Annotated in this window: 61 protein-coding genes and 1 riboswitch (2 of these 62 cut by a window edge); of the genes, 29 read left to right on the top strand and 32 right to left on the bottom strand. The window is 54.5% G+C overall.

From position 1 onward, the window contains the following. The 3 genes in view from ACT3XD_RS03120 to ACT3XD_RS03110 are tightly spaced (at most 37 nt apart) and all read right to left on the bottom strand, a layout consistent with a single transcriptional unit that may run on beyond the window. Positions 1-646 carry the start of a sensor domain-containing phosphodiesterase gene (locus ACT3XD_RS03120; RefSeq protein WP_192536538.1) on the bottom strand. The gene continues 3326 nt to the left of window position 1, outside the view, so the window shows 646 of its 3972 coding nt (coding positions 1-646); it begins with the start codon at positions 644-646; its stop codon lies off the left edge, out of view. Between the two features lie 37 nt (positions 647-683). Then, positions 684-1673: a Bug family tripartite tricarboxylate transporter substrate binding protein gene (locus tag ACT3XD_RS03115; RefSeq protein WP_192536537.1), complete on the bottom strand. Its 990-nt coding sequence runs from the start codon at positions 1671-1673 to the stop codon at positions 684-686. A 37-nt stretch (positions 1674-1710) separates the two neighbouring features. After that, complete coding sequence (locus tag ACT3XD_RS03110) at positions 1711-2190, bottom strand: YchJ family protein (protein WP_192536536.1); 480 nt, start codon at positions 2188-2190, stop codon at positions 1711-1713. A gap of 186 nt (positions 2191-2376) precedes the next feature. Here ACT3XD_RS03110 and ACT3XD_RS03105 point away from each other — a divergent pair, with 186 nt between their 5' ends. Next, positions 2377-2688: a hypothetical protein gene (locus ACT3XD_RS03105; protein ID WP_192536535.1), complete on the top strand. Its 312-nt coding sequence runs from the start codon at positions 2377-2379 to the stop codon at positions 2686-2688. A 234-nt stretch (positions 2689-2922) separates the two neighbouring features. Here ACT3XD_RS03105 and argE read toward each other — a convergent pair whose 3' ends face one another. After that, complete coding sequence (gene argE, locus ACT3XD_RS03100) at positions 2923-4092, bottom strand: acetylornithine deacetylase (protein ID WP_192536534.1); 1170 nt, start codon at positions 4090-4092, stop codon at positions 2923-2925. A gap of 201 nt (positions 4093-4293) precedes the next feature. Between argE and ugpB the strand changes: the two genes are divergently transcribed. Beyond that, on the top strand, positions 4294-5622 hold the full coding sequence (gene ugpB / locus ACT3XD_RS03095; RefSeq protein WP_192536533.1) for a sn-glycerol-3-phosphate ABC transporter substrate-binding protein UgpB: 1329 nt from the start codon (positions 4294-4296) through the stop codon (positions 5620-5622). A 34-nt stretch (positions 5623-5656) separates the two neighbouring features. On the opposite strand, the gene ACT3XD_RS03090 is transcribed toward ugpB, so the two are convergent. Beyond that, entirely contained in the window at positions 5657-5785 is a 129-nt protein-coding gene (locus ACT3XD_RS03090; RefSeq protein ID WP_263974079.1) for a hypothetical protein, read from the bottom strand. Here ACT3XD_RS03090 and ugpA point away from each other — a divergent pair. The 4 genes from ugpA (at position 5784) to ACT3XD_RS03070 (ending at position 9469) form a co-directional block, all read left to right on the top strand. Next, complete coding sequence (ugpA, locus tag ACT3XD_RS03085; protein WP_192536532.1) at positions 5784-6668, top strand: sn-glycerol-3-phosphate ABC transporter permease UgpA; 885 nt, start codon at positions 5784-5786, stop codon at positions 6666-6668. The genes ACT3XD_RS03090 and ugpA overlap by 2 nt on opposite strands. Positions 6669-6686: 18 nt before the next feature. After that, positions 6687-7535 carry a sn-glycerol-3-phosphate ABC transporter permease UgpE gene (gene ugpE, locus ACT3XD_RS03080; RefSeq protein WP_192536531.1) on the top strand — a complete coding sequence of 283 codons (849 nt, stop codon included), beginning with the start codon at positions 6687-6689 and terminating at the stop codon, positions 7533-7535. Between the two features lies 1 nt (position 7536). After that, positions 7537-8592: a sn-glycerol-3-phosphate import ATP-binding protein UgpC gene (locus ACT3XD_RS03075; protein WP_192536530.1), complete on the top strand. Its 1056-nt coding sequence runs from the start codon at positions 7537-7539 to the stop codon at positions 8590-8592. Positions 8593-8665: 73 nt separating this feature from the next. Continuing rightward, complete coding sequence (locus ACT3XD_RS03070; protein ID WP_192536529.1) at positions 8666-9469, top strand: inositol monophosphatase family protein; 804 nt, start codon at positions 8666-8668, stop codon at positions 9467-9469. Between the two features lie 96 nt (positions 9470-9565). Here the strand turns inward: ACT3XD_RS03070 and ACT3XD_RS03065 are convergent, their stop codons facing one another. Together ACT3XD_RS03065 and ACT3XD_RS03060 are read right to left on the bottom strand one after the other, a co-directional pair. Beyond that, complete coding sequence (locus ACT3XD_RS03065) at positions 9566-11212, bottom strand: bifunctional metallophosphatase/5'-nucleotidase (protein ID WP_192536528.1); 1647 nt, start codon at positions 11210-11212, stop codon at positions 9566-9568. A gap of 173 nt (positions 11213-11385) precedes the next feature. Continuing rightward, entirely contained in the window at positions 11386-12066 is a 681-nt protein-coding gene (locus ACT3XD_RS03060) for an SDR family oxidoreductase (RefSeq protein WP_192536527.1), read from the bottom strand. A gap of 257 nt (positions 12067-12323) precedes the next feature. Between ACT3XD_RS03060 and fdhF the strand changes: the two genes are divergently transcribed. From fdhF to ACT3XD_RS03045, 3 genes are all read left to right on the top strand, one after another. After that, positions 12324-15290 carry a formate dehydrogenase subunit alpha gene (fdhF, locus tag ACT3XD_RS03055; RefSeq protein ID WP_192536526.1) on the top strand — a complete coding sequence of 989 codons (2967 nt, stop codon included), beginning with the start codon at positions 12324-12326 and terminating at the stop codon, positions 15288-15290. Further along, on the top strand, positions 15290-15823 hold the full coding sequence (locus tag ACT3XD_RS03050) for a DUF1641 domain-containing protein (RefSeq protein WP_192536525.1): 534 nt from the start codon (positions 15290-15292) through the stop codon (positions 15821-15823). The genes fdhF and ACT3XD_RS03050 overlap by 1 nt, the downstream gene beginning before the upstream one ends. 93 nt (positions 15824-15916) lie before the next feature. Continuing rightward, a complete protein-coding gene (locus tag ACT3XD_RS03045) occupies positions 15917-16996 on the top strand; it encodes an aldo/keto reductase (protein ID WP_192536524.1) in 1080 nt (359 codons plus the stop codon). Between the two features lie 138 nt (positions 16997-17134). Here the strand turns inward: ACT3XD_RS03045 and ACT3XD_RS03040 are convergent, their stop codons facing one another. Further along, positions 17135-18136: a porin gene (locus ACT3XD_RS03040; RefSeq protein WP_192536523.1), complete on the bottom strand. Its 1002-nt coding sequence runs from the start codon at positions 18134-18136 to the stop codon at positions 17135-17137. Between the two features lie 324 nt (positions 18137-18460). Between ACT3XD_RS03040 and ACT3XD_RS03035 the strand changes: the two genes are divergently transcribed. From ACT3XD_RS03035 to ACT3XD_RS03025, 3 genes are all read left to right on the top strand, one after another. Further along, positions 18461-19624: a glycosyltransferase family 4 protein gene (locus ACT3XD_RS03035; protein ID WP_192536522.1), complete on the top strand. Its 1164-nt coding sequence runs from the start codon at positions 18461-18463 to the stop codon at positions 19622-19624. Then, a complete protein-coding gene (locus ACT3XD_RS03030; protein ID WP_192536521.1) occupies positions 19587-20126 on the top strand; it encodes a phosphatase PAP2 family protein in 540 nt (179 codons plus the stop codon). Before ACT3XD_RS03035 ends, ACT3XD_RS03030 begins: the two co-directional genes overlap by 38 nt. Positions 20127-20236: 110 nt before the next feature. Next, positions 20237-21682 (top strand): sodium/glutamate symporter, encoded by a 1446-nt coding sequence (locus tag ACT3XD_RS03025; RefSeq protein WP_192536520.1) that lies wholly within the window; start codon positions 20237-20239, stop codon positions 21680-21682. A 142-nt stretch (positions 21683-21824) separates the two neighbouring features. Here ACT3XD_RS03025 and ACT3XD_RS03020 read toward each other — a convergent pair whose 3' ends face one another. Then, a complete protein-coding gene (locus tag ACT3XD_RS03020) occupies positions 21825-21956 on the bottom strand; it encodes a hypothetical protein (RefSeq protein ID WP_018917685.1) in 132 nt (43 codons plus the stop codon). Positions 21957-22584: 628 nt separating this feature from the next. On the opposite strand from ACT3XD_RS03020, the gene ACT3XD_RS03015 reads away from it, so the two are divergent. After that, the gene (locus ACT3XD_RS03015) at positions 22585-22719 is read left to right on the top strand and encodes an entericidin A/B family lipoprotein (protein ID WP_018917687.1); all 135 of its coding nucleotides are present in this window, start codon (positions 22585-22587) and stop codon (positions 22717-22719) included. 5 nt (positions 22720-22724) lie between these two features. After that, a complete protein-coding gene (locus ACT3XD_RS03010; RefSeq protein WP_018917688.1) occupies positions 22725-23270 on the top strand; it encodes a YqiA/YcfP family alpha/beta fold hydrolase in 546 nt (181 codons plus the stop codon). A gap of 31 nt (positions 23271-23301) precedes the next feature. Here the strand turns inward: ACT3XD_RS03010 and ntrC are convergent, their stop codons facing one another. The 4 genes from ntrC to ACT3XD_RS02990 all read right to left on the bottom strand — a co-directional run bounded on the left by ntrC (position 23302) and on the right by ACT3XD_RS02990 (position 28938). After that, positions 23302-24729: a nitrogen regulation protein NR(I) gene (gene ntrC, locus ACT3XD_RS03005; RefSeq protein ID WP_018917689.1), complete on the bottom strand. Its 1428-nt coding sequence runs from the start codon at positions 24727-24729 to the stop codon at positions 23302-23304. Further along, positions 24726-25784 (bottom strand): nitrogen regulation protein NR(II), encoded by a 1059-nt coding sequence (gene glnL / locus ACT3XD_RS03000; RefSeq protein ID WP_192536519.1) that lies wholly within the window; start codon positions 25782-25784, stop codon positions 24726-24728. Before glnL ends, ntrC begins: the two co-directional genes overlap by 4 nt. Before the next feature lie 273 nt (positions 25785-26057). Further along, positions 26058-27464, bottom strand: coding sequence for a glutamate--ammonia ligase (gene glnA, locus ACT3XD_RS02995; RefSeq protein WP_018917691.1), 1407 nt, complete (start codon positions 27462-27464; stop codon positions 26058-26060). A gap of 445 nt (positions 27465-27909) precedes the next feature. Next, positions 27910-28938, bottom strand: coding sequence for an acyltransferase family protein (locus ACT3XD_RS02990; RefSeq protein WP_192536518.1), 1029 nt, complete (start codon positions 28936-28938; stop codon positions 27910-27912). Positions 28939-29058: 120 nt separating this feature from the next. Between ACT3XD_RS02990 and ACT3XD_RS02985 the strand changes: the two genes are divergently transcribed. Next, complete coding sequence (locus ACT3XD_RS02985) at positions 29059-29979, top strand: alpha/beta hydrolase (protein ID WP_192536558.1); 921 nt, start codon at positions 29059-29061, stop codon at positions 29977-29979. Between the two features lie 63 nt (positions 29980-30042). Further along, the gene (locus ACT3XD_RS02980) at positions 30043-30348 is read left to right on the top strand and encodes a hypothetical protein (RefSeq protein ID WP_018917694.1); all 306 of its coding nucleotides are present in this window, start codon (positions 30043-30045) and stop codon (positions 30346-30348) included. 210 nt (positions 30349-30558) lie between these two features. On the opposite strand, the gene ACT3XD_RS02975 is transcribed toward ACT3XD_RS02980, so the two are convergent. From ACT3XD_RS02975 to ACT3XD_RS02955, 5 genes are read right to left on the bottom strand one after another with little or no spacing between them, the layout of a single operon-like run. Next, on the bottom strand, positions 30559-31506 hold the full coding sequence (locus ACT3XD_RS02975) for a 2-hydroxyacid dehydrogenase (RefSeq protein WP_192536517.1): 948 nt from the start codon (positions 31504-31506) through the stop codon (positions 30559-30561). A 46-nt stretch (positions 31507-31552) separates the two neighbouring features. Then, the gene (locus tag ACT3XD_RS02970) at positions 31553-32236 is read right to left on the bottom strand and encodes a GntR family transcriptional regulator (protein ID WP_192536516.1); all 684 of its coding nucleotides are present in this window, start codon (positions 32234-32236) and stop codon (positions 31553-31555) included. Continuing rightward, positions 32233-33726, bottom strand: coding sequence for a tripartite tricarboxylate transporter permease (locus tag ACT3XD_RS02965; protein WP_192536515.1), 1494 nt, complete (start codon positions 33724-33726; stop codon positions 32233-32235). Before ACT3XD_RS02965 ends, ACT3XD_RS02970 begins: the two co-directional genes overlap by 4 nt. Next, positions 33720-34208, bottom strand: a complete 489-nt coding sequence (locus ACT3XD_RS02960) for a tripartite tricarboxylate transporter TctB family protein (RefSeq protein WP_192536514.1) — start codon at positions 34206-34208, stop codon at positions 33720-33722. The genes ACT3XD_RS02965 and ACT3XD_RS02960 overlap by 7 nt, the downstream gene beginning before the upstream one ends. Positions 34209-34265: 57 nt before the next feature. Then, positions 34266-35243, bottom strand: a complete 978-nt coding sequence (locus tag ACT3XD_RS02955) for a Bug family tripartite tricarboxylate transporter substrate binding protein (RefSeq protein WP_192536513.1) — start codon at positions 35241-35243, stop codon at positions 34266-34268. A gap of 369 nt (positions 35244-35612) precedes the next feature. Between ACT3XD_RS02955 and ACT3XD_RS02950 the strand changes: the two genes are divergently transcribed. From ACT3XD_RS02950 to ACT3XD_RS02930, 5 genes are all read left to right on the top strand, one after another. Continuing rightward, entirely contained in the window at positions 35613-36266 is a 654-nt protein-coding gene (locus ACT3XD_RS02950; RefSeq protein WP_192536512.1) for a hypothetical protein, read from the top strand. A 142-nt stretch (positions 36267-36408) separates the two neighbouring features. After that, a complete protein-coding gene (locus ACT3XD_RS02945; protein WP_192536511.1) occupies positions 36409-36558 on the top strand; it encodes a hypothetical protein in 150 nt (49 codons plus the stop codon). Further along, a complete protein-coding gene (locus tag ACT3XD_RS02940; RefSeq protein WP_192536510.1) occupies positions 36555-37289 on the top strand; it encodes a metal ABC transporter ATP-binding protein in 735 nt (244 codons plus the stop codon). The genes ACT3XD_RS02945 and ACT3XD_RS02940 overlap by 4 nt, the downstream gene beginning before the upstream one ends. After that, entirely contained in the window at positions 37273-38163 is an 891-nt protein-coding gene (locus tag ACT3XD_RS02935) for a metal ABC transporter permease (protein WP_192536509.1), read from the top strand. Before ACT3XD_RS02940 ends, ACT3XD_RS02935 begins: the two co-directional genes overlap by 17 nt. Positions 38164-38183: 20 nt before the next feature. Further along, the gene (locus ACT3XD_RS02930; protein ID WP_192536508.1) at positions 38184-39308 is read left to right on the top strand and encodes a metal ABC transporter solute-binding protein, Zn/Mn family; all 1125 of its coding nucleotides are present in this window, start codon (positions 38184-38186) and stop codon (positions 39306-39308) included. Positions 39309-39392: 84 nt separating this feature from the next. Here ACT3XD_RS02930 and ACT3XD_RS02925 read toward each other — a convergent pair whose 3' ends face one another. Next, entirely contained in the window at positions 39393-40259 is an 867-nt protein-coding gene (locus tag ACT3XD_RS02925) for a LysR family transcriptional regulator (RefSeq protein WP_192536507.1), read from the bottom strand. 138 nt (positions 40260-40397) lie between these two features. On the opposite strand from ACT3XD_RS02925, the gene ampC reads away from it, so the two are divergent. Together ampC and ACT3XD_RS02915 are read left to right on the top strand one after the other, a co-directional pair. Continuing rightward, positions 40398-41570: a class C beta-lactamase gene (gene ampC, locus ACT3XD_RS02920; RefSeq protein ID WP_192536506.1), complete on the top strand. Its 1173-nt coding sequence runs from the start codon at positions 40398-40400 to the stop codon at positions 41568-41570. Positions 41571-41685: 115 nt separating this feature from the next. Then, positions 41686-42351 (top strand): cupin domain-containing protein, encoded by a 666-nt coding sequence (locus ACT3XD_RS02915; RefSeq protein WP_192536505.1) that lies wholly within the window; start codon positions 41686-41688, stop codon positions 42349-42351. An 11-nt stretch (positions 42352-42362) separates the two neighbouring features. Here the strand turns inward: ACT3XD_RS02915 and ACT3XD_RS02910 are convergent, their stop codons facing one another. Next, complete coding sequence (locus tag ACT3XD_RS02910; protein WP_192536504.1) at positions 42363-42731, bottom strand: DUF6164 family protein; 369 nt, start codon at positions 42729-42731, stop codon at positions 42363-42365. 1 nt (position 42732) lies between these two features. Then, a complete protein-coding gene (gloA, locus tag ACT3XD_RS02905; RefSeq protein ID WP_192536503.1) occupies positions 42733-43266 on the bottom strand; it encodes a lactoylglutathione lyase in 534 nt (177 codons plus the stop codon). Positions 43267-43440: 174 nt separating this feature from the next. Between gloA and ACT3XD_RS02900 the strand changes: the two genes are divergently transcribed. From ACT3XD_RS02900 to ACT3XD_RS02875, 6 genes are all read left to right on the top strand, one after another. Then, the gene (locus ACT3XD_RS02900) at positions 43441-43815 is read left to right on the top strand and encodes a DUF2237 family protein (protein ID WP_018917709.1); all 375 of its coding nucleotides are present in this window, start codon (positions 43441-43443) and stop codon (positions 43813-43815) included. A gap of 147 nt (positions 43816-43962) precedes the next feature. Then, positions 43963-44058, top strand: a riboswitch (TPP riboswitch). A gap of 26 nt (positions 44059-44084) precedes the next feature. Then, complete coding sequence (thiM, locus tag ACT3XD_RS02895) at positions 44085-44885, top strand: hydroxyethylthiazole kinase (RefSeq protein ID WP_192536502.1); 801 nt, start codon at positions 44085-44087, stop codon at positions 44883-44885. Continuing rightward, positions 44886-45506: a thiamine phosphate synthase gene (gene thiE, locus ACT3XD_RS02890; protein WP_192536501.1), complete on the top strand. Its 621-nt coding sequence runs from the start codon at positions 44886-44888 to the stop codon at positions 45504-45506. Positions 45507-45519: 13 nt separating this feature from the next. Next, positions 45520-46440 carry a LysR family transcriptional regulator gene (locus ACT3XD_RS02885; RefSeq protein WP_192536500.1) on the top strand — a complete coding sequence of 307 codons (921 nt, stop codon included), beginning with the start codon at positions 45520-45522 and terminating at the stop codon, positions 46438-46440. A gap of 84 nt (positions 46441-46524) precedes the next feature. Continuing rightward, positions 46525-46947 (top strand): DoxX family protein, encoded by a 423-nt coding sequence (locus ACT3XD_RS02880; protein ID WP_192536499.1) that lies wholly within the window; start codon positions 46525-46527, stop codon positions 46945-46947. 84 nt (positions 46948-47031) lie between these two features. After that, complete coding sequence (locus ACT3XD_RS02875) at positions 47032-47769, top strand: dioxygenase family protein (protein WP_192536498.1); 738 nt, start codon at positions 47032-47034, stop codon at positions 47767-47769. 20 nt (positions 47770-47789) lie between these two features. Here the strand turns inward: ACT3XD_RS02875 and ACT3XD_RS02870 are convergent, their stop codons facing one another. From ACT3XD_RS02870 to rpmD, 11 genes are all read right to left on the bottom strand, one after another. Further along, the gene (locus ACT3XD_RS02870; protein ID WP_318782725.1) at positions 47790-48665 is read right to left on the bottom strand and encodes a DMT family transporter; all 876 of its coding nucleotides are present in this window, start codon (positions 48663-48665) and stop codon (positions 47790-47792) included. 115 nt (positions 48666-48780) lie between these two features. Next, positions 48781-50106 (bottom strand): D-alanyl-D-alanine carboxypeptidase family protein, encoded by a 1326-nt coding sequence (locus tag ACT3XD_RS02865; protein WP_192536497.1) that lies wholly within the window; start codon positions 50104-50106, stop codon positions 48781-48783. Between the two features lie 353 nt (positions 50107-50459). Continuing rightward, entirely contained in the window at positions 50460-50846 is a 387-nt protein-coding gene (rplQ, locus tag ACT3XD_RS02860) for a 50S ribosomal protein L17 (RefSeq protein ID WP_018917717.1), read from the bottom strand. Between the two features lie 39 nt (positions 50847-50885). Continuing rightward, on the bottom strand, positions 50886-51881 hold the full coding sequence (locus ACT3XD_RS02855) for a DNA-directed RNA polymerase subunit alpha (protein WP_016915790.1): 996 nt from the start codon (positions 51879-51881) through the stop codon (positions 50886-50888). Positions 51882-52004: 123 nt separating this feature from the next. Continuing rightward, positions 52005-52625, bottom strand: coding sequence for a 30S ribosomal protein S4 (gene rpsD, locus ACT3XD_RS02850; RefSeq protein ID WP_018917718.1), 621 nt, complete (start codon positions 52623-52625; stop codon positions 52005-52007). A 12-nt stretch (positions 52626-52637) separates the two neighbouring features. Further along, entirely contained in the window at positions 52638-53024 is a 387-nt protein-coding gene (rpsK, locus tag ACT3XD_RS02845; protein WP_009099028.1) for a 30S ribosomal protein S11, read from the bottom strand. Positions 53025-53076: 52 nt separating this feature from the next. Next, positions 53077-53433: a 30S ribosomal protein S13 gene (gene rpsM / locus ACT3XD_RS02840; protein ID WP_192536496.1), complete on the bottom strand. Its 357-nt coding sequence runs from the start codon at positions 53431-53433 to the stop codon at positions 53077-53079. 123 nt (positions 53434-53556) lie between these two features. After that, a complete protein-coding gene (gene rpmJ, locus ACT3XD_RS02835) occupies positions 53557-53670 on the bottom strand; it encodes a 50S ribosomal protein L36 (RefSeq protein WP_009099023.1) in 114 nt (37 codons plus the stop codon). A 50-nt stretch (positions 53671-53720) separates the two neighbouring features. Further along, on the bottom strand, positions 53721-55052 hold the full coding sequence (secY, locus tag ACT3XD_RS02830; protein ID WP_018917720.1) for a preprotein translocase subunit SecY: 1332 nt from the start codon (positions 55050-55052) through the stop codon (positions 53721-53723). Next, a complete protein-coding gene (gene rplO / locus ACT3XD_RS02825; RefSeq protein ID WP_192536495.1) occupies positions 55053-55487 on the bottom strand; it encodes a 50S ribosomal protein L15 in 435 nt (144 codons plus the stop codon). Positions 55488-55490: 3 nt separating this feature from the next. Next, positions 55491-55596 carry the 3' portion of a 50S ribosomal protein L30 gene (gene rpmD / locus ACT3XD_RS02820; protein ID WP_018917722.1) on the bottom strand. The gene runs 77 nt beyond the window's last position, so 106 of the gene's 183 nt are visible here — the last part of the coding sequence; the start codon falls outside the window, past its right edge; it ends in the stop codon at positions 55491-55493.

The raw sequence follows: 55596 nt of genomic DNA, 5'->3' as shown, positions 1-55596 counted from the left end.
TCAACAGCCAAATAAAACAGCTTATTGTAACGCCCCAGAGCGAAGCCGCGACGGTCACCCGCCCCGGGTTTAAACGTTGCGCCTTGCCGCGCAAACCGGCGGCCAGCATGGCGGTACCTAAAAAGCAGGTAAACACGAGCGCTGTCATGGGTGAAGATGCAAACAGCGGAGAAGCATCGTTTAGCCCAAGCCATAATTTTCCCACCACAAACAGGCCAAGCCCCCATAGGCTCAGCCCACCGGCCACCCATAACCAGCGCCGCCAGGAGGTGGCAAGTCCCAACACAAAGCACACCCCGACCAATAAAAGAAAAACCGCTGACAGGCTGGTAATACGCGGCCCATTGCTTAGCCATGAGTCGCCTCTGCCGCCTTCCAACGTATTATGCACCAAGGTGTAAATGATGATTAATAACAGCGCGAAAGCGCTGACAATCCGGTTTTTTGTCCAGCCTTGAAGCGACGCCAGTAGCGCAATGCCGACCAGAAGAGTGATCAATGCCCCATCGGGCACTAGCGTGGCAAAAAATGGCCGTGTAGGTACGCTGATGCCCACCACTACCCCTACCGTCCCCATGCAAATCAAGGTTGCCGATATCATCAGCAGCAGGGTTTCCAGCGCTAAATGGCGCGTATTAATCGGCATGTCTCTGCGCCTCTTCAGGCATTAATGTTTACAGTGCTTACTGCTCGAAGTGTACTCGCTCTGTTAGCGGTACCAGCTTATGAAATTGCTCATTTAAATACCCGCCATAAGTATCAGGCGCCCGGTAATCAATTAATGAGCCATACTCATGCGTAATTCGGTAGCGCAATGGCACGCTGGCGAGTGCATGCGCTAACGCATCTGCCAAAATGGCAAGGGTTTGAGGCGGCGTGCCTGCCGGTGCAAAAATGCCTCGATCAGTGGTGTGAACCAGATCAATACCCTGCTCACGAAGCGTTGAAACGTCAGGTAGCCCAGGCAGCCGTTCACTCCCTGCCACCGCCAGAGGAACCAAGATACCCGAGGCAAAAAGAAAGCCCGCCGCGGGTAGATTAAGCATGGCAAAATCAATTTCCTGAGCTAGTAAGGCTTCCACCTGAGACGCCGTATCAGGAAAACGAACCAGCTGTACGTCTGAAAGCGAGATACCGCTTTGTTCAAAAAACTGCAGCCAGAATAGATGGTCAGTGGAGTTAGAAATTACTCCAAACATGAGAGGTTTTGACGACGCATCAATTAACGCTTCAATATCGCTGGCCTGTTGGGCCGCATGCCCTGCATACGTAGCCGGAATATTGACCGTGCGCACAAGCAGTGACACGGGCGCAAAATCAGCATGGGAAAATGAGGCTAGCCCCGCCAGGTAAGCAAGGTCGATTGTTTGATGACTGCCGAGCAGGGTATAACCATCGGGCGCAGCATTTCTAACATACTGCGAGCCCCGCATAGCGCCCCGGCCAGGCATATTAACCACAAGAACAGGCTGGCCTAGATAGGTCTGTGCCGTTTCAAAAACATCTCGAAACAGCACATCGGTTGCCCCGCCCAATCCAAAGGGAATGACTACCGTAATTTCGCGTTGCGGGAAGTGATCGTCGGCAACAGCCAACGCCATCGTCAGTAGAAAACTGCTTAAAACGCCTATTTTAAAGCAATAACGCACACCTACCCTACAACTATACGCCATGCTCCCATCCCCTTATTTTTTTTTAGTTAACGCATAGCTACTCTTTGCAACATAGCTTTAATTTCCGACCGCTACCACAAAAGCAGGAATCATTACGGCGCGGCTTGAGCCGCATCACTTTCGGAGTACCATCCATGTACCACCAGCGGCTCTGCTCAAACACAAAGCGAGAGTTCTCCTCCAGCCTATGCCAGCGGGCGCGCTCTTTGAAATAAGCGAAAAATTGAATATAGCCAACATCGGCCTGAGAAGGACCCTCTTTAAAATCAGGTACTTTTTTAATAATTGATAAACCTTTCCACTGCGTGTAGGGGTCAGGCGAAAGATCAACGGGTCGTGTACTCACATGCCAAGTCGCTAGCAGGTAATCACACAAATTGAGCGCAAAGGCGCTATAGCGCGAGCGCATTAGTGCTTCCGGGGTAGGGGCAAGCTCGCCATTGTGGTAACGGGCACAGCATAAGTCAGTCGACAATCCTGTACCGCAGGGGCAACTTTTTTCAGTTAGAGAAATCATAGAAAGGCTCATATATCACGGTCACTTAAGCCTAACCGATAATTCTTAAAACCGTCCTACACATAGTCTATGTTTTAGTTCGATTTTGGCCCCATGTTAAGCGTATAGTGGCTGAGCAAGATTTTTTTGACTTACGGAGTACGAAACACGACCCCAATAATCTTTCCAAATGCAGCGGAGGTTCTCATGAAGGTTTATAAACCGGAATGGCAGTGCACGTTTAGCGTAAACGAAAGCGCAGAAGAATCAGCTAACTGGAAAGAGCGAGTCGCCTGGCGGCTTCGTGCAATGGCCGACCGTTTAGACGGTGTCGGCCGTACGTTTAAGGTTAATTGCAATGTGACCCCTCAGGTAAGCCGTGAGGAGGTAGATACCTGCCTTGGTAAAGGGTTTGAAGTCACCCAGCAGCTCTTGACTCAATTGGCGCACCAGCAGGCCTGCGAAGACGTCATGCGCGATGCTAAAGCCGACCTGTTTGAAGAGCACTCCTCGCGCTAGCTCCTTGCATATATACAGAAGATTTAAAAACACTCGCCCAGGCGAGTGTTTTTGTGACGGCACTCAACTCAATCCCCCTTCCTGGCAGTAGTGCCGAGCAGCCCTACGCGAGGGCGCTGTGAATACATCCCTGTACGCTACTTTCGCCATCCTTGGCGAAAGACCCTCGCTACGGGCTACCCGACACCGCATCGTCTTATCTACCCCCACTCTTTACTCCTCACTCCTAACTCTTCACTCCTCGAACGGCACTTCCAGGGCACGCCCCATCCGGCTCATAAAGTCCGTGCACGCCTCAAGCTCGCTTTTTTCGATGTACTCATCAGGCTGATGCGCCTGGGCGATGCTGCCCGGTCCCAGAATAATGGTTTGTAATCCCTGGCCTTGAAACTGCCCCGCTTCGGTGGCGTAGGCTACTGCGTGGTTGCAGCAGGCATCGGGCAGGTGGTCTTTGGCCAAGCGCAACACTGCGTGATTATCTCGGTCGGCCAGCCCCGGCACTGTCACATTCAGTGGTTCGGTCACAATTTCCACTTGCTTGCCACGTGCCTTTAGCTCGGCACTTAACGTGTCGGCATACGTCTCAAAACGAGCGAACACCTCTTCGAACGTCTCGGTGGGTAGATGACGAATCTCCCACTCAAACTGACACTCCCGCGCCATAATGTTGATCGCGGTGCCGCCCTTGATCCTGCCAACGTGCAAACTGGTGTGGGGTACGTTGAACGCTTCATCGACACACCCTTCATCCACCAGGACTGTCATGGTGTCTTCAATAAAGGTGACCAGGCGTGCCGCCACATGAATCGCCGATGTGCCCTGATTGACCTGACTACTATGCGCCTCGCGCCCGATGACCGTCGTGCGCAGGTTAGTTGCCCCTTTTTGGGCGACCACCGGCTGCATGCTGGTCGGCTCACCGACAATCACATGCGCCGTGGTGGAGTAGCGCTCATAGAAGCGCTTGATCAACGCAGGCGCCCCCACACAGCCAATCTCCTCGTCGTAGGAAAAGCCAAAATAGATAGGCTGCTGCAAAGGCGCTTTCACCCACGTGGGCACCATGGCGAGTGCACAGGCAATAAATCCCTTCATATCGCAGGTGCCACGCCCGTAAAGCTTACCGTCCTGGCCGTCATGCAAGCCAAAAGGATCGGTCGACCAGGGCTGGCCTTCCACCGGCACCACGTCGGTATGGCCGGAAAGCATCACCCCACCTGGCGCGTCGGGGCCTACGCGGGCGATCAGGTTCGCCTTGGTACCGCAGGGGCTCATTACCCGCTCAGAGGCGATGCCATACTCTTCAAGATAGCCTTCGACAAACTCGATCAGCGCCAGGTTGGAGCCCCGGGAGGTGGTATCGAAGGAGACCAGTTTGGTCAATAGCGCTATTGCGTCACTCATATGATTCTCGCTGGTTATACACTTCGTCTAACCCTATCACCGGCTTCCTCGTGCGCCTACTGCCAAAGTTGAACGTGGTCATACCCAGTTAACTTAGCAGTCATCAAAATGTCATCTACACTGACTACTGTTCAGTGCATCCAAAAACCTTAACAAACGCACTGTGCCACCTGGCTTATGTCAGGCTCAAAAGGAGCTCTTATGTCTCGTTTTATGTTACGCGCGTTATCTGCCGGTATCGCCGCGGCTACTCTGAGTGTTTCTGCCCACGCCGCTACCGAGATCACCTGGTGGCACTCCATGGGCGGCGAGCTGGGCGAGCGCTTGAGCGTGCTTGCTGAAGACTTCAATGCCACCCAGGATGAGTATCGTGTCACGCCTTCCTACCGGGGCGAGTACGAACAAACCATGGTTAACACCATTGCCGCCTTCCGCGCAGGCGAGCAGCCTCACATCGTACAAATTTACGAAGTAGGCACCGGCACCATGATGGCCGCCCAAGGCGCCATCTATCCCGTTTATGAGCTGATGGAAGAGCACGGCAACACCTTTGACCCGAACGACTACCTGCCCGTGGTGACCGGTTACTACACCGATACCAACGGCAACATGCTCTCCATGCCGTTCAACTCGTCCACGCCGATTCTTTACTACAACAAAGCCATTTTTGAAGCGGCTGGCCTAGACCCTGAGTCACCGCCTACTACGTGGGCCGAGATGGGCGAGATGGGCCAACAGATTGTCGATGAAGGCGCGGCCTCCTGCGGCTTCACCATGGCCTACGCGGCCAACTGGGTGGGCCTCGAGAACTTCTCAGCACTGCACAATCAGTCCATCGGCACCCAGGAAAACGGCTTCGGTGGTCTGGATACCGAGTTTGCCTTTAACGGCGACGTACAGGCACGCTTCTGGGATCAGTTGAAAGAGTGGTCTGATAGCGGCGTCTACAGCTACGCAGGCCCAGCCAACGGCCCGGATGCGGCACCTTCGTTCTATGCAAGCGACTGCGCGATGTATATGAACTCGTCGGCGTCACGCGCCGACGTGCTGGCTAACTCCGACTTCGACGTAGGCTTTGGCATGCTGCCCTACTACGACGACGTAGACGGCGCACCGCAAAACTCGATCATCGGCGGCGCGACTCTGTGGGTGCTTTCAGGCCACGAAGACGACGAGTACACCGGCGTTGCCGAGTTCCTCGAGTACCTGTCGCTTCCCGAAGTGCAGGCCGAGTGGCACCAAGGCACCGGCTACCTGCCGATTACCACCGCCGCTTATGAGCTGAGCCAGGAGCAGGGTTACTACGATGAGAACCCAGGCGCGGATATCGCCATCGAGCAGATCAACTTAAACGAGCCGACGGAAAATTCCAAAGGCCTGCGTTTTGGCAACTATCCGCAAGTGCGCATGGTTCTGGATGAAGAGTTCCAGGCCGTACTGGCTGGCGATAAGAGCGGCCAGCAAGCCTTGGATGACGCGGTAAGCCGCGGCAACCAAATCCTGCGCGACTTTGAAGCTGCCAATAACTAAGCCCTTCTCGTGACTTGTAAAAAAACCCCGGCTTTTATAGCCGGGGTTTGTTATAGGAGCCATCCCATACGCCCAACTCACCGGGGCCTATGGGATGGCTTACTTCCTGGCAGCCGACCACTGCGGCCAGCCGCACCAACGCCCGTACGACAGGATGTGCCATGCAGACCAAACGTTCCACCTATCAAAATCGGTGGCTCCCTTTCTTACTGTTAGCACCACAGCTGGCGATTACGCTGGTGTTTTTTATCTGGCCGGCAAGCCAGGCGGTTAAATCCAGCTTCGAGCGTACGGATGCGTTCGGCTTTAAAACAACGTTTGTCGGCATGGAGAACTATGCACGCATTCTGGCCGACCCCAGCTACCTGAATGCGCTGGGGCGCACCGCGATTTTTTCCATCTCGGTAACCGTGCTTTCCATGAGCCTTGCGCTTTTACTCGCCGTTTGCGTTAACCGTGTGCTGCGTAGCGCCAAGTTCTACACCACGCTTTTGGTATGGCCCTACGCGGTTGCTCCAGTGGTAGCGGGCGTGCTGTGGTGGTTTTTGTTCAACCCCACCATCGGCCTTCTGCCGCATCTGCTCGACTGGTTCGGTATCAACTGGAATCACCGCGTTTCGGGCACCCAGGCAATGATTTTGATCACCATTGCCGCCGCCTGGAAGCAGATATCCTATAACTTCCTGTTTTTCCTGGCAGGGCTGCAATCTGTGCCGCAGTCGCTCATGGAGGCAGCGGCTATTGATGGCGCGGGCCCCTTCAAGCGCTTCTGGACCATCGTGCTCCCGCTGCTATCGCCCACCACCTTCTTTTTGCTGATCATCAACATCAACTACGTGATGTTCGATACCTTCGGGGTGATTGATGCCACCACCGCAGGCGGGCCAGGCCAAGCCACCATGACGCTGGTCTACAAGGTCTACACCGACGGTGTCGCGGGGCTGAATATTGGCTCCTCATCCGCCCAGTCAGTCATGCTGATGGGCATCGTGATTATCCTGACGTTTATCCAGTTCCGGTACGTGGAACGCCGGGTCAACTACTAGTGCGTTAAGGAAATAAACATGGTTGAAAGAAGACCTTTTCTTAATATTCTCACCCATCTGGTGCTGATTGCCGGCGTCTTGGTCGTGGCATTTCCGGTATACGTGGCCTTTATCGCCTCGACCCACGAATCCAGCGCCTTCGTGCGCGGCGTGCTGCCGCTGCTTCCCGGCGATAACATGTTTGCATCCTACCGGCAGATGCTCAGCTCCGGCTGGCAGGTGGGCGGCACGCCGCCGGTCTGGCTGATGCTGGGTAATTCGCTGATCATGGCGCTGACGATTGCGATCGGCAAGATCGCCATTTCGATTATCTCCGCCTTTGCGATTGTCTATTTCCGCTTCCCGTTTCGCATGCTGGCGTTCTGGATCATCTTCATCACCCTGATGCTGCCGGTCGAAGTTCGTATCATCCCCACCTACGCGGTCGTTGCCAACCTGGGCATGCTGAACTCCTATGCGGGCTTAACGCTTCCACTGATTGCCTCCGCCACCGCGACCTTCCTGTTCCGCCAATTCTTCATGACCGTGCCGGAAGAGTTGATGGAAGCCAGCCGGGTGGATGGCGCCGGGCCGATGAAGTTCTTCAAGGACATATTGCTGCCGATATCGATCACTAATATCGCCGCGCTGTTCGTGATCATGTTTATTTACGGCTGGGTGCAATACCTGTGGCCACTGCTGGTCACCACCGACGAAGACTTCTACACCATCGTGCTGGGTATCAAGCGCCTGATGGCCTCGTCTGACCGAGTTCCCGCCTGGAATCTCATCATGGCGACCGTCACGCTTGCCATGCTGCCGCCGGTATTAGTAGTGCTGTTTATGCAAAAACTGTTCGTGAAAGGCCTGACCGAGACGGAGAAATAAGATGGCTAGCATTACCTTGGAAGGGCTTAGAAAAACCTACTCAGGCGACGTCCATGCCGTTAAAGGCATCGACCTTGCGATTGAAGACGGCGAGTTCGTGGTGCTTGTAGGCCCTTCGGGCTGCGGTAAATCCACGCTGTTACGCATGGTGGCCGGGCTTGAAACGATTACCGACGGTACGCTCAAGATTGGCGATCGCGTGGTCAACAATCTTGAACCCGCCGAGCGCGATATCGCCATGGTGTTTCAGAACTACGCGCTCTACCCGCACATGACGGTGTACAACAACCTCGCGTATGGGCTGAAAAACCGCGGCTTTAAAAAACCCGAGATCGAAGAGCGGGTGCGTAAAGCGGCCAAGATGCTCGAAATCGAAGAATATCTGGAGCGCAAGCCACGCAAGCTCTCCGGCGGCCAGCGCCAGCGCGTCGCCATGGGTCGGGCGTTGGTACGTGAGCCTGCGGCCTTTTTGTTCGACGAACCGCTCTCCAACCTGGATGCTAAACTGCGCGTGCAAATGCGCGTGGAGATAAAACAGCTTCAGCGGCGCTTGAAGACCACCAGCCTCTACGTAACCCACGACCAGTTAGAAGCGATGACGCTGGGTGACCGCTTGGTAGTGCTTAGCGCTGGCAAAATCGAGCAGGTCGGCACGCCCATGGAAATCTATGCGCACCCTGCGTCAATGTTCGTGGCAGGCTTTATCGGTTCGCCTGCAATGAACATGGTGCCGCTTGAATACCTGCAAACGCGCGGCACCAATGACCTGTTAAACGATCTTCCCGCTGAGACCGACACGGTCGGCATTCGCCCGGACGATATGCGCCTTTCGCCACCCGATACACCGCACCTGGTGGTCGACTCCACGCTTGAACTGTTTGAAGCCGCCGGCGCCGAAAGCCATCTTTACGTGCGGCTCGCCGACAGCGACCAGCCCACCGTGATTCGGGTAAGCGGCCAGCCCCCGGTCAAGGAGGGCGAAACGCTACGCTTCTATGTCACCCGCGAAGCGCTTCACCCGTTTAACAGCGCAACCGGCCTGCGCACGGGGGATTAGATGGCGACTATCAGGGCGGCTTGTTAAGCAATTACGACCGGGGTTGTTAACTTATCTCTAAAAGGCTATCTGTATGCATGAGGACACACACTTATTAGCGGATACCGTTAAGAAAGCTGCCAGGGAAGCTGGCGCGCTGCTGGCCAAAGGCTACTCAGGGATTGATCGAGTTACTTTCGAGCGTAAAGGCGCCTCGGATTTTGTAACTCACTATGATCAGTCAGCGGAGCGGTTAATTATTGACTACATACGCCAGCATTTCCCTGCGGTTGGCTTTTTGGGGGAAGAGAGTGGCGCCTCACCCGCTCACAATAGCAATGTGACCGTCATTATTGATCCGCTGGATGGCACCAACAATTTTCTCCATGGCGTGCCGTTTTTCTCCGTCTCTATTGCGGTAGAGCAAAACAACGAACTGATCATGGGGGCGGTTTACCACCCGTTGCTGGATGAACTTATCTGGGCTGAAAAAGGCCAAGGCGCCTATTTAAATGACTACCGTTTAATATGCCCAAGCGCCTGTCCACTGACAGAAATGCTGGTGGCAACCTGCCTACCCTATCATGGGAAAGGCGATTGCGACCTCAGCATACGCCAGCAGGCTGCCATCATGCCGCACGTATCGGGCATCCGAAGTCCGGGCTCTGCCGCTTTGGAAATTGCTTACGTCGCGTTAGGCCGCTTTGATGCCTTCTGGTCGCAAGGCGCTAAACTTGAATGGTGGGATGTGGCCGCTGGCATTCTGATAGCACAGGAAGTTGGCTTGATGGTGACCGACATACAGGGTCAGGCTGCGCCGTCCTGTTTAGAAAATAGCCTGCTAATTGCACCGTCCCAAAGCCACCAACAGCTTCATTCCCTGCTCGACAAAGCGTAAGCCTTTCCGCTCTTTTCTGGCCAGGTTTCTGTCATAAGTAAAAGGGCCGCCAATATCTGATGTTTGACGGCTCCTTTTCATCCCTACCTTTTACTTTTAATGATGAAGCGACCGGTCAACAATCCTGCCTTCAACCTGATAATCCACGTCACCTAACGAAACCATATGGTCACGTAGCATTTCCCAATCGGTATTACCGACGATGGTGCTGCGCCCATTTTCATAGGCGGCCTCTAGTGCCGTATGGCTGTCGCCACCGGCTGCAGTAAAGTGATTGGTGGCAATGGTGTAGGTACTTTCAGGGTCTACCGACTGCAAGGTGCCGTTCTGCGTCACCTTCAGGCTCACAACGCGCTCACCGACGGGCTGGCGGCTGTCATATACCAGCTCGGTACCTTCGGACACTTGCAGAAAACCGCCGCTTTCATCAGGGGTGTTTGCCAGCCCGATCTCGAACGTTTCCAGAAGCTCCGCGCCCGTCACGCTCACCAGCGCCAAGCGATTGCCAAACGGCTGCACGGCAACCAGCTCACCCACACTCACATCACCCTGGGCGATGGGCTCACGAATACCGCCACTATTTTGAATGGCCAGCACGGTCTCCGGGTTCACTCGGCGGGCGGCAGCAAGCTGACCATCGGCGATCAGATTGCCAAGCGCCGTTTCATTGGCGCGCACGCTTTGTTCATCGCCATTGCCGTGGCGCGGGTTGGGAAGCTGCGTATTCAGGTGGGCGCCCACTTGGGTATCGCGCACTGCTTCAATTCGTGCGGTGTAAGGCTCAAGCATCTCAAGCGCTTGGGCATCGGGCTCGAAATCATCGGTGGTCAGCAGTTCGCCACTAGCATCCTGCACCACGCCTTCGCCATCAAAGGTGACCTGCATGACACCCAGGTACTTGCCGTACTCGTTCGCCTGGCCAATAACGGTGGGCGCTTTAGGCTCGCCCAAATCGTTTTCATCCACCGTAATGGGCGACTCCAAGCGCGTATGGCTGTGCCCACCGATGATCACGTCCACCCCTTCCACATGCTGGGCAAGCAACAGGTCGTTGCCCAGGCTCGGGTCGCTGTCAAAGCCCAGATGAGTAAGCGCGACGATCTTGTTAACGCCTTGGGCTTCAAACGCTTCCACCATCGCCTCGGCCGCCGCTCGGTAATCGCCAAGGGTGACGTTACCGGGGCTGGAGACGGTCTCGCTGCCTTGCGTGCTTAGTCCGAAAATACCGATTCGCTCGCCACCTTGCTCTACCACAATGCCGTCGTATAGGTGGCCAGGCTTAAGCTTATGTTCGGGCTCGGCGCTGATCGAATCACCGAGTAGATCGGCAAACTCGGGTGAGGTAGAGAAGTCGAGGTTCGCGCCTAGAATGGGGAAATCAGCGGCGGTGAATAAAGCCGCCAATGCTTGATGGCCCTCTTCCGGGTCGCCCAGGTCGAACTCATGGTTACCCGGCACGAATGCGTCATAGCCCATCAGGTTCATGAACTCGACGGCGTCCTGACCTTGGTATTCGGTGAAATAGAGCGTACCCGAAAAGATATCTCCCGCGTCCAGCAACAGGCCGTCACCGAAGCGCTCACGAGCTTCAGCCAGGGCGGTGATCAGTTGAGGGTAGCTGTCGGTACGCCCGTGCAGGTCGTTGGTGTGAAAAATGGTCAGCGTATAGGGCGCGGCATACGCCGTGGCGCTAAACAGCCCAGTCGCTATCCCTAGCGCAATACCGTGAGAAATAAAACGCATCAGCATGGTTCCTTTTATAAAGTGTTGTAGCAGAACGATAGCGTGCCCTAGACGCCTGACAAATGGATGACGGCGTTATCGCACACCACTGTAGCGCACTCATCTTACTTAGCGGTATGCGATGGCAAAATAGCCTACTTCCGCCTGTTGATAGAAAAACGTCTTACTCAACACTACCACGGCAGTAATTCCCCATTGCGGTGCCAAAAGCTGCCGCTATTTTCCTGCGTCAGCGTTTTGATACAGGCAGCAATGCCTGTGGCGGCTTCCTGAGGGCTGATCATCCCGCCGAAGTTAACCATGCGTGTTTTTACATAGCCTGGGTGTATTTGCGCCACGGCAATACCGCGTGGCTTAAGGTCCATAGCCAGGGATTTTCCAAACGCGTTTAGCGCCGCCTTGGATGCGCGGTAACCGTAGCGCCCACCGGAGTCGTTATCGGCAATCGATCCCATACGGCTGGTGATGTTGGCAATCTTACTGCCGTCCTGCATCAACGGTAGCAACGCTTCACATACCCGTAGGGGCGCATAGGCATTGATTTCCATCTGCTCACGGATGCTGTCGAAATCCAGCTGGTCTAACGATTCATCGCGCAAGAGGCCGGCGTTGTTGATCAATAAATCCAACCGTTGGCCATCAAGCGCCCGTGCCAAACGCTCAACATCCTCTGGCTTGGTGACATCGATGCCTTCAATAACGCGGTCAGCCACGCGCTCAAGCTCGTCTGATGATTGGCGGCAAACGCCGATCACCTGCCAATCTTCATCTCTGTAGTGGGCTGCCAGTGCCAGCCCGACGCCTCGGTTGGCGCCGGTAATCAGTACGGTGGGTGGTTGCAGTGTGTCTTCCACGTTGTGTTCTCCAAGCGCTGTTGGGGTAAATGCTGTTGGGATAAATGCTGTAGAGAAAAATAAAAGCCGCTGTCTATAAACGTAGCGTGCTGGCTTTGAAAGAGAAGCGCAAAACCCGTGCTTAACTTAGGTTTAAAACCAGAAACTGAGCTTGTACAAGCTCAAGGCGCTTAACTACCTTTGAAGCAAGACGTTAAAACCCGCGAAGAGGAGGCAGCGTCAGGATAAAAACAAGGGGCCCATGGAGGAGTACCCACATGAACCGACCGTGCACGATTACGTTTGATGATAAAAAATTAACCGGCAACGCCGATGAGCCACTGATCGATTTTCTTGAAAACCATGGCATCTCCTTGCCCAATGTTTGCTACCACCCTTCTCTAGGCGCTATTGAAACGTGCGATACCTGCTGGGTCGAGGTTAACGGTGAAATGCAACGTGGCTGCGCGCTGCGTACCGAAGAAGGCCTTAATATTTCAAGCCGCAGCGCCCAAGCCACGGCCGCCCGTCATGAAGGCATGGACCGCCTGCTGGCCAAACATGAGCTTTACTGTACCGTGTGCGAAAATAACAATGGCGACTGCCGGGTGCATAACGCCTTGGTCGAGATGGATATTCCCATCCAGCGCTATGAATTCCAGCCCAAGCCCTATCCAAAAGATACCTCCAGCCCGTTTTATACCTACGACCCGGACCAGTGCATTCTGTGTGGCCAGTGTGTCGAGGCGTGCCAGAACGTCGAGGTCAACGAAACACTAAGCATTGATTACGCTAGTGAAAATCCGCGCGTACTGTGGGATGGCGGTAAAGAGATCAACGACTCAAGCTGCGTTCACTGTGGCCACTGCGTCACGGTCTGCCCGTGTAATGCGCTGCAGGAAAACACCATGTATGGGCAGACAGGCCCGCTTACCGCCCTGCCCTGGTCGCTTAAGCGACCGATGATCGACGTCGTCAAAGAGGTCGAAAATACCACCAGCGCCAAACCCATCACCGGTATTTCAGAGCTTGACGCCACTTGGCGCCAGCCGGGCATCAAACGCACTAAAACGGTATGCACCTACTGCGGTGTTGGCTGCTCATTTGAGATGTGGACCCGTGATCGCAAGATTCTCAAGGTTCAGCCCACCCCAGACGCCCCGGCTAACGGTATTTCCACCTGCATCAAGGGCAAATTTGCCTGGGACTTCGTTAACAGTGAAAAACGCCTCACGACGCCGCTGATTCGGGAAAACGGTCAGTTTCGTGAAGCCAGCTGGGACGAAGCGCTGGACCTGGTGGCGCGCCGGTTGTTAAACGTGCGCGATATCCACGGCCCACAGAGCGTTGGCTTTATCGGTTCCAGTAAAGCCAGTAACGAAGAGGCTTACCTGACGCAGAAGATTGCCCGGCCGATCATTGGCACCAATAGCGTGGATAACTCATCGCGCTACTGCCAGAACCCGGCCACCAAAGGGCTTTTCCGCACCGTGGGCTATAGTGGCGATGCCGGCACCATCAAGGATATCGAACAGGCGGAAGTGGTCGTGCTGGTAGGCAGCAACACTGCCGAAAACCATCCGGTGATTGCCTCGCGCATCAAGTCTTCGCAGAAGCTGCACGGCCAAAAGCTGGTAGTGTTCGACCCACGCAAACACGAAATGGCCGAGCGGGCGAATCTGTTTATGCGCCCCAATGCCAGTACCGATTTAATCTGGGCCTCGGCACTGTCGCGCTATATGTTCGATAACGACTTGGCCGACCATGAATTTCTTGAGCGCTGGGTCAATAACGTCGATGAATACCGTGAATCGCTGGCGCCGTTTACGCTTGATTTCGCCGAGCAGAAAACCGGCATTCCCAAGCAGCAGCTGATTGAGGCCGCGGAATTAATCGGCAGGGCAAAAAGTGTCTGCTTGCTATGGGCGATGGGTATCACTCAGCATAGCCACGGCTCGGATACCAGCACCGCGCTTTCCAACCTGCTGCTGGTCACGGGTAACTACGGCAAACCAGGTACCGGTGGCTACCCCATGCGCGGTCATAACAACGTGCAGGGGGCTAGCGACTTTGGCTGCCTGCGCAATATGTACCCAGGCTATGAAAAGGTTACCGACGAAGACGTGCGCAAGCGCTGGGCCAAAGGCTGGGGCGTCAAGCCTGAGCAGCTCTCGCTGGAAGAGGGCTGGGGCAACTTCCTGATGGTTCAAGCCGCAGCTGACGACAAGCTCAAGGCCATGTATATCATTGGCGAGGAAACGGCCTTCTCCGATTCCAATACGCATAACGTCCACTCCGCGTTTGAAAGCCTCGACTTTATGGTGGTGCAGGATATGTTCTTGAGCCGTACCGCCGAGTTTGCTGACGTGGTGCTGCCCGCCTGCCCCAGCGTCGAGAAAGAGGGCACGTTTGTGAATACCGAGCGACGCATTCAGCGCTTTTATCAGGTGCTCGAACCGCTGGGCGACAGCCTCCCCGACTGGCGTATCTTGACAGACCTTGCCGCGCGCATGGGTCACGACTGGGGCTATAACCACCCCTCCGAGATCATGGCAGAGTGCGCGTCGATATCACCGCTGTTCGCCGGGGTCAGCTACGAGCGCCTGGAAGGCTGGAAGTCGTTGCTCTGGCCGGTTGCCGAAGACGGCACCGACACGCCGCTGCTGTATACCGATGGTTTTCCCACCGAGGATGGCAAGGCCAGTCTGTTTGTTCTTGAGTGGCAAGAGCCGCTTGAGGCCGCCGATGAAGAATATGATCTCATGCTGGATAACGGCCGCTTGCTGGAGCACTTCCAAGGCTCTAACCAGACCGGGCGCTCACAGGGCATCTGGGATCAGGTACCGCGTAGTTTTGTCGAGGTTAGCCCTGAGCTCGCGGCCGAGCGCAATATTCAAGACGGTACTTGGGTGCGTCTCACCTCACGGCGGGATAGCCGTGAATTTCCTGCCTTGGTTACCGACCGCGTCGCGGGTAAAACGCTCTATCTGCCGATTCACTTTGGCAAACCTGGGGTTAACGCATTAACCGGCGAGCACACCGACCCGATTGTCCACACACCCGCCTACAAGGAAACGGCCGTCAAGCTTGAGGTGCTGGATAAACGCACCGAGCCGCCGCTGCCCAGCACCAACTACCGCTTTGGAAAGCGCACTCCCAACGAAGGCGTTGCCGTCGAGGTGAAATGGGCCAACGAGGACTATACGTTGCCACCTGCCCAGCAAACCAATCCGAGGAAAATGTAATGGCCGAACGAATTTCCTACGACGTACCTCCACCTAAAATCGGCCCCGATGCCCAGGAAGAGCTCGACAGGCTTGTGCAAACGCTGCATGAACATGGTCTGCTCCGGTTTGCCAATGATGTGGTTGCTTCCAATCATGAGCTGATGCGTATTGTGGTAGACGGCTTAAATAAACCAGGCTCGCTTAATGCCATTCAAAATCTTTCCGTCATCGCCATGACGCTTTCGGCGCTTCCACCGGAGCGTTTTTATCAGGTAATGTTTGCGCTCAAAGAGGGAGTTGAACAGGTTGGCAACCACCGCCATGATAAAGCAGAGCGCGATTCCCAGCAGGATAAGAGCAAACACACGCGTCAGGACAAAGAGGACAGCGCTCCCGGCATGACCGGCCTTTATCGCATGCTTAACGATGACGAGCTGTGGTATGCCATCAAACCGATTCTGGCGGGGCTGCGGGCTTTTTCCGAGCGGCTCGACCGGCCCGTAGACAAACCGGTAACGGATTTCACCGGCAAGCCTACCGAAGGGCCTTAAACACATTTTGACATAAGCGAATGAGTTTCTAGGCTTACAGAGGCATGTAGCGAACGTCGCTCTACTCTTTCGATGAACAAGGAAGCTATCGAGATGAAATATCGCCCGCTAGGCAATTCAGGCTTATTGGTATCCGAAATCGTGTTGGGAACCGTCCCCTTTGGCGGTAGCGGAGGCTTTGAAAAAGCGGCAAGCGTCGATGTCAAAGGTGCCCAGCGCCAGGTTGATCTTGCCTACGACGCTGGGGTCAACTTAATCGATACTGCTGACCTTTACTCAATGGGAGAAGCGGAGGAGATCGTAGGTAAAGCGCTGGGCGACAAGCGCGATGAGATAATCCTGGCCTCTAAAGCGCGCAGCCCAATGGGCGACAACCCCAACCACAGCGGCTTCTCTCGATATCATTTGATTCGCGCCTGCGAGGCCAGTTTAAAGCGTCTGAACACGGATCATATCGACCTTTACCAGATCCATAACTGGGATGGCGTTACTCCCGTTGAAGAGATGCTGTACGCGCTGGATCACTTGGTGCAAAGCGGCAAAATCCGCTACTACGGCACCTCCAACTTTACCGGCTGGCAGATGATGAAGACCATCGGCAAGGCCGAACTGCATAATTTGGTCAAACCCATTAGCCAGCAGATTTACTACACGCCGGAATCTCGCGAGGCCGAGTATGAGCTGATGCCGCTGGCCATCGATCAAAATATTGGCACGCTGGTATGGGCGCCGCTGGGAGAAGGCCTGTTCAATGGCAAGGTGCGCCGTGGTCAGAAAGCGCCTGAAGGCACTCGCCAAGGCAACGGTTGGCCCGAGCCCTATGTGCATAACATGGAACGCGCCTACGATATTATCGAGCTGCTGGCGGAGATTGGTGACACGCATAATGCCTCTATTCCGCGCACTTGCCTTGCCTGGCTGAAAGACCGCCCCGGCGTGACCTCGCTGATTGTCGGCGCGCGTAACGAAGACCATCTGAAGGATGATCTGGCCGCCGCCGAGCTAACCCTAAGCCAGGAAGAGATTGATCGCCTAGAAGCCGCTACACGCCCGGCCCCGCTTTATCCTTACTGGCACCGTGTTGTGGCTGGCATGGACCGCATCGACAAGGCCGAACAGCCGTTTATCGATAATTACCGCAAAACCATCGATAAACGGGACGACGAGCGCTAAACGCAAACTACCGACGGAGATGCTCCGCCGGTAGTGGTTCGTTACTACGTTAAAAACATGCTAAAAAGTCGGTATGGAATTACCCATACCGACTAAAGATCGAAGTAAACATAAACCGCTAAAGAACCGCTGCGCTACTTAGAAGTGATAGCGGGCTCCCAATGCGTAATACAGGTCATCTTCGTAGTTGTTAACGGCATCTAGATTCGCGTCGTTAAGCTCAAGGAACATATCGAAATTTTTGCTCAGATTATACATAGAGCCTAGCGCCCAGGCATTACGGTCGCTGCTGGCACCGTCGACTTCGATGTTGTAGTAATCGGCAAAGAATTTCCACGAATCAATGATAGCCGTGGCACCTACGCCAATTTTATCAAAACCGCCGCCGTAAACATCGTTATCATCACGCGTTTCATAGCCGACACGCGCAGAGAGTGAATCATTAATAACGAAAGCTGCTGTCGCACCGAAACGCGTTTCACCGTTACCACCGCCACGAACGGTATCTTCAACATAACCTAACGCTAAACGAGCCGGGCCGGTTTCATAAACCACGCCACCCTGTGTCGCAATAACACTACCTTCACTACTTTGCTCAGCGTCTGTTAAGCCACGCTCAGAGAAGTGTTTAGCAGAAATAACGGCTTGGAAACCATTCATCTTGGGCGTTTTATAGCCGACTGAATCGCCACGCGCTTGTACACCACCACCCGCGAACTCATAGCCGCGCTCAACATAAACGTCGAAGGGAGTCATGACGTAGTTGTCGTAGAAACTGTTGTAGTTACCCGCCATAAAGGTACCGAACTGCTGGCTTTCTAACCCCAGGTAGCTATTACGCACCTCATCAAAGCCAGGACGGCTGCGCTCATCACTAGTAAAACGCCACTCTACGCGAGCAAACGCGCGCAGATCAGTCGTGATCTGATGGCCAGCGGTAATACGCAGGCGTGAACCAAAGTTGCGGAATTCTTCGCCGTTATCTACACCGTTTTTAGCACCACCTCCCTCAAAACCCATTGAGATACGGCCATAGATATCAAGCGAAGTGCCGTCTTGGTCATACACCATAGCGGCTTGTGCTGCTGAGGCGCCTAATAAACCGCAAACCGCTAACGCCAGTGTCGTTTTCTTAAACATGTTCGATCCCGTTGAAGTAGTCGTATATTTTTTTAATAAAATGGCTTTAAAAAAGTGGAGGTCGTTTAACGCCTCAACGCAGCAGATAGTAGAGGTCGTATATTTCATTTATTTTAAAGTTTTAATATTTTCTAGTAACTTATGATTGAAATTTAATATTTAACAAAAGCAACTTCAAAGAGTAACAATCGCGTGTTAAGCCGATATATTAAAAATTATTAACGATAATCTCCCAAAGTGTCATCGCTTAGTCACTACCTTGACTTGGCAGTGTCACTGTCCCCGACCACACTAAGTTAAAATGTGATTAAGGGATGATCGCTTATGCGGCTTTGTATCGTTAGCGAAACATGGTCACCGGAAATTAACGGTGTTGCGCATACCTTGAGCCGCTTGCATCAAGAGCTCAGCAGACAAGGAGTTTGCGTTGATGTCATTCGCCCAAAACCGCGCGTCGAGGGAAAGGCGCCAGACGTGCAGCATGAACTCCAGGTTAACCGCTTGGCCGTACCGGGTTACACAGAGGTACAAGTCGGCTTAACGCGGCCTTCCACGCTGAGCCGCTTTTGGCGCCAACACCGTCCTGACGTTATTTATCTGGCGACCCAAGGCCCGCTAGGCTGGGCTGCACGCCATGCTGCACTCCAATTAAACATTCCGCTGGTGGCAGGCTGGCACACCAATTTTGATCACTACTGCCATGATTATGGCGTGCCCTGGCTAGCATCAGCGACGCGTCGCTATCTGCGTTATTTTCACAATGGCTGCGAACTCACCCTGGTACCCACTCAGCTACAGGCCGAAACCTTAAGCCAACAGGGCATTCGCAACGTTCACGTGATGTCACGAGGGATTGAAGGGGAGCGTTTCTCGCCGACGTATCGCGATACTGGCCTGCGCCAACAGTGGGGAGTGAGCGCTCACCAACCTGTTGCGCTCTACGTGGGCCGCCTGGCCTTAGAAAAAAATCTCACGCTGCTTCAAGAAACCTTGCAAGCAATGCGCGAGGTGCGCCCCGATATGGCCCAGGTAATTGTGGGCGATGGGCCGGCGCGCGCCCAACTTGAAAAAGCCCTTCCTGAGGCACATTTCACCGGGTTTGTGGAAAAACATGAGCTGGCTCGCCATTACGCCAGCGCTGATCTGTTTGTCTTTCCTTCACTGTCAGAGACCTGGGGCAATGTGGTCGCCGAGGCCATGGCCAGTGGCCTTGCCGTGGTGGCTTACCGGCACGCGGCAAGCGCTGAACTGATTCAAAACGGCCACAACGGTATTACCGTCACGCCAGACGACAGTGAGGCGTTCCGGCAAGCGGCAGTCGAACTTTGCCAACATCCCGCCGATTACGCGCGCATAGGCCGTGTCGCGCGTCTTCGCGCACTTGAGCAAAGCTGGTCGGGCATCGCGGATCAGTTTATGCAGTATCTCAACCAAGCCCAAGAGGCCCATCATGCGTCCACGCCCGCTTGTCGAATTCGCTCGTCTTGACCTGATTGAATGGCAACTTTGCCAGCGCATTACACGACTCAATTTGTTTCGTCCCTGGCGCATAGCTTTACAGGCAGCAAGCCGCTTGGGCGACTGGCCGATATGGGTACTGCTAATCGCCGCGCAGCCATGGCTGCAGCCTAATGGCACCTGGCGGATAATGCAGTACACCAGCATCGCACTGGCGGCGATGCTGGTGTATCGGCTGATTAAAACACGCCTATGCCGCGAGCGGCCCTTTATTACCTATCTGGGCGGCGTGCATTGCGGCGAACCGGCACGCGACCGTTACAGCTTCCCCAGTGGCCATACTATGCATGCCGTCTTGTTCTGTGTACTGGTCGCTGCCCATACGCCCTGGCTTTTACCTCTGGTGCTACCGCTGGCCTTGTTAATTGCGATATCACGCGTCGGGCTTGGGCTGCATTACATCAGCGATGTAATCGCTGGCGGCGCCATTGGCTATGGTTTTGCTTTTCTGAGCCTTTATTGGATGGGCTAAAGTAAACTTTTCGCCATTTTGACGGTTAGACACTAAATTAATACCAACTCTGTCATTTAAAGCGGTCTTGCGAAGGCTTTGGCCTTACGCATTCATTAGGGAGTGATGTAATGACCATGACGGTTGGTGAGCTTTTTGTAGCGCTGGTTATCATTACGCTAGCGCTAATAGCAAGTAAAGCGCTTCGACTTAAGCTAGCGTGGCTACGTAAACTGTTTCTACCCAGCTCGGTGATTGCTGGGCTGATACTTCTATTGATGGGGCCTGATGTAATCGGCCGCCTTATGCCTACCTTCTTTGAAGAGAGCCCTGGCCTGTTTCCCGCCTATGTGCAAGAGAGCTGGGCGGCCTTGCCGGGTCTGTTGATTAACGTGGTGTTTGCCGCTCTATTTATCGGTAAGGCTATTCCTGGCCTGCGCACTATTTGGCTGCGTGCCGGGCCTCAGGTCGTGGTAGGCCAAACCATGGCCTGGGGGCAATATGTAGTGGGCCTTACTCTGGCGCTTTTGGTACTCACACCGCTATTTAACATGAACCCAATGGTTGGGGCGCTCATTGAGATTGGCTTTGAAGGCGGCCATGGTACGGCAGCCGGCATGGCGGATACGTTCGCCGACCTGGGCTTTGAAGAAGGTGCGGACCTGGCACTGGGGCTCGCGACCGTCGGGATCGTTGCCGGTGTGCTTATCGGCACCCTGATGATCAATATCGCCGCACGCCGGGGCCTTATCACCCCAAGCAAAGAAAATGATGAGCCTGATGATTTGATTCGTGAAGACGAACGTCCTTCGGCACAAGAGTTTAGCGAGTTTAAAAAAGACCTTACCCTTGAAGCAGGCACCACCGACCCGCTTAGCCTGCATATCGGCTTAGTGGGCATCGCTATTTTAATTGGCTGGCTGCTGCTGTCGGGCCTGCAGTGGATCGAGCAGGTTACCTGGGCACGTAATGATGGCCTTGAGATATTAGCCCACGTGCCGCTGTTTCCGATTGCGATGATCGGCGGGGTAATCGTTCAATTAGTGGTCACGCGCTTTGGTCTGGAGCATCACGTCTCCACCCGTACGATGGCACGCATCGCGGGTACGGCGCTCGACTTCACCATCGTGGCGGCACTGGCCACGCTGTCACTTACCACCCTGGGTGAATACTTTCTGCCGTTTTTGCTGCTGTCGGTGGCAGGTATCGCCTGGGGATTATTCGTGCTGATTGTGATTGTCCCCCGCGTTATTCCCGAAAACTGGTTTGAGCGGGGCGTGGGCGATTTTGGCCAATCCATGGGGGTAACGGTAACCGGCTTACTACTTATGAGAATGGCCGACCCCAGCAACAAATCCGGTGCGCTTGAAAGCTTTGGCTACAAGCAGCTTATGTTTGAGCCAATTGTAGGGGGCGGGTTATTTACCGCAGCAGCCCTGCCCTTGATTGCTGAGTTTGGTCCGCTGGCCATACTGATATTTACCGCCATATTAACCATTGGCTGGCTGCTGTTCGGACTGCTGTATTTTGGCCGCATGGTGCCTGAAAGAGGTCGTGGGCGCTGGCAGAAAAAGTAGTGGCTATCAGCTTCCAGCCCCTACCTTGGTCACTCTCCAACGCTTTATAGAGCGCGATAAAAAAACCATGCCCGCTTTCGCGAGCATGGTTTTTGGTTAGATCTACTCTTAGCGCGGTAGCACGATTAATCGATCATTCCGCTCAGATATCGGGGGGCATATCTTCGCGGTCTTCCGTTACCACCATAAATGAGGTTTTAAACATCATGTACAAGCCGATAGCCGAAAACCCCAAGAACAGCACGAACATGCATAACATCAGTACCATCGCCATAACGCTTGTCCCTGAAAATACGCGGCTGTTGCGTTTTCTAACCGCTTAGATTTAGTATGACGAAAGGATAGACTAAATCGGTGTATTCATCTGTACAGAGACTATGCAAATTATAATTAACAATCAATAATGTTATAAGAATCAGCAAGTTGCAAAAAGTACCCAACGCAAAAAAACCACCTCGCTTACGCGAAATGGTCATTTTGCATCTCCACCGTCCTTGGCTTCGACGATTAACGTATCCGTACGTTAATACAATTGAGCGGAATGAGCGTCCTTTTAACTCCCATGTTCTTCTACTTGGCTCCTGCCTTCCCTAATTTCCTATCATCCCGCTCACACTGTTACTACTTAGGTATTGCAGGTAGCGGGCCAACATGCCGCATAAAATAAAAATCAATTAATAAACAACACTTTAATATAAAAAACATCAATGCCTGGAGGAGCCTTAAAATGTTTTTAACATGTATAAAAAAGACACATGAGACATATGCACACGTACCATTCTCGCCATAGTGGTTAAATCAGTGGCACGACGAACAAACACGGCTTATTTTACGTATTGTTGTAATGAACTGCTTCTGCCCGGCCGCTTTGCCGGGCTTGCCTACCTGAAGGGAACGACACTATGAAACGCATCATGGCGATTGGTCTTCTAATGACCACCCTGGTTCTGATTATTAGCGGTTGTAATACGATTCGTGGCGCCGGTGAAGACATTGAGCAGGGCGGCCAAGCCATTCAAAGTTCAGCGAGCAGCTAATCATTATGATGACCGTCTACCTTTCTCATGGCTTGGAAAGCGGGCCCGGCGCCTTAAAGATCCAGGCGTTAAAAGGCATTGCTGAAAAGTTCGATGACTGTGAGCCGGTCGTCATGGATTACCGCGGAATGGCAGAACCGCCCCAGCGTTTAAATCACTTGCTGGCCACAATGGCAAAACGCAACGCCACACCCGGCAGCTGCGTGCTAGCAGGCTCAAGCTTAGGGGGCTGGCTAAGCGCCGCGGTTAGCGCCCAGCAGCCTTTGCTGGGCTGCTTTTTACTCGCCCCCGCACTGGGCTTGCCAGACTACCCTGAAACCTCACCGACCATTCAGGCCCGCCTTACGCATATCATCCATGGCTGGCAGGATGACGTAGTGCTGCCAGGCCCCGTGATTGAGCGCGCCCGGTTGCAGCGCCTTTCACTGCGCATGGTCGATGATGATCATCGCCTGCATGCAAGCCTGGATACCATCTTAAGTGATTTCGAACGCTTCCTGGCTGACTGCCAAGCGCTTGACCAGCAGGCCATTCAAGCGAGCGTGTCTTAAGCAAGCATCTCTTACGCGAGCAAGCGCTTATTTATTCGTCCGCAAGCGCGGGCAGCAGCGTTTTTAATTTGCGCGTTAACGTATTACGTCCCCAGCCCAGCAGCTCGGCGGCCTCGCCTTTGCGCCCGCCGGTATGCTTTAACGCGGTTTCAATTAAAATGCGCTCGAAGTCAGGTACCGCTTCTTCCAGTAGATGCGTATGCCCTTCAGCCAGCGCGTGGTCGGCCCACTCCCGAAATGCCGAGCGCCAGTCGCCATGCACACTGCTTTCCATGGAATTAGTCGTGCGCAGCTCGGGCGGCAAATCCTCCACTAAAATTTCACGTCCTGAGGCCATCACCGTTAGCCAGCGGCAAATATTTTCCAACTGGCGCACGTTACCCGGCCATGACAGACGCGTTAAGTGCGCCTCGGCGTCAGCCGTCAGCACTTTGATATCGGTGGCGAGCTCTTTGGCGGCTTCGGCCAGAAAGTGGCGCGTTAGCCTGGGAATATCTTCACGGCGTTCGGCCAAGCGTGGCAGATGAATACGAATCACGTTTAAGCGGTGAAAAAGATCCTCACGAAAGCGCCCGTCATCCACCAGCGACTCAAGGTTTTGGTGCGTGGCCGCGATAATACGCACATCAACCCTAACCGGCGTATGGCCGCCCACCCGGTAAAATTCCCCGTCAGCCAGCACACGCAGCAAACGGGTCTGGGTTTCCGCGGGCATATCACCGATTTCATCCAGAAACAGCGTGCCGCCATTCGCTTGCTCAAACCGACCCTGGCGCTGCGCCGCCGCCCCGGTAAAAGCGCCCTTCTCATGACCAAACAGTTCGGACTCGATAAGATCCCGAGGAATCGCCGCCATGTTCAGCGCAATAAACGGCTTGCCAGCCCGGGGGCTATGCTGGTGAAGCGCCTGAGCAACACGCTCTTTACCCGTGCCCGACTCGCCATTGATCAGTACCGTAATATGCGAATGCGAGAGCCGTCCGATGGCGCGAAACACCTCCTGCATGGCAGGCGCCTCGCCGATAATTTCTGCATTCAGGCCTTCAGGCACGCTAATCGGGCGCTGCCGTTCGCGGGCATGGGCTACCGCCCGGCGCACCAGCGCCAGCGCCTCGTCGACATCAAACGGCTTGGGCAAGTATTCAAAGGCGCCGCCCTGGTAGGAAGCCACGGCGCTATCCAGATCCGAGTGGGCCGTCATCACAATCACGGGCAGGTCCGGATGCGCTTCGCGAATTCGGGCCATTAAATCCAACCCATCAATGCCCGGCATACGAATATCGGTTACCAGTACATCCGGCGGGTCTTCCAGCAGCCTGGCAAGCGCCGTGTCGGCCCGCTCGATGCATTCCACGTCAAGGTCTGGCTGCGCCAACGCGCGCTCAAGCACCCAGCGGATAGCGCGGTCATCATCCACAACGACCACCCGTGCAACATCGTTACGTGTCGCCTCAGTCATGACGCTTCTCCGGTGCAGTTAATAACCATTGGAATCAGTAAACGAAATTCAGTGTGACCGGGTCGTGAGTCGCACTCGATCAGTCCTTGATGCTGGTGCAAGATCGACTGGGCAATGGAAAGCCCCAGCCCGCTGCCTTCGGCGCGCCCTGAAACCATGGGATAGAAAAGCGTTTCTTTAAGCTCTTCGGGAATGCCGGGGCCGTTATCAATCACACCGACTTCGCTTACCAGGCGGTGGCGTTCGGCACCCAGGGTAAACTGGCGCCGGGCACGGGTGCGCAGCATCAATTCCGGCATCGGGGTTTGTGCATCGCTCATTGCCTGAACGGCGTTGCGGGCCACATTAAGTACGGCTTGAATCATTTGTGATTCATCGCCGGAAAGATCCGGCAGGCTGGGGTCGTAATCGCGGCTGATAGTGACATCAGGGTGTTCGGCAATCAGCAGCGAGCGCACCCGTTCCAGCACTTTATGAATATTCACCGGCTTATGTTTAACGATGCGGTTAGGGCCGAGCATTGAATCCACCAGATCGCGCAGGCGGTCGACCTCTTCGACAATGATATGGGTAAATTCCCGCAGTGCCGGTTCGGCTAAATCACGCTCTAACAGCTGGGCGGCACCGCGAATTCCGCCCAATGGATTTTTAACCTCATGAGCCAAGCCGCGGGCCAGCACTTTGATAGTCTCCTGACGCGTGGTTAGGGCTTCCTCGCGGGAAATCTGCATCAGCCGGTCGCGGGGCTCTATTTCTAATAGCAGCTCATCATCCGATAAAGGCGTAACGGTATAGTCCACCGTTAACGACTCGCCGTTGAGCGGGGTAATACGCGCCTCGCGCTGGGTGTAGGGGTGAAAGGCATCCCGCGCTTTGGCCAACACCTGATCGATACTTTCATCGCCGCCGAGCAGGGTACCCAAACTAACTCCCTGTACTCGACTAAAACTTACCGCCAGCAAAGCCTCGGCGGCCGGGTTCATCCAGCGTACGTGGAGCTCACCATCCAGCAGTAGCACCGCCATGGAGAGATGTTCTAGTAAACGCTGATACATGGAGTTTCCTGAGGCATCGCGGTTGAAATCGTTCATATTGAAGAGAAACTGCAAAAAGCGCGCCAAGTTGTTCCACTAGCGACACAATGCACGGCTTGTGGGCGTTACACACCGCTGAGGCGAGCGTTTATAGCGCAGCTGGCCGCTCACCACGGATGCTTAATGCACTATTTTAGTGCATTAAGCACAATTAGAAAGCATGCCAATCACCGGATCAGTGCAATAAAAAACCCCGCCGAGGCGGGGTTTTAGGGCTAACACGTTAAAACGCCATTAGCAGCTGTAGTACATATCAAACTCAATGGGGTGCGTCGCCATGCGGATACGCTCCACTTCTTCCATCTTGAGTTCGATGTAAGCATCGATCATATCGTCGGTGAACACGCCACCTTCGGTCAGGAACGCACGGTCAGCGTCGAGTGCTTCCAGCGCCTGATCCAGGCTGTTAGCAACGGTCGGTACTAACTTGCCTTCTTCCGGCGGTAAGTCGTACAAGTTCTTGTCCATGGCATCGCCAGGATGGATCTTGTTCTTGATACCGTCGATACCGGCCATCAGCAAGGCTGCGAACGACAGGTAAGGGTTGGCAGTCGGGTCAGGGAAGCGGGTCTCGACACGCTTGCCTTTCGGGCTTGCCGTGTAAGGAATACGGATAGACGCACTGCGGTTACGAGCGCTGTAGGCCAGCATTACCGGCGCTTCGAAACCCGGTACCAAGCGCTTGTACGAGTTGGTAGACGCGTTGGTGAAGGCGTTCAGGGCACGGGCGTGCTTGATCACACCGCCAATGTAGTAAAGCGCCATTTCAGACAGGCCCGCGTACTCGTCACCGGCAAACTGGTTCTGGCCATCTTTCCAGAATGACTGGTGGATGTGCATGCCTGAACCATTGTCACCCACCAGCGGCTTGGGCATGAAGGTCGCGGTTTTGCCGTAAGCGTGGGCCACGTTGTGGATCACGTACTTCATTTCCTGAACTTCGTCGGCCTTCTTCACCAAGGTGTTGAATTTAACGCCAATTTCGTTCTGACCCGCATTCGCCACTTCGTGGTGGTGCACTTCAACAGTCTGGCCAATCGCTTCCAGCGTATTACACATAGCGCCACGGATATCGTGGAAGCTATCGACCGGCGGAACCGGGAAGTAGCCGCCTTTTAGGCGAGGACGGTGGCCCAGGTTACCGCCTTCAACACGGCTATCAGTTGCCCAGGCGCCCTCTTCGGACGAGATTTTGTACATGGAGCCCTGAATATCAGACTTCCAGTGTACTTCGTCAAAAATGAAGAACTCAGGCTCCGGGCCGAAGAAAGCGGTATCGCCCAGGCCGGTAGATTCCAGGTACGCTTCAGCACGTTTGGCGATGGAGCGCGGGTCACGATCGTAGCCCTGCATGGTGGCAGGCTCGATGATATCGCAACGCAAAATCAGGGTAGCGTCTTCGGTGAAGGGGTCGAGGAATGCAGTACCGTCTTCCGGACGCAGAATCATGTCGGATTCGTTGATGCCTTTCCAGCCCTCGATAGAAGAACCATCGAACATCTGGCCATTCTCAAAGAACTCTTCGTTTACATCGCGGGCAGGCACGGTGACGTGCTGCTCTTTACCGCGAGTATCGGTGAAACGCAGGTCCACCCACTTAACATCATGTTCTTCGATTAGCGCGAGAGTCTTGGCTGACATTGTGTCCTCCGGTATGAGCGTGGCTTAAAGCGTAAAAACAGTAAGCTATCGATAAAAGTGTTGTTAGACAAACTTAAGTCATTCGACAAACCGTAACCTAAAGGGCGCGTTTGTCATTTTTGTTCGCTCAGCGTTTGCCTGTTTATAAGTCACAAATCGTTCAGAGATCTTTTTAAATCGGCTATCGTTGTAGCACGTCGAAAGGCATCTGCCTATGACCCGCTAGCCGCTGACCAATACAATGCAGAGAGCGTGCCAACTTTGCACCAACATGGTCTACATTAAAAATAAGTCATTGTTTAGCAATCAATAAAAGTTAACCCGCCATGCTTCTCCATGTAGCATAGCGTCTAACTGTTAAGGTTTTACTACCCCCTGAACGTTGTTTTGAACCAAAAAAGCGCAAAATTTAACCCTAATGACTCATTTTGGTGCAAAGGATCTTTTACGCTTTCAGACGTTTCCCAAACAACATGGCACCCGTAGTCGTCGTGTTAGCAACCTTGTTGAGCATGATGGAACCGCTCGCCCCAATGATGATCAGCAACAGCACATAAGCTGCTACAGGCAGATTAAAAGGCACGATGAGCACGTCGGTAATTGCAAAAAACATCGGGTGGGCCAGATAAATGCCAAACGAGTACCGGTTGATATAGCGCACCCAGCCCGGCGCCGGGTAATTCTTCAGGTAGCGCATGGCAACCAGGGTAAAGAGTACAAATAGCGGAATGACCCACACTTCCTTGGAGGAAAACTGCAGCCAGCCGGCAATACTTGCCATGATCAAAAGGCACACCCAAAGACCAAGCCACACTGGATGAGACAGATAGCGCATCCACCCTGGCTGATCAGGCACCTGAGTTTCCGACTCAAAGGGGTAATAGCGCACCAATGCCAGTGCTAGAAAGAAGAGGTAAATCCAGCCAAGGGGGGCAATCCAAAGCAGATATCCTGGCAACTCAACCTCAAGCCAATAGGCCGTGCCCCAGTACGCCATGCTCACTAGGCAGCTAAGCCATAGCCATGGCACCGGATTGAAGCGCCAAAGCCGCCAGCGCGTAAACAGCCAGTAAGCCACATAGAACTGCATGGCGATGATCAGAAAATACCCGTGCCAGCCGGCGAAGATAAAGTACTCCACCGCGTTGGCGATAAAACTCACCGGCTCCCCAGTTACGTACAAATTGACCCACTCGGCAGTCGAGTAAATAAACCCGTACACCAGATAAGGCAGCATTACGTACTTCACCCGCTGGGCCAAAAAACCGGGCGGCACCGCCTTGTCGTAGCGCATGGCAAACACAAACACCGAGATAAACAAAAAGATCGGCGTACCCAGCACCAGCGGCAAACGCATGAGATCGGTCGCCAGATTATCCACGCGTTGATTAACGTGATCCAACAGATGAAACAAAAAAACGGCCACACAGCCGTAAGCACGCAACCAATAAATTTCTTCTATTCTTTTATGCATACCTACTCCATGTATGCCTATCTTTAGCCTGCGCTGAACACTCCCGGTTATCGTGGTGTCCGACTTTATAACTTGTTAATAATTCCTGGAGGCAGTTTGTCGCTCTCATCTATCACTAACATGTCTCGATGGTCTTTACGCCCACTTCTCATAAAGCTAGCCGCTCTGCTGGGCCTCTGGGGCTTTTTTAACGCAGCGATTGCCGGTGAGGTTCAGCATCATACCTTTGAATCCCCCACGCTTGGCCACGCCTATCCTTACACCGTTTATTTACCCGACAATTATGACGCTAATACCAGCGCTCAATACCCGGTGGTTTATCTGCTTCACGGCTCGTTTGGTAATGAACGCGACTGGGTGGCTAAGGGCAACCTTGCCCAAACCGCCGACCGGCTAATTCGTGCGGGGCACATACCGCCAGCGGTGTTCATCATGCCCGGCAGCCGCAGCTGGTGGATAGACGGCCACAACGAAGCCGCCCGCAGCGCTTTTTTCAACGACCTGATTCCGCATGTAGAAGCTACCTACCAGGTAGGTACAACGCGTGTGCTACGCGGCGTGGGCGGGCTTTCAGCTGGCGGCTTTGGCGCGCTTAACTTTGCCCTGGAAAAGCCCGAGATGTTTAGCGCCGTGGCCGCCTTGAGCCCGGCAAGCTACGTCCCTTATCCACCGCTGAATTCCTCTGCCCACCGTCACCCTTCCTTTTTAGATGAGCAAGGTAATTTTGATACTAGCCTATGGGACGAGCGTAACTACCCCGCTTACCTGGAAGAGTACCGCATTAACGTAACGCCCCGCCCCAGTGCGGAAGAAAGCGATATTCCCCCCGTGCCGCTTTACATCAGCGCAGGGCGAAGCGATGTGTACGACGCCGAGTTCCACGCCCGCCAGCTACGCCAGTCCATGGAGCGCATCCAGCCCAACGACGTGCGCCTGGATCTTTACCCCGGCGGGCACACCTGGCGCGTCTGGCGGGCCAGTTTACCGGCCGCGTTAACCTTTATGTTTCAGCATATTGGCGATGAATCCACTAGCCAATAACTGGCGGATCCAACAAAAAGCAAACTACACTGGTTTTATGAGTTAACTGACAAGGAGAGAGCCATGCATCGACACATTGAATGGGACGACCCCGGCAGCGCCAGCGTATCCAAGCTATTCGCCAACGATCATCATGGCCACTCAAGGATTGGCACCGGCGATATTCTCTCGGCTCGCTACCAAGGCAAGATCGTCCGGGTGGAAGTGGAAGCTTACCGCGAGGAAGACGCCGTGAGTATCGCCAAGGTCGTCGCCATCCTCGACTCCAAAGGCCAACGCCTGAAAGGCATGGACAAGCTCGCTATAGGCGATCTCGTCCGCCTACCCGATGACAAGCGTGCGTTTGAAAAACGCGAAGATGACGATTAAGCCCACCTAATCGTTGAGTCCCAAGTAAAGAGCCCACTAAGGGCTCTTTGCTTTTGATGGGATAGTAATACGCCAACGCCCCCCTATCCGTTAAGAACAAGCACATACAAGTAGTGCGGCGTAAGCGCCAGCGCACCCGCAAAAGCACCGCATCGCGGTGCCCCGTGTACGCACTTTAATCATTACTGCTGCCTGGACGGCAGCTTTTGATTAATTGACGGGTGTCAGCAACTCGCGTTGTGCGGCAAACGCGTCAAGGTTGGCGAATTGCAAATCGCCCATGGCCTCGCGAGTCTGCACAGTACCTGAACCTTGATGGGGCTGCAGAACCACGTTATCCAGCACTAATAATCTAGGATTCACCGTGGGCTCGCTCTCGAAGACGTCTAATCCAGCGCCCCCTAAGCGGCCCGACTCCAATTGTTCGATCAGTGCGGTCTCGTCAATGACAGAGCCTCGGGACACATTGATAATTACAGCGCCAGCTGGCAATGCACTTAGTACATCTACCGATACCAAGTGGCGAGTCTCAGTACCACCCACAACGGTTACGAATAAAACATCTACAGCAGCCGCCAATTCCAATGGCGTTGAATGGTACTGCCAGGATGACGGTACATCCTTGGGTTGGCGGGACTGATAATGAAGTTCCGACTTAAAGGCAGCCATTCGATCGGCTATTTCACGGCCAATACGTCCCATGCCAAGCACACCGATCCGTAATCCGTTGGCATTAGCGTTGAGTGGAAAGGTGCCACGCTGAGCCCACTCACCTTCTCGAACCCATCGGTCTCCAGCTAATAGCTGCCGCTTAACAGCCAGCAACATGCCTACCGCAAGATCAGCTACATCGTCATTGAGCACGTTCGGTGTATTGGTGACTTTAATGCCACGAGCTACGGCAGCCTCGATATCAATATCGTCATACCCCACACCAAAATTGGCAATCAGCGCAAGCTGGGGTAATTGATCCATCTCTGCTGGTCCAAAGGGAGAGTGACCGTGATAAGCAACACTCTGACACGTTTGACGTACTGATTCGGGTACGTCATTCAGGAAAGCCAGATTACTAATTGAATAAGTAGGAAACCGGGTTTCGAGCTGTTGGCGCTGACGCGACGAGTAATCACCGACCAAAATAACATTGGGGGCTGACATTAAGACTCCTTGGAAAAAGGTTGATTAGCGAAAAAAGCGAGTTGCATCACGAGTGCAGCAACCCATCACGTTCAATAGCAAGGGTTTGCTGTCGCGTTAGATGATGCAGCTTGGAAAGCGCAGCCAGGGCGCTCTTTCCATCGTTAGCGGCGATGGACTGCATAATTTCGATATGCGGCCGCACCGTTGCTGCCGGCTCATGGTGGGCAACCTGTGCTAGAAAGAAGCCAATGCGCCGAGAAACGGCATGCAACGGCATAACCGCTCTCGCAGCGACATCGTGATTAGCAGCTTCACAAACTCGTTCGTTGAAGCGCTTGTCGATCCGTGAGAACAGCTTATTATCCCGTGTTTCCAATGAGTGTTCGGCTTGGCGAGCCATATGAAGAAACTCGGCCCGTTGGCTTTCGCTAGCCAGACGGGCCGCCCGTTCAATCAACAACCCCTCGACGTGATGGCGAACGTCCAAGGCCTCCAGCGCTGTCGTTGTATCGATAGGTCTGATCAAAATACCCTGACGCGGTAGCACGGCCAGCAGATAGTCATGCTTTAGGCGCAGCAGGGCCTCGCGCACGGGTGTTCTTCCCATATCTAATCGTGCACACAGCGCCTGCTCAGTGAGACTCTCACCGGGTGCCAGCTCAAGAGTAACGATCATCTCTTCGATAGTGTTGTAAGCAATTTCTGCGCGTGAGGCGAGTAAAGTACTCTTTTGTATAACCGCATTCATGTTTTAGGTTTCCTCGCCTTCATGTAGTGCATCAATCTTATCAGCGGGGGAACAACCCATATCGCTAGCGTTATAACGGCCAACCCGATCGCCAGAGGACGACTCAAAAAGATCATCAGATCGCCATTTGATTTAACCAGCGTATTCAAAAAATTCTCTTCGATGATAGGGGCTAGCACGACACCTAATATCGCTGGCGCTAATGGAAAGCCATTCTCCTCCATATAGAAGCCAAGCAGACCGGCAATCAGCATAGTGACTACCGCATAAACAGTATTTTCAACCGCAAAAGAGCCAATAATGCACGCGCCAACAATGAGTGGCATCAATACACTGCGTGGCACCGCCAGAATATGGCGGAACAGACGAATAGCCACAATGCCAAAGGGTACGATCAGCAGGTTAGCGAGCAAGAACGCAAGAAAAACTGCAGTAATTAGTGTTCCCTGGGTCAGGAAAACAGTCGGCCCAGGATTGAGACCTTTCATATAAAGCACGCCAATAATAACTGCGGTCAGGCTATCGCCAGGAATCCCGAAGACCGTAGCTGGCACTAAAGCGCCACCGACAGAAGCATTATTGGAAGCACTGGCTGAAGCTACACCATCGACAATACCCGTACCGAAACGCTCAGGATGACGAGATTGCTTTTTGGTTGCTGCATACGCTATGTAGGAAGCGATATCCGCGCCTGCACCGGGGATTGCACCCACCAGCGTACCGATACCGCAGCCTTGCAAAATCTGAAACCAGAGCCGCCGGATTTCTCCAAATACCCCGCGGAAAAGCCCGTTAAGTTTACCAATCGGTGGTCTATCGCTATCGCCAGGTGCCAGAGCAAAGCGAAAAACCTCTGACATGGCAAACAGTCCAATCAAGACCGGGATAAAGCCTAAACCTCCAGAGAGGTAATTGGTCTCAAAAGTAAATCTTGACTGTCCCGAAACTGGATCCAGTCCTACAAACGCAATGAGCAAGCCAATACATAGAGATATGATTCCCTTGGCTGCTGAGCCCTGCGATACGCCAATCGCCGCGGTCAGCCCAAGACACGCTAGCCAGAAGTACTCAACTGAGCTGAACTGTAGTGCCAGGTCGCCTAACGTGGGGGCCGCGAGGATCAGCGCGATGCTGCCGAAGATACCGCCGATAGATGAACAAATCAGCCCAGTGCCTAACGCTAGACCGGCGTTGCCACTACGCGTCATTTTATAGGATTCATCAACGTAAGCAGCCGAGGCGGGCGTACCAGGAATGCGCAATAGAGCGCCCGGAATGTCCCCGGAGAAAATCGCCATGGCGCAGAGCGTCACCACACCGGCCAGTGCCGGCACAGGATCCAGAAAATAACTGACGGGCACCATCAGTGCCACCGCCATTGCTGCTGAGAAACCAGGTATGGCGCCCACCACAAGGCCGTAGATTGCGCAGGCCACCATTACGCCGAGAGTCGTCGGCGTCATCAGCATCATGAAAGCATCTATCACCATGTCAGTACCCCAGCAAACGGTGTCAGCAGGCCCCAAGGTAGCTGCACGGACATCAATTGATAAAAGAAGCTATGCAGCAGAAAGCTACCGATGATTGCAATCGGAATGTCACGCAAGATACGCCGATCAAAAAAGGCCAGCAGCACGAAGAGCGATATTGGCATGGCAATCAAAAACCCCAGAATGTTGAGCGTTGCGATATAAAACGCGATGGCGCCAACTACCACGCCTATGGCGCTCAATGCCTGTGGCCAGGATCGAGCACGGGGCAGTGCTGCCCAGGTAATGCTCGCGCCACGCTGCAGCAAAGGTTTAAGCGCTATCACGCCGCCAGCGATCATCATCACGCAACCAATCAGTGTCGGGAAGAAGCCCGGTCCATAATCAATGAATGTGAGCGTCGGCAATTGCTGGGCGAGGAAGACGACCACGCCACCGAGAAGAATAAATACAAGCCCGTTGAGGCGATCGTCGAAGTACAAGGCAAAGCTCCATTGGCAGAGAAGCCATTCTGAACAAGGAGCGTGCGCTCCTTGTATTTAGGAATCGCCGTTGGCTAATCCCAGGGTTTTAATAACGTCGCGAACAGAGCTTTGCTGATCCAACATGAACTCGTTGAAGGCCTCTGAATCTCGCCACTGAACGCCAAAACCACGATCCTGCATTTGCTGACGCCAATCATCGTCGTGGACTATCTCGTCCATGGCATTTTCAAGCTCTGCGACAATATCGTCTGGAAGGCCCGCAGGTGCGATCAACCCGCGCCAAGCTCCCAGTTCAAGCTCCATATCAGTGGTTTCCTGCAGGGTAGGTACATCAGGAAAGGCTTCCAGTCGCTCTTTGCCCATCACAGCAAGCGCTTTGATGCGTCCGGAATCGATCAGCGGCCCTGCTTCAGGAAGAGAGGATGGCACAACGTCAACACCGCCTGCTGCCAGATCCTGCAGTGCAGCGGCTGCGCCTTGACCGGAGATGAAACGGACCTGAGAGACATCAATTCCGTACTCATTCATCATCGTAGCAGCAGCCATCGGCCACGATCCTCCACAGCCGCCGCCGCAAGCAATCACATAGTCGCCAGGAGCATCTTTGATAGCATCCAGCGCCTGGTCGATGTTTTCCCACTCGCTGTCACTGCGCACCTGGAATCCGGCTGGATCAAAGTTGTACTGGGCGATCGGAGTGAAATCTTCAACATTAACGTCGGACTGCCCCATAGCAGCGTAATGAGCAAAGTTGAATATGACGCCCAACGTATAACCATCGGGGTTAGCATTTTTGATGGATGAAATGCCAACCACTCCGCCGCCCTGGCCTTGATTAACCACGTTGAACGGCTGGCCAAAACGAGCCTGTAGCCGTTCAGCGAGCATGCGACCAGTTTGGTCGGTTCCCCCACCAGCACCGGATGGCACTACGATGTTGACGGGCCTTTCCGGCCATTCGGCCATAGCACTGAGGGGCGTAATACCTATTACAGCGGTAACCAGGAAGGCCTTAGCAATTTGGTGTCGCATTGTTTTCTCCTGTGATATATCACAATGTATAAGAGATCTTTATACGATTACTGTCAAAATTTTGAGCATCAACTTTAGTTTTTTAGACTTTAGGATAAAACTTATAAGCAACTGTTTTATATATAATTTAAAAAATAAAAGCTTTATTGCCACCCACATATCTAATAAAAATTAGAATTAAATAAAGCCAAGAACCAGTCCTTTTAAATGAGAAGTGGATTAGCAAACACATAAACAGACGCTTCGTAGCTCAAGTCACGATCAATGCTGCTTGGGCGGCTACCCTTTGTGGCCCTTATTCCTCACCCATCCTTTCAAGCGAGCATGCTACGCTTAACGTCATTCCCCTTTGATTACAGGATTTTCACCATGCGTTTAAACCACTTGCTGTGCGCGCTGCTATGCGCGGTTGTGCTGCCTGCTCAGGCGCAGACATCGGATGAATGGGCGGGTTATGACGATGTGTTTGAGCGCGGAGCTAGCCAGGCCAACGTTTGGCAGTGGGGTTGGACGGGCATTTATGGCGCAAGTCTTGCGGTTAACGCTTACCAGTCCAGTGAAGCGAGCGATAGCGATGACCGGTTTGATGCGCGGGTGGGCGTGGTGAAGTCGGCGCTGGCATTGGGCGGAATGCTGATGGATAGCCAGCCGCATCAGGCGGCGTTAGTAGAGTATGAGCGCCTAAAAGCGCGCGGTGAGCTCAGCGGTGTGCAGGCGTTGGGGCTGGAGCTTGCTCAAGCCGAGCGGGAGCGCCGCGGCTTTGGTGCACGGGTTGGGTCGCTGATCGTCAACGGGATCGCGGGCGGCGTGATTGCGGCGGATGGCCGTGAGCGCGATGGCGCGGTGAACTTTGCAACCGGCATGCTGGTCAATGAGCTGCAAATTTGGACCCAGCCGAACCAGGCATCTTCGGCGATTAACCGCTTTCAACCGGCACGCGTTTCGTTGGGGCCCGTTAGTCTTGAGGGCGAGTACGCGCTAATGGTGTCTCCGCAGCAAATTGGCGCCACCTGGCGCTATTAACACCTTATTGCATGTATCAATTGCTAAATTAGTAAGCGCGCTTATCATTGTCACATTCATGGAAGCGCGTAAAATATTCGGCAATTTTTTGGTTCTGCCTAATGTTATGTTATAACTTATTCTATTGTTAAGAGGATATTCAGTGAGTCATCGCACGCACCGTCATAACCGAGAAGGGCCTTGCCACTTCTCTTTAATGTCATTGTCAGCCACTAAACGGTTGGTGTTTGTGGCTGTGCCGTTAGTGCTGCTGTGGGCGCTGGTGGTGTGGGCTGGCGGGTGGCCGCCATGAGCCAACATGCTTTATCGCACCTGACGCTTAGGAACTTACACCTGGCTCAGGGGCGTCGCACGGTATTGGAGCACCTTGATGGGGAGTTCAAGCCGGGGGCGATTACCGCCTTGATTGGTGCCAATGGGGCGGGTAAAAGCACGCTTATTCAGGCCATTATGGGCGAGCTAAGACCTATTAGCGGAGCAGTATCGTGCACTATCGCATCCGAACGGCGTGCCTGGTTGCCGCAGCAGCTGGCGCTCGATTTGACGTTTCCGATGAGTGTGGAAGAACTGGTAATGACCGGCACCTGGCCAAGCCACGGGGCGCTTAAGGGTTACTGTGCGGCGCATTATCGTCGCGGCCGCGACATCATGGCGCGCTTGGGTATTTCGCATTTGGCCCACCGCCCGCTGGGTGAGCTTTCTGGCGGTCAGCGCCAGCGGGCGTTAATCGGGCGTACGTTAATGCAGGAAGCCGAGCTGCTGCTACTTGATGAACCCTTCGCCAACGTTGACAGCGATACGGTGGATATCCTGATTCGCATATTGCGCCAAATGGCGGATAACGGCGTCACGATCATTATTGTGCTGCACGATATGGACCATTTACGGCGGCTGGCTGATGAGGTGTTGATGCTAAACGGTGGCCACGGCCGCTGGGTGGCGCCCAGCGCGCTGACGCACTCACAGGCGCCAGCTCAGGTCGTGCCGTTTACCTTAGGGGGCCAGCATGTTGGAACTGCTTAACGCGTGGTTTATCGCCCCTTTTGACTACGGCTTTATGCGCCGTGCGGTGGTGGGTGGTTTAGCGCTTTCGCTTGCCGCCCCGCCGCTGGGCGTATTTCTGGTATTACGCGGGATGAGCCTGATTGGCGATGCCATGGCCCATGCCATTTTACCGGGCGTGGCGATTGGCTTTTTACTCGCCGGGTTTTCGCTGCCCATTATGAGCATCGGCGGTGTGATGTTCGGGCTTTTGGTGGCGTTACTGGCGGGCGCTGTCTCCAAGATGGGCGGTCAGCGTGAAGATGCCGCGATGGCGAGTTTTTTTATTATCTCGCTGGCTGCAGGCGTCATGTTGATTTCCCTTGGCGGGAGCAGCGTTGATTTAACCCATGTGCTGTTTGGGTCGATTTTAGCGGTTAACTCCACCGCTCTGGTGCTTATCGCCGGTATTAGCACACTGATTGTGGTCATCCTGGCGGTCGTTTTTCGCGCGCTGGTGGTGGAGTGTCTGGACCCGCTGTTCCTGCGTGGGCAAAGCCGGCGTAACGGCTGGGTGCATAGCGTGTTTCTAGGCCTGTTAGTGCTCAATCTGACCGCGGGCTTTCAAACACTGGGCACACTGATGGCAGTGGGCCTGATGATGCTGCCAGCCACAGCGGCTCGCTTTTGGAGCAAGCGGCTGGAAGGGTTGATAGGCATTGCCGTTGTATTGGCCATGGTGGCGAGCACGGGTGGCTTATTGCTCTCGTTTCATCTGGATATTCCCTCGGGGCCAAGCATTATTTTGCTGGCTGGCGCGGGTTATTTTTTCTCGGCGCTGTTTGGTCGCTATCACAGTTTGGCAGCCAAGCTCAGACGCAAGACTGCACCGCTGAGTGCCGAGGCATCTACGTAAATCATTAAACAGGAGTAGGTATGTCTTTACGGTTATCTTCACGCTTGCTGGTCGGTGTATCCGCGATGCTAGCGCTGCCCGCCGCCATCGCAGCGGACCGCGTTCAGGTAGTCACGAGCTTCTCGATTCTTGGCGATATCGTCGAGAATGTGGGCGGCGAGCATGTGGACGTTACATCGCTGGTTGGCGCCGATAGTGATTCGCATGTCTACTCTCCCCGTCCGGGTGATGCACGTGCGCTGGCGGAAGCTGATTTGGTAGTGTTCAACGGCCTGCTGTTTGAAGGCTGGATGGAACGGCTAATTGAATCAAGCGATTACAAAGGCCCACGGGTCACGGCGACTGACGGTATTGAAAAGCTATCCTACGCAGGACACAGCCACGATCATGGGCATGATCACGATCACGGACATGACCACGAACATGACCACGACCACGGGCATGATCACGATCACGGGCATGATCACGATCACGGACATGACAACGAACATGACGACGATCACGGACACGATCATGACCACGGCGAATTTGATCCTCACGCCTGGCAGGATATGGAGCAAGCGCGGGTATACATCACCAACATCCGCGATGGCCTGATTAAAGCCGATGAAGCGAATGCCGAGGAGTACCGGGCTAACGCCGATAGCTACCTAGCCGAAATGGCAGAAGTTGACGCTGAAATCCGCGAACTGATCAGTGAGATTCCGTCGTCCACCAGCGTCATCACCGGCCACGATTCGTTTGGCTACTTCTCCAACGCTTACGGCATTCACTTTTTATCGCCGGTTGGCCTGTCTACCGAAGTAGAGCCCAGCGGCGCCAGCATGGCGGAACTGGTGGATGTGATTAACGACCAGAACGTCCAAGCGCTGTTTCATGAAAACATGACCAATCCTGCGGTCATTCAACAGCTCTCGGAAGAGACGGGTCTGCCTATTGCCGGAACGCTTTACGCGGATGCCCTGGCTTCTGAGGGTGACGCCAGCACGTACCTGGGCATGATGCGCCACAATGCCCAGACGCTGCACGACTCGCTGGCAGAACCGGGTCATGATGACCATGAGGCTGACGAAGGACACGATCACGATCACGATCACGATCACGATCACGATCACGATCACGATCACAGCGAGCATAGCCACTAAACAGGCGCTGCAAGCATCGCGTAAACTTTTTGGCTGGTAACGCTCGCCCGATAACCAGCGCCGTTCAGGCGCTGGTTACGACACTTAACATACTACGCTCAACCACTCCCTAAAAGATGCCATGGCATGGGTTTCTTCGCGTGACTGCAGACGAGTAAGCCAGTACCCACCCAGGCTAACGGCCGTCGTAAATGGCTGTACCAACGCACCACTATTCAACTGCCTTGAAAACATCAACGGGGGCGCCAAAGCCACTCCGATACCCTGCTGCGCGGCATCCACCATGGCGATAGATGAATCAAATACGATGCTTTTAGGTAGCGGGAGATTAACCGGCCCTCCGGCCGCGAGCAGCCACTCTGTCCATTCGTCAGCGCGATAGGAGCGTAGCAGCGTCTCATTTAATACATCAGCTGGCGTTTTAAGCCGTGCGGCGATTATCGGTGTGCACATCGCGGATAAGGATGCGGGCAGCAAGGGTTGCGCGGCAATACCGTGCCAGGCGCCGGTGCCAAAGCGAATGGCAAAATCAAGCCCTTCGGCGGCCATGTCCGTACGGTTGTTGTGCGTGGAAAGACGTAGATCGATAAAGGGGTGCTTTTCCTGAAAATCGGCCAGCCGGGGCAACAGCCAGCCCACCGCAAACGTACCCACTGCGCCTACGTTTAACACTTCACGGTAATTACTCTCGCCTAGTTGCTCTAGCGTGTGTGTGATCTGATCGAAAGCGTCTCTTAATACCGGCAACAGCCCCTCGCCCTCCTGGGTCAGCATTAATCCGCGGGGCAAGCGGGTAAATAGCGGAACCTTGAGCTGACTTTCCAGCAGCTTAACCTGATGGCTAACGGCGGCCTGGGTTACGCAGAGCTCCTCCGCAGCGCGGGTAAAGCTCAAATGGCGAGCCGATACCTCAAAGGCACGCAGCGCTTTTAGTGGCAAATAAGGACGCACTCTTTTACCCCCTAATTTTTCTAATGGCGCGTACAAAATATCGCTGTTTGTCAGGCAGCGCCATTAACCGTAACTTACTCGCCATCCAGACCATTAAAACACCATTCATCACTAACCTCTGACTACTAGGTTTTTTATATGAACAGGATATTTGCAGCGAAAACAGGTCTTATTATTGCAGGTTCGCTCTTTATCGGCTCATTTTCCTGGGCATCTGATGAGCAGAATAATCCTCAGATAGATGCGCTGGTCAACGACACCATAAAGGCGCTAATGGCGGAACATCGTATTCCGGGTATGGCCGTGGCGCTGAGTGTTGATGGCAAGCGGTATTACTTTAACTATGGTGTCGCCGATCAAGCGGCGAATACCCCGGTAACAGCCGACACCCTGTTTGAGTTGGGTTCGGTCAGTAAGACCTTTACCGCAGCGCTGGGCGCTTACGCGCAGGCGAGCGGTGCGCTGCCGTTAAACGATTCTGCCAGCCAATACCTGCCGGCACTTGAAGGCAGCGTTTTTGATGACGTAAGCCTTGTGGAACTTGCCACCTACACGGCGGGCGGGCTGCCTTTGCAGTTTCCCGATGACGTGCAAGATGAAGACGAAATGCTCGACTACTATCGCCACTGGCAACCGGACTATGCCCCTGGCACTCACCGACAGTATTCCAACCCGAGCATTGGTTTGTTCGGCTATTTGACGGCGCAGCGGCTTGGCGAACCTTATGCGGCGTTAATGGAAGAGCATGTGTTCTCACCGCTTGGGCTTGAGCACAGCTACTTGGAAGTACCGGAAGAACAGCAGCCACACTATGCCTATGGTTACTCGAAAGACGATGAGGCAGTTCGGGTAAACCCAGGCCTGCTGGATGCCCAGGCCTACGGCGTGAAGACCAATACGGCAGACATGCTGACGTTCATTGAAGCCCACATGGATAGTTCAGCACTGGACGAGACGCTGCGTGAAACGTTAGAGACAACGCAAATGGGCTATTTCAGTATGGGTGATATGACCCAAGCCCTGGGCTGGGAGCGATATGCCTATCCGGTAACGCTTGATCAGCTACGCGCCGGCAATTCGCTTGAGATGGCTTTAGAAGCCAACGAAGCGAGGCGCTTACAGCCGCCGCTACCGGCAAGCCAGGACGTGTGGTTCAACAAGACCGGCTCAACCGGCGGTTTTGGTGCCTATGTGGCTTTTGTACCCAGCCAGCAGATGGGTATCGTTATGCTGGCGAATCGCAATTACCCTAACCAGGCCCGCATCGAGGCCGCCCATCATATCCTGACCGCGCTGATGGACACTCCTTAAAGAGTGATATGCCCTGGCTATGCAAATAGTCAGGGCTTTGTTTAGTAATAGCTGGTTGCAATTGCCGGGTGATCTATCGAGACTGTGCAGATTCATCCGCTACCGAGCTAACATCATGCACTTGAATGCCGATTTTTCTCAGTTTGTCAGCGTGACCCCGGAGCAGTACCGGTGGGTAGACGCCCCCAGTGCGGGCGTTGAACGCATGATGCTGGACCGGGTCGGCGACGAAGTAGCCCGTGCCACCAGCTTGGTGCGCTATGCGCCCAATAGTCAATTTGCCCCTCACGCCCATGGCGGTGGTGAAGAAATATTGGTGCTGGAAGGCGTTTTCGCCGATGAGCATGGCCGTTACCCGGCGGGAAGCTACCTGCGCAATCCGATCGGTACCGCCCATACGCCGCAGATTGGCGATGAAGGCGCGCTGATTTTCGTCAAACTGCATCAGTTTGACCCCAACGATACGCTGCAGCTGGCCGTACCGGCCCACCGGCTACCCTGGCAGCCCGACCGAAGGCCTCGCATTGCTTACAAGATGCTCCACACGTTCAAGCAGGAACGTATTAGCCTGGAACATTGGGCGGCGGGTACTTCAATTGCCTACCCCACGCTTAAAGGCGGGCTTGAACTGTTTATTCTGGAAGGCACGCTAAGCGATAGCACACACCACTACACGGCTGGCACCTGGTGCCGCTACCCGACGGGTGCAACGCCTGCGTTAACTGCCGGCAGCGAGGGCGTCAGGATGTACCTTAAACGCGGCCACCTGACAGCGGCCTAACGGCAAAGGCGCTAACCGCGCAGTAAGCCTAAAAAAGGGCCTACCGTAAGAGCCACAATCAGCCCCACCGCGATGAGCACTAACGCGACTTGCACGGGGTGCTCGAGGAGCCGTCGCCAAAGCGTTGGCGCGTTTCCTTGCGCTTGGGCCTCGTGTAATTCGCGCTGAGCATGGTTAAAGCGCGCTACCTGATAGGCGGCCAGGGCGGTTTCGGCCGCTTCACGCTGGCGTTCATCGCGTAGCCAAATAGCATCGACCCCCAAGCGGAAAAACCCCGCCTGGGTTTCGTATACATCAAAGCGATGCTCGGCGAGTAAGGCGCGAATTTCCATGGCTTCTTCATCGGTGACGTGACGCAGTCGAAACAGCAAATGTGCCATATTAGTCGCCCGACGCCGCCATTAGGTCGGCCTGGACGACTTCAATCCAGTAGCCGTCTGGGTCTTTGACGAACACGACGTCTTTCATTTTGCCTTGATCGGCCCGCTTTACGAATGTCACATCGTGCTCGTCAAACCACGCCTGGGCGGCTGATAAATCCGGCACACTAAAGCAGATATGCCCAAACCCCTGAGGCTCGGCATTGCCATCGTGGTAGGCAAAGTCTTCCTGGCTCTCAGTCCCCCAGTTATGGGTAAGCTCTAAAAGGCCCTTCTGGCTGAAGGTCCAGGCGGTACGCGCCTGAGTATTTTCCGGCACCTGATCGCTGGCTTCCAGATTGGCTAAGAAGTAGAGCGAAAACTGCATCTCTTCGAAATCCAGCCGACGCAGTACCTGCATACCAAATACCTGCGAGTAAAAAGCCAGCGACCGTTCAGGGTCTTTCGCCCGCAGCATTGTATGGTTTAAACGAAAACCCTGGGTCTGCGGAGCAACGGGTGCAACGCCTGGATACTGCTCGCCTTCAAAACTCATCTTAGGATCCTTACGCATTTTGCTGCTAAATGATTCGATTTAGCAGTTATCTTTGACAAAACTGACACAGTGTACAAGCCTATAGTTAAACGCAACCATCGCTTGATGAAACTGTGGTTACACACCATGTGGGCAGGATACCCATTATTCTAGCCCTGACACTCTGGAGGCGACATGTCGCGTGATTTAAATGTGCTGGGCGAACCCCTGACGCCTTGTTGCCATTCACCCAAAACGGGCTTTTACCGCGATGGTTTTTGCCGTGTTGGTCCTGAAGATGTAGGGATCCATGCCATCTGCGCGATTATGACAGAGGAGTTTCTTGCCTACTCCCTGGCGCAGGGCAACGATTTAAGCACGCCTAAACCCCAGTTTGGCTTTCCCGGCCTATCGCCCGGTGATCGCTGGTGCTTATGCGCCAGCCGCTGGCAGCAGGCGGCTAACGTGGGAGTGGCGCCGCCGGTCATTTTATCCGGTACGCATGAGAAAGCGCTTGAAGTAACCACCCTGAACATTCTGCGCCAACACGCTCTGGATCTGGTTTATTAGCGCGTTGCGGCTGTCTTGAATAATCGTCGTGAAAAGACCGTAGTGAAGAACGGTTGTGAAGAACGGTTTTGAAGAACTGTATGAACGACGGCAGCTGCTCTAGACGTCACTGATGCTTTACACCTCCTCCCCAGGCTAAGATAGTAGCCCTATCGACAGGGGCGCTTGAGATCATCGAGCTGAGACGCACCCTTTGAACCTGAACCGGATAATACCGGCGTAGGAAGTCGCGGTGTCGTTTCGCACCCGATCTACGCTGTGAGGTGGCTATGACATCACTCCCGCTTGGCGAGGCTCTCTTCGCCGTGCAACGCACGACACCGCTGGTGCACTGTATTACCAATTTTGTGGCGATGAACAGTACCGCTAACTGCCTGTTAGCCGTAGGCGCCTCCCCCGCCATGCTGCATGCCGTCGAGGAAGTTGCCGAATTTACCCGCTTGGCCGGGGCGCTCTCGATTAATATCGGCACGCCTTCGCCAACCTGGGCCGAGGGCATGCAGCAGGCGGCGAAGGCAGCGCAGGAAAATAACATTCCGTGGGTATTTGATCCGGTTGCTGTGGGTGCCACATGCTACCGGCAAACTCTTTCCCAGCAGTTGCTGGCGTTGGCACCCAGCGTGATTCGGGGCAACGCTTCAGAAATTATCGCGCTGACGGGCCTCACCCACCAGGGCCGAGGCGTCGATGCCACGGCGTCAATCGACGAGGCGCGTGACGCCGCTATTACCCTGGCTAACCGGCAAGGCTGTATTGTCGCCATGACCGGCGAGCATGACTTCGTGACCGATGGCACCCAGCACTGGCGGCTAACCGGCGGGCATTCGTTAATGCCACGTGTAACTACTCTTGGCTGTGCATTGAGCGCCACCGTAGCGGCATTTATCGCCGCCCGGCCTGAAACACCGTTAGTGGCGACCGTGGCGGCACTGGCAAGCTTTGGCGTGGCAGGCGAGCGCGCAGGAGCGCTGGCAACCGGCCCCGGCAGCTTCCAAGTGGCGCTTCTGGATGCGCTTTATCAACTGACGCCAAGCGATCTTGATACGTTCACCGGCCTGGAGAAAGGTTAAATGCACTTTGATCTTTCGCTCTATCTGGTGACGGATGCCCGCTTATGCCAACCCTATGGCCTTGAGCGCACGGTCGTTGAGGCCGTCGAGGGTGGCGTAAGCTTTGTTCAGCTGCGTGATAAGCAGGCAAGCGATGTCGCTATGATTAAGCAGGCTAAACGCCTCAAGGCCGCCCTGGCCGGTAGCGGTGTGCCGCTGGTGATTAATGACCGCTTGGTGGTCGCGCTGGAAAGCGGTGCGGATGGGCTACACGTCGGGCAAAGCGACACCGCCGCTCAACAGGCGCGCACCGCAATGGGGCCAGACGCTATTATCGGGCTTTCCATTAACACGCTTGCGCAGCTTCAAGCGGCCCCGGTAGAGCTTTTAGACTATGTGGGGCTGGGCCCGGTATTTGCCACGCAGAGCAAACGTGACCATGCGTTACCTATCGGGTTCGAAGGCCTTGCACAGCTGGCGGCTGCTTCGCCTCTTCCCAGCGTTGCCATCGGTGGGTTAAAGGCCGACCATAGCGAGCAGGTCTTCCGTGCCGGTACAAATGGGCTGGCGGTTATTTCAGCTATTTGTGGCCAGCCCGCCCCTTATCAGGCTGCTCGCCTTTTTACCCGGCCCAGCCTTTAAGTGACGCGATTTTATGCATCAGCTTGAGCCGATAGTCGCCTTTATGCGAGTTGCCGAACTGGGCAGCTACACGCGCGCCGCCGAGGCATTAAATCTTTCCCGTACGCGGGTTTCGCGCTTGGTCATGGCGCTTGAGGAAACGCTGGGAGTACGGCTCATTCAGCGCACCACGCGGCGCCTGCATTTAACGGCGGAGGGCGAGCGCTATCTGGCTCATGCACAGACAATTGTGCAAGCGCTTGATGAAGCCGCCGCCGATGTCGGCAGCGGCGTTTCTGAGATGCGCGGCCGATTACGCATCAATGGGCCCATGAGCTTTGGCGTAGGCCACCTTTCTCCTCTGGTCGCAAGCTTTATGGCCCAGCATCCTGGCCTGGAGGTACGCCTGGACTTGAACGACCGCCGCGTGGATCTTCTCGAAGAGGGCTACGACGTTGCAATCCGCATCGGCAGCCTGCCGGACTCAAGCCTGGTGGCGCGCCGCCTGACACGCTGCCGAATGCTGTTTTGCGCCTCGCCTGGCTACCTTGCTAAACATGGCGTCCCTGCCGATATAGAAGCTTTAAAGCAACACCAGTGCCTGCATTATCGTAATGGCCCGGCCCCTGGCGACTGGCGTTTTGGCAATACCACGCTGTCCACTCACGGTCCGCTTGAAAGCAATAACGGTGATGTATTAACCCACGTTGCCGAAGCGGGGCTGGGTATCGCTCATCAGCCGAGCTTTTTGGTGACTGAAAGCATTATTGAAGGGCGTTTAATCCCGGTTTTAACCGAACTAGCGCCAAAAATATTGGATATTCATGCGCTTTACCCAGCCCGGCGCTTTCTACCTGCCAAAGTAGAGCGCTTCATCGACCATTTGGCGGCTGCCTGGGGCGACCCACCCTACTGGGAGCGTGACATGGGATTGTCGCCTATTACGCAACAGTGATGTTCGTTAAACGTCGATTATCTCTCAGTCATAGCCACGTAAAGTGTCTTCATTGAAACATCGTTCCCCAATGGAGATATCCTCATGAATGCACCCTCTTCCGCGATGACTGCGCCTGCGAATATTCAACCCCACGCCATCGCACTACTTCGCGTTTCGCTTGGCGTAATGGCACTGGCCCACGGCCTGCTTAAGGTCTTCGTTTTTACACTGCCGGGGACGGTGGGTTACTTCGAATCGTTAGGCTTACCCGGCTTTCTGGCTTACCTGACCATTCTGGGAGAGCTGGGCGGCGGCTTAGCGCTCATACTGGGCATTTACACCCGCTGGGTTAGTCTTGCCATGATACCGCTCCTGCTGGGCGCCACGTCGATCCACCTGGGCAACGGCTGGATGTTCTCTAATGAAGGCGGCGGCTGGGAATTCCCGCTGTTCTGGACCGTTGCGCTACTGGTTCAAGCAGGATTAGGTAGCGGAAGCTTCAGCCTGGGTCGTTTTTTCCGCTAGTTGTGAAAGCTCCATTTTTGAAAGCCCTATTCTTTGCCTTGGCGCTCAGCCCGAGCGTCGGGGCTACCGTTAGGAGATGTCATCATGTTACCTAGCCTGTTTATATCCCACGGCTCCCCGATGCTGGCGCTCACCCCGACCCCAGCACATCAGTTTCTGCGCGAGCTGGGCAAAACGCTGGCACCCAAGGCAGTCGTTGTAGTGTCTGCTCATTGGGAGAGCCTTGCGCTCAAGGTAAGCAACACGGCTTGGCCGGAAACCATTCACGACTTTGGTGGTTTTCCGCAGGCGCTGTTCGAGTGCCAGTACCCTGCGCCGGGTGAGCCTGAACTGGCCGAGCGCTTGGCGGCACTGCTCGGTGCCCAGAGTGTCGAGCGTGGGCTCGATCACGGTGCCTGGGTACCGCTTTCGCTTATGTTTCCCAAAGCAGATATCCCGGTGGTGTCTGTCTCACTGCCCATACGCTGGTCCAATCAGGAGCTTGCCGAGCTAGGTAGTAAGCTTGCCACGCTGCGCGACGAGGGTATTTTAGTTATTGGCTCGGGCAGCTTGACCCACAATCTGTACGAGACAATGCCCATGGGCAGCGCTATGCCAGACTGGGTGGGCGAGTTCGCAGATTGGGTCGATAGCAAACTGGCTAGTAATGACCGCGACGCATTACTTGACTGGCAGGACGCTCCCGAAGCTCGCAGAAACCATCCAACCCCCGAGCATTTTCAACCGTTGCTGGTGGCAATGGGCGCAGGAGGCGATGCCAAGCAGCTGCACCATAGTGTCGAGCATGGAGTGCTGGCGATGGATGTATATGCGTTTGCCTGAAGCAGTCCGCTTTATCACCTTCATGCAGAGGGGCGGCGTTTCAAGGTTGTTCGGCGATCATGGTAGGCAATTGCCAGGCCGCTGCTGATAATCAGCACGCTGCCTACCCATACCCAGCTATCTGGCGTTTCGTCCCAAAACCACCAGCCAAGCGCCACGGCCCATAGCATGGCGGTGTAATCAAACGGCGCGGCAATGGCCGCCGCCGTATAGCGAAACGCTAATGTTAAAAACGCCGTCGCGCTCACGCCTAATACGCCCGAAGCCAAAAACCCCAGCCAGTGGTGCGGTTCAGGCGTTTGCCATACCCAGGGCAAACACAGTCCGGTGATCACACACGGCACGAGCATCATATAAAATACCATGGCCCATAGATGCTCCTGGCTTCCATAGCGCCGTGCGGTGATCATCATCAACGCATAGAACAGCGCCGCGGCCAGCATGATCAGCGCCCCTAGATGAAACGCATCGCCGCCCGGCCTGACGACTACCAGTACGCCCACAAACCCAATAAGCGAAAAGATGACGACAGGCCGGTCAATCCGCTCACCGAGCATGGGGACTGATAGCAGAGTGACAAATAACGGGGCGACAAAGGCAATCGCGGTAGCTTCTGCCAGAGGTAATAGCGTTAGGCCCATCACAAAACTCACCATCAACGCCGTGTAGATCAATCCACGTACTAAATGCACGACAGGACGCTTGGTGCGCAGTTTTTTCAGCCCGCCCGACGTGTAGGCCAATAATACAATCAGCGGCAGCGATACGAGGGCACGAAAGAAGATGATCTGCAGCGGGGAGTGCACTTCCCCCAACCACTTGGCAATGGCATCACCGAGGCACAAAAAAAGCACCCCTGCGCACATGAAAAGAATGCCTTTTAATGACGCTGTCACGCGCGCCCCCAGGTTGTTGGTACGGCTTAAAAACAAAAGCCCCCGCTAATCAACCAAGCGTTAGCGGGGGCTTTGCTCTGCTTTGTACATCACAGCTTTAAAGTGCATCACAGTTTTAAAGGCTGGCGTTAACCACCATGCACTCCATGCCCTGCAGCAGAAGCTCTCGGCAGGCTTCACGGGCATGGTGCTCATCCAAGGCGACCAAACGGGCACGGTAAACCGGCGTTTGGCCTTCAAGGGTATCCACCGCAATACGCCCGGATAAATTCTGGGTTAAGCGCTGAGCTGCCTGCTGGGCCAGCTGCTGCGCCTGAGCTTCTTGACTAAACGCACCTACCTGAATACCCCAGTGCCCGCTTGGCGGTGCTTCAATGATACGTTCGCGCTGAATAAAGTCCTGTAAAGGGTCGGAATTCGATGCCGCTGAGGCTTCGCTCGGCCCTTCAACGGTCATCTTGGCCAGACGCTCATCAACCATCGCGCTTGGGCTAGGTGAAATGGTGGTGGTGTCCACACGGGCGAGCATTTGGCTAGGTTGGGAAACCGGTGCGGGACGCGAAGGCGCGATCGGCGGAGTAGCTGACGGGAAACTCATGTAATCCTGTGAAAAACTGGTATCCGCAAGCCAGCTGCGATGATCACGCAACTCCGCGCGCATAAAGCTTCTATCCAACAGATTGGCCATATGCGTATCGCGAGAGGAGGCGCTAAAACCGCCCATCACTACCGCGACCATACGCCGACCGTCATGTACGGCGGTGGTTGCCACGTTAAATCCAGAGGCGCGAATAAAGCCCGTTTTTAGCCCATCGGCACCGGGGTAGCTGCCCACCAAGCGGTTATGACTGGTGTGGCGCGTGCCACGATAGGTGAATTCTTGTAGACCAAAATAATGATAATACTGAGGGAAATCTTGAATGACGCGCACCGAGAGAGTGAGCATGTCGCGGGCCGTGGTCATCTGCTGATCATCAGGCAAGCCGGAGGCGTTACGAAAGGTGGTCGCCGTCATGCCGAGATCGCGCGCCTTCTCGGTCATCATGCGGGCGAACTGTTGTTCACTACCGCCTAGCGATTCACTGAGTACAACGGCGACGTCATTGGCAGAACGTACCGCCAGGGCACGAATAGCGGTATCCACAGGGATGGTACTGCCCGCCGAAAGCCACAGTTTTGTGGCGGGCATGGCGGCGGCCTGAGCGGACACGGGTAGTGCCTGATTAAGGCCTAGATCGCCGTTTTCCAATGCTTCAAAGGTTAGATATAGCGTCATCATCTTGGTTAGCGACGCGGGGTAACGTGGTGCATCGGCGTTTTCCGAGTACAGCACTTCGCCATTTTCAAGATCGACTACGATACCGGCATAACGCGGATTCGCCTGGGCGGCAGATGCCATGATAGCCGTTAGAAATAGCAGGAATATCGCAAACCATGCCATTGCCCCTTTATTATATTTAACTCCCCTCGCCGCCATGTCCGCCCCTTGCTGATGTCATCTGCGCTGGAAATAAAACCCACACTCTCAAACCCACATTCTCTCAGCGTGTTCGCACGCATCTTGACCCGCGCATTGTTTACGCGCTGATCAAACACGTTGGAGATATCAATTCGATTATGTCTGCTGGTTCAAAACACTCTCTAGACTAGCACGCTCGACGGGTAATTTAACGCTTTGTGCAGAGTATATACGCAACAGATAAATACACGAGCTAGCGCAAGACGCCAGACACAAAAAAACCGACCCAGCTGGGTCGGTTTTCATTCTGCTTTAAAGAGACTGCGGCTAAAGATTTACTCTTCAGCAGCGGCTTCTTCAGCAACCGGACGGTCTACTAGCTCAACATAAGCCATAGGCGCGTTGTCGCCGGTGCGGAAACCGCACTTGAGAATACGGATGTAACCACCCGGACGCTCGGCGTAACGCGGACCCAGCTCGTTAAACAGCTTGCCAACGGCTTCTTTGGAACGTGTGCGAGAGAACGCCAAACGACGGTTCGCAACGCTATCCTGCTTGGCTAAGGTGATCAGCGGCTCGATAACGCGACGCAGTTCCTTGGCCTTAGGCAGGGTTGTCTTGATGACTTCATGTTCGACCAGCGAGACAGACATGTTCTTGAACATGGCCTGACGATGCGAGCTGGTGCGATTCAGATGACGACCACTCTTACGATGACGCATGGTTGTAATTCCTTACCAAACTGGGACTCGAGTCGACACTCACGCGGAGGCCTTGTCGTCCTTCAGGCTAGCGGGCGGCCAATTTTCCAACCGCATGCCGAGGGACAAGCCGCGCGCCGCCAAAACGTCCTTGATTTCATTCAAGGATTTTTTACCGAGGTTCGGTGTCTTCAACAGCTCAACTTCAGTGCGCTGGATAAGATCACCGATATAGTAAATATTCTCGGCTTTTAGGCAGTTCGCGCTGCGAACGGTCAACTCAAGATCGTCTACGGGGCGCAATAGGATTGGATCAACATGATCCTCTTCCTCTTCGACTTCCTGCTCTTTATCAGCTTCCAGGTCGACGAAGGCGGCCAGCTGCTCTTGCAGAATGGTCGCACTGCGACGGATAGCCTCTTCCGGATCCAAAGTACCGTCGGTTTCCAGATCGATAATCAGCTTATCGAGATCGGTGCGCTGCTCAACACGAGCGGCTTCAACCGAATAGGAAACGCGGCGGACAGGGCTGAAGGTGGCATCCAGCTGCAGGCGGCCAATAGCACGGGTCTCTTCATCAGAGCCACGGGCGTCAGCCGGTTCGTAGCCACGACCCAGCGCTACCTTAAGCTGAATTTTCAGCTCGGCACCTTCATTGACGTGTGCAATGACGTGGTCCGGGTTGACGATTTCGACGCTATGATCAAGCGCAATGTCGCCAGCAGTGACGACGGCTGGGCCCTGCTTGTTCAGCGAGAGCACCGCCTCATCGCGGCTGTGCATCTTGATCGCAACATCTTTCAAGTTCAGGAGGATTTCGATGACATCTTCCTGCACCCCTTCGAGCGCACTGTACTCGTGCTCTACACCCGCAATTTCAGCCTCTACCACGGCAGCGCCGGGCATAGACGAAAGCAGAATGCGACGCAGTGCATTCCCCAGGGTGTGACCAAAACCACGCTCGAACGGTTCGAGAACGATCTTGGCATGATGTGCGCTGATTTCTTCTACCTTGATGTCGCGAGGACGAAGAAACTCTGTCACTGAACGCTGCATATGAACACCTTTCAGGCTGCCAAACGGATACTGTGTTCTTAAGAACAAGTACTCAAGAGCATCTGGGCGGTTAGCTTTGCTACCCCGCCCAGGCTTCAAGAAGCAGAGATTAATTAACGCCGCTTACTTGGAGTACAGCTCGACGATCAGGTTTTCGTTGATGTCGGCAGTCAGGTCACCGCGTTCAGGCAGAGCCTTGAAAGTGCCTTCCATCTTCTTGGCGTCGATTTCGATCCAAACGATATCGCCACGGTTGGCCGCAATGGACAACGCGCTTTGAATACGGGCTTGGTTCTTCGCCTTTTCGCGAATGGCAACAACGTCACCCGGCTTCACTTGGTAGGAAGCTACGTTAACGGTACGGCCGTTCACGGAAACTGCCTTATGGCTAACGAGCTGACGCGCTTCAGAGCGAGTCGAGCCGAAACCCATACGGTAGACGACGTTATCCAGTCGGGATTCGAGCAACTGCAACAATACTTCACCGGTCGCGCCTTTCAGGCGAGCAGCTTCTTTGTAGTAGTTACGGAACTGTTTTTCGAGTACGCCATACATGCGACGTACTTTTTGCTTCTCGCGAAGCTGCAAGCCGTAGTCTGAAAGACGCTGACGACGCTGGCCGTGTACACCCGGGATTTGCTCGGATTTACACTTTTTCTCGAAGGGAGTCACGCCACTCTTCAAAAAGAGATCGGTGCCTTCACGACGAGACAGTTTGCACTTCGGTCCAATATAACGAGCCATGAATCTGTCTCCTTAAACGCGGCGTTTCTTAGGCGGACGGCAGCCATTATGGGGAATGGGCGTCGCGTCTACGATGCTTTGCACGCGGAAGCCTGCGGCATTCAATGCGCGCACGGCGGATTCACGACCGGGACCTGGGCCTTTAACCAGTACGTCTACGTTTTTCACACCATACTCGGCTGCAGCAGTTGCTGCACGTTCACTTGCTACTTGAGCAGCGAACGGGGTGCTCTTGCGAGAACCACGAAAACCCGAACCACCGGCAGTTGCCCAAGAAAGCGCATTGCCCTGGCGGTCTGTGATCGTCACGATCGTGTTGTTAAAAGAGGCATGGATATGCGCAACGGCGTCCACTACCTGCTTTTTAACCTTTTTACGGTTACTACGCGGGTTAGCCATGTTGATGTCTATTCCTGTCTTTACATAGGCTCTCTATGAAAGAGCCTGCGTGTTATTTGCGGATCGGCTTACGCGGGCCCTTACGGGTGCGCGCGTTAGTCTTAGTCCGCTGACCACGCAGCGGAAGACTACGACGATGACGCAGACCACGGTAGCAACCTAAGTCCATGAGACGCTTAATGTTCAGCGTAACATCACGACGAAGGTCGCCTTCTACGGTGTACTTACCAACTTCAGAACGCAGGGTATCCAGCTCTTCGCCAGATAGGTCCTGGATCTTGGTAGTCAGCGCGATACCGGCAGCAGCACAGATATGCTGTGCGCGAGTACGGCCAATCCCGAAGATATAGGTCAGCGAGATCGCCGCATGCTTGTTGTCCGGGATATTGACGCCTGCAATACGGGCCATCAGCTTACTCCGAAATTTGAGCGGCTTGCTCGTTTATTCATCTACAAAAGGCGCAACAGCATACCCCTTTAATTGCCCTAAGGCAAGGGGTATGCCGAACACCCACTTAAAGCAACGTAGGAATTAACCCTGACGCTGCTTGTGCCGCGGTTCGATGCAAATGACGCGGACAGCGCCATTGCGACGAATGATCTTGCAGTTACGGCACATTTTCTTTACGGAAGCTCGAACTTTCATCGTTCTTTCTCCAAAAACGGCTCGCGGCGCGCCAATCGTAAGGCGGCGCCTCAGCGCATGATGCCGCCGCTACCGTAGCCTTTCAGGTTGGACTTCTTCATCACCGAGTCATACTGATGCGACATGAGGTGTGACTGCACCTGGGCCATGAAGTCCATGATGACCACTACCACGATCAGAAGCGAGGTACCGCCAAAAAAGAATGGCACATTCCACGCAACAATCAGGAACTGGGGCATCAGGGAAACCGCAGTGATATACAGGGCACCGAATAAAGTCAGACGAGTCATAACCTTATCGATATAGCGAGCGGTCTGCTCGCCGGGACGAATGCCCGGCAGGAACGCACCTGACTTTTTCAGATTGTCAGCTACATCCTTGGGATTGAAGACCAGCGCTGTGTAAAAGAAGCAGAAGAATACCACTGCCGCCGCGAAAAGCAAGATGTAAAGCGGTTGCCCGGGGGCTAAAGCTTGTGATGCACGCTGCAACCACTCCATACCTTCACCAGCACCGACCCACTGACCAATAGAGGCCGGGAAGAGCAGAATACTGGATGCGAAGATCGCAGGAATAACACCTGCCATGTTCACTTTCAAAGGCAGGTAGCTGCTTTGACCTGCATACATCTTGTTGCCCACCTGGCGGCGCGGGTAGTTCACTTTCAAACGGCGTTGGCCGCGCTCAATGAACACCACAAACGCAACCGTGGCAATACCTAGCACTGACAGCGCTAACAGCGGGAGAACATTCCAGGCCCCTTCGTTACGAGCGAGCTCGAACGCTTGCCCCACGGCACTGGGCAGCCCAGCGACGATACCGGCGAAGATCAGCAGCGAAATACCGTTGCCGATCCCCTTTTCGGTAATCTGCTCACCTAGCCACATCATAAACACCGCGCCTGACACAAACGTAATCACGGCGGTGAAATAGAAGCTAAAGTCAGCGCTGTAAGCGATGCCTTGGCTAGCCAGGCCGACCGACATACCGGTAGCCTGGACAAGAGCCAGTATCACCGTGCCGTAGCGGGTGTACTGACTAATCTTGCGGCGGCCGGACTCACCTTCCTTCTTGAGCTGCTCAAGATGGGGTGAGACCGCAGTCATCAGCTGCATGATAATCGACGCTGAAATATAGGGCATGATACCCAAAGCGAGGACGCTCATGCGCTCCAGGGCGCCACCCGAGAACATGTTAAACATGCCCAGGATGGTGCCCTGTTGCTCCCTAAACAAGGCAGCAAGCTGGTCAGGATTGATACCGGGAACGGGAATATGGGCACCGATTCGGTACACCACGATGGCGAGGAGCACGAAGCGCAAGCGCGCCCACAGTTCACTCAGACCGTTGCCCATCGCCGGCATATTTCCTGACTTGGCCATTTAGTCCTCTACCTTGCCGCCAGCAGCTTCGATCGCTTCACGGGCACCTTTGGTGACCTTGATACCACGAACGGTAACTGCTTTTTTCAGTTCGCCAGAAAGGATGATCTTCGCGTGTAGCGTCGCATCCTTCAGCACGTTGGCTTGCTTCAGTGTTTCCATGGTGACTTCGTCACCGGAAACTTTGGCAAGCTCGGCCAGGCGTACTTCTTCAGACACCAGCGATTTAGCTGATGTGAAGCCGAACTTCGGTAGACGACGCTGTAACGGCATCTGACCGCCTTCGAAACCAGGCTTGACGCTACCGCCACTGCGTGATTTCTGACCTTTGTGGCCACGGCCGCCGGTCTTACCAAGACCGGAACCGATACCACGACCAACGCGCTTTTCAGCGTGTTTGGAGCCCGGTGCCGGACTCAGGGTATTGAGTTTCATGGATTACTCTCCCTCAACGCGCACAAGGTAGTTAACCTTGTGGATCATGCCGCGTACGGCAGGGGTGTCTTCCAGTTCAACCGTATGACCGATGCGACGCAGACCCAAG

This window comes from Halomonas sp. AOP7-B1-5, from assembly GCF_052353045.1.
GTDB lineage: Bacteria > Pseudomonadota > Gammaproteobacteria > Pseudomonadales > Halomonadaceae > Vreelandella > Vreelandella colorata.
Note: the sequence above shows the minus strand (reverse complement) of the source record. Positions and strands in the feature narration are given on the sequence as shown.

Coding starts and splice junctions, on each gene's coding strand:
- ACT3XD_RS03070 (WP_192536529.1), top strand. CDS start 8,666: ATGCATGAGGACACACACTTATTAGCGGATACCGTTAAGAAAGCTGCC.
- rplQ (WP_018917717.1), bottom strand. CDS start 50,846: ATGCGTCATCGTAAGAGTGGTCGTCATCTGAATCGCACCAGCTCGCAT.
- thiE (WP_192536501.1), top strand. CDS start 44,886: ATGCACTTTGATCTTTCGCTCTATCTGGTGACGGATGCCCGCTTATGC.
- ACT3XD_RS02885 (WP_192536500.1), top strand. CDS start 45,520: ATGCATCAGCTTGAGCCGATAGTCGCCTTTATGCGAGTTGCCGAACTG.
- ugpA (WP_192536532.1), top strand. CDS start 5,784: ATGCAGACCAAACGTTCCACCTATCAAAATCGGTGGCTCCCTTTCTTA.
- ACT3XD_RS02855 (WP_016915790.1), bottom strand. CDS start 51,881: ATGCAGCGTTCAGTGACAGAGTTTCTTCGTCCTCGCGACATCAAGGTA.
- ACT3XD_RS02965 (WP_192536515.1), bottom strand. CDS start 33,726: ATGGTGATAGATGCTTTCATGATGCTGATGACGCCGACGACTCTCGGC.
- ACT3XD_RS03045 (WP_192536524.1), top strand. CDS start 15,917: ATGAAATATCGCCCGCTAGGCAATTCAGGCTTATTGGTATCCGAAATC.
- ACT3XD_RS02935 (WP_192536509.1), top strand. CDS start 37,273: ATGTTGGAACTGCTTAACGCGTGGTTTATCGCCCCTTTTGACTACGGC.
- ACT3XD_RS02970 (WP_192536516.1), bottom strand. CDS start 32,236: ATGAATGCGGTTATACAAAAGAGTACTTTACTCGCCTCACGCGCAGAA.
- glnL (WP_192536519.1), bottom strand. CDS start 25,784: ATGTATCAGCGTTTACTAGAACATCTCTCCATGGCGGTGCTACTGCTG.
- ACT3XD_RS02975 (WP_192536517.1), bottom strand. CDS start 31,506: ATGTCAGCCCCCAATGTTATTTTGGTCGGTGATTACTCGTCGCGTCAG.
- glnA (WP_018917691.1), bottom strand. CDS start 27,464: ATGTCAGCCAAGACTCTCGCGCTAATCGAAGAACATGATGTTAAGTGG.
- rpmJ (WP_009099023.1), bottom strand. CDS start 53,670: ATGAAAGTTCGAGCTTCCGTAAAGAAAATGTGCCGTAACTGCAAGATC.
- gloA (WP_192536503.1), bottom strand. CDS start 43,266: ATGAGTTTTGAAGGCGAGCAGTATCCAGGCGTTGCACCCGTTGCTCCG.
- ACT3XD_RS03090 (WP_263974079.1), bottom strand. CDS start 5,785: ATGGCACATCCTGTCGTACGGGCGTTGGTGCGGCTGGCCGCAGTGGTC.
- ACT3XD_RS03065 (WP_192536528.1), bottom strand. CDS start 11,212: ATGCGTTTTATTTCTCACGGTATTGCGCTAGGGATAGCGACTGGGCTG.
- ampC (WP_192536506.1), top strand. CDS start 40,398: ATGAACAGGATATTTGCAGCGAAAACAGGTCTTATTATTGCAGGTTCG.
- ACT3XD_RS03020 (WP_018917685.1), bottom strand. CDS start 21,956: ATGGCGATGGTACTGATGTTATGCATGTTCGTGCTGTTCTTGGGGTTT.
- ACT3XD_RS02865 (WP_192536497.1), bottom strand. CDS start 50,106: ATGGCATGGTTTGCGATATTCCTGCTATTTCTAACGGCTATCATGGCA.
- ntrC (WP_018917689.1), bottom strand. CDS start 24,729: ATGACTGAGGCGACACGTAACGATGTTGCACGGGTGGTCGTTGTGGAT.
- rplO (WP_192536495.1), bottom strand. CDS start 55,487: ATGAAACTCAATACCCTGAGTCCGGCACCGGGCTCCAAACACGCTGAA.
- ugpB (WP_192536533.1), top strand. CDS start 4,294: ATGTCTCGTTTTATGTTACGCGCGTTATCTGCCGGTATCGCCGCGGCT.
- ACT3XD_RS02930 (WP_192536508.1), top strand. CDS start 38,184: ATGTCTTTACGGTTATCTTCACGCTTGCTGGTCGGTGTATCCGCGATG.
- argE (WP_192536534.1), bottom strand. CDS start 4,092: ATGAGTGACGCAATAGCGCTATTGACCAAACTGGTCTCCTTCGATACC.
- ACT3XD_RS02980 (WP_018917694.1), top strand. CDS start 30,043: ATGCATCGACACATTGAATGGGACGACCCCGGCAGCGCCAGCGTATCC.
- ACT3XD_RS03010 (WP_018917688.1), top strand. CDS start 22,725: ATGATGACCGTCTACCTTTCTCATGGCTTGGAAAGCGGGCCCGGCGCC.
- ACT3XD_RS03030 (WP_192536521.1), top strand. CDS start 19,587: ATGCGTCCACGCCCGCTTGTCGAATTCGCTCGTCTTGACCTGATTGAA.
- ACT3XD_RS02955 (WP_192536513.1), bottom strand. CDS start 35,243: ATGCGACACCAAATTGCTAAGGCCTTCCTGGTTACCGCTGTAATAGGT.
- fdhF (WP_192536526.1), top strand. CDS start 12,324: ATGAACCGACCGTGCACGATTACGTTTGATGATAAAAAATTAACCGGC.
- ugpE (WP_192536531.1), top strand. CDS start 6,687: ATGGTTGAAAGAAGACCTTTTCTTAATATTCTCACCCATCTGGTGCTG.
- rpsD (WP_018917718.1), bottom strand. CDS start 52,625: ATGGCTCGTTATATTGGACCGAAGTGCAAACTGTCTCGTCGTGAAGGC.
- ACT3XD_RS02915 (WP_192536505.1), top strand. CDS start 41,686: ATGCACTTGAATGCCGATTTTTCTCAGTTTGTCAGCGTGACCCCGGAG.
- rpsK (WP_009099028.1), bottom strand. CDS start 53,024: ATGGCTAACCCGCGTAGTAACCGTAAAAAGGTTAAAAAGCAGGTAGTG.
- ACT3XD_RS02985 (WP_192536558.1), top strand. CDS start 29,059: ATGTCTCGATGGTCTTTACGCCCACTTCTCATAAAGCTAGCCGCTCTG.
- thiM (WP_192536502.1), top strand. CDS start 44,085: ATGACATCACTCCCGCTTGGCGAGGCTCTCTTCGCCGTGCAACGCACG.
- ACT3XD_RS03050 (WP_192536525.1), top strand. CDS start 15,290: ATGGCCGAACGAATTTCCTACGACGTACCTCCACCTAAAATCGGCCCC.
- ACT3XD_RS03025 (WP_192536520.1), top strand. CDS start 20,237: ATGACCATGACGGTTGGTGAGCTTTTTGTAGCGCTGGTTATCATTACG.
- ACT3XD_RS02950 (WP_192536512.1), top strand. CDS start 35,613: ATGCGTTTAAACCACTTGCTGTGCGCGCTGCTATGCGCGGTTGTGCTG.
- ACT3XD_RS03040 (WP_192536523.1), bottom strand. CDS start 18,136: ATGTTTAAGAAAACGACACTGGCGTTAGCGGTTTGCGGTTTATTAGGC.
- secY (WP_018917720.1), bottom strand. CDS start 55,052: ATGGCCAAGTCAGGAAATATGCCGGCGATGGGCAACGGTCTGAGTGAA.
- ACT3XD_RS02900 (WP_018917709.1), top strand. CDS start 43,441: ATGTCGCGTGATTTAAATGTGCTGGGCGAACCCCTGACGCCTTGTTGC.
- ACT3XD_RS02880 (WP_192536499.1), top strand. CDS start 46,525: ATGAATGCACCCTCTTCCGCGATGACTGCGCCTGCGAATATTCAACCC.
- ACT3XD_RS02940 (WP_192536510.1), top strand. CDS start 36,555: ATGAGCCAACATGCTTTATCGCACCTGACGCTTAGGAACTTACACCTG.
- ACT3XD_RS03115 (WP_192536537.1), bottom strand. CDS start 1,673: ATGGCGTATAGTTGTAGGGTAGGTGTGCGTTATTGCTTTAAAATAGGC.
- ACT3XD_RS02875 (WP_192536498.1), top strand. CDS start 47,032: ATGTTACCTAGCCTGTTTATATCCCACGGCTCCCCGATGCTGGCGCTC.
- ACT3XD_RS03015 (WP_018917687.1), top strand. CDS start 22,585: ATGAAACGCATCATGGCGATTGGTCTTCTAATGACCACCCTGGTTCTG.
- ACT3XD_RS03105 (WP_192536535.1), top strand. CDS start 2,377: ATGAAGGTTTATAAACCGGAATGGCAGTGCACGTTTAGCGTAAACGAA.
- ACT3XD_RS02910 (WP_192536504.1), bottom strand. CDS start 42,731: ATGGCACATTTGCTGTTTCGACTGCGTCACGTCACCGATGAAGAAGCC.
- rpsM (WP_192536496.1), bottom strand. CDS start 53,433: ATGGCCCGTATTGCAGGCGTCAATATCCCGGACAACAAGCATGCGGCG.
- ACT3XD_RS03075 (WP_192536530.1), top strand. CDS start 7,537: ATGGCTAGCATTACCTTGGAAGGGCTTAGAAAAACCTACTCAGGCGAC.
- ACT3XD_RS03035 (WP_192536522.1), top strand. CDS start 18,461: ATGCGGCTTTGTATCGTTAGCGAAACATGGTCACCGGAAATTAACGGT.
- ACT3XD_RS03110 (WP_192536536.1), bottom strand. CDS start 2,190: ATGATTTCTCTAACTGAAAAAAGTTGCCCCTGCGGTACAGGATTGTCG.
- ACT3XD_RS02990 (WP_192536518.1), bottom strand. CDS start 28,938: ATGCATAAAAGAATAGAAGAAATTTATTGGTTGCGTGCTTACGGCTGT.